Source organism: Streptomyces echinatus (assembly GCF_014203595.1).
Lineage (GTDB): Bacteria > Actinomycetota > Actinomycetes > Streptomycetales > Streptomycetaceae > Streptomyces > Streptomyces echinatus.
Window position 1 is genome coordinate 1 of the sequence record NZ_JACHJK010000003.1, and the last position, 57,671, is coordinate 57,671.

At 70.1% G+C, this 57,671-nt stretch carries 44 protein-coding genes and 10 pseudogenes (1 of these 54 running past the window's edge); 25 read left to right on the forward strand and 29 right to left on the reverse strand.

Features of this window, described 5'->3' with window-relative positions; translation table 11 throughout:
• On the reverse strand, window positions 1-432 hold a 432-nt coding region (locus FHS34_RS08610; protein WP_184962975.1), incomplete at its 3' end, for an IS5 family transposase.
• A gap of 113 nt (window positions 433-545) precedes the next feature.
• Here FHS34_RS08610 and FHS34_RS08615 point away from each other — a divergent pair.
• Window positions 546-932: a transposase gene (locus FHS34_RS08615; protein ID WP_308288267.1), complete on the forward strand. Its 387-nt coding sequence runs from the start codon at window positions 546-548 to the stop codon at window positions 930-932.
• Here FHS34_RS08615 and FHS34_RS08620 read toward each other — a convergent pair.
• Window positions 871-1,374, reverse strand: coding sequence for a hypothetical protein (locus FHS34_RS08620; RefSeq protein ID WP_184964187.1), 504 nt, complete (start codon window positions 1,372-1,374; stop codon window positions 871-873). The genes FHS34_RS08615 and FHS34_RS08620 overlap by 62 nt on opposite strands.
• 1,077 nt (window positions 1,375-2,451) lie before the next feature.
• Here FHS34_RS08620 and FHS34_RS08625 point away from each other — a divergent pair.
• From FHS34_RS08625 to FHS34_RS08635, 3 genes are all read left to right on the forward strand, one after another.
• A complete protein-coding gene (locus FHS34_RS08625) occupies window positions 2,452-3,573 on the forward strand; it encodes a catalase family protein (RefSeq protein ID WP_184962977.1) in 1,122 nt (373 codons plus the stop codon).
• 164 nt (window positions 3,574-3,737) lie between these two features.
• Entirely contained in the window at window positions 3,738-4,322 is a 585-nt protein-coding gene (locus tag FHS34_RS08630; RefSeq protein ID WP_221508748.1) for a hypothetical protein, read from the forward strand.
• Window positions 4,323-4,378: 56 nt separating this feature from the next.
• Complete coding sequence (locus FHS34_RS08635; RefSeq protein WP_225817290.1) at window positions 4,379-5,824, forward strand: Dyp-type peroxidase; 1,446 nt, start codon at window positions 4,379-4,381, stop codon at window positions 5,822-5,824.
• Window positions 5,825-6,072: 248 nt separating this feature from the next.
• On the opposite strand, the pseudogene FHS34_RS42340 reads toward FHS34_RS08635, so the two are convergent.
• Together FHS34_RS42340 and FHS34_RS08645 are read right to left on the reverse strand one after the other, a co-directional pair.
• A pseudogene (locus tag FHS34_RS42340) lies at window positions 6,073-6,309 on the reverse strand (DNA mismatch repair protein MutT); the annotation flags it as partial.
• A 506-nt stretch (window positions 6,310-6,815) separates the two neighbouring features.
• On the reverse strand, window positions 6,816-8,180 hold the full coding sequence (locus FHS34_RS08645) for an amidohydrolase (RefSeq protein WP_225817291.1): 1,365 nt from the start codon (window positions 8,178-8,180) through the stop codon (window positions 6,816-6,818).
• 233 nt (window positions 8,181-8,413) lie between these two features.
• On the opposite strand from FHS34_RS08645, the gene FHS34_RS08650 reads away from it, so the two are divergent.
• The 3 genes and pseudogenes from FHS34_RS08650 to FHS34_RS08660 form a co-directional block, all read left to right on the forward strand.
• Complete coding sequence (locus FHS34_RS08650; RefSeq protein ID WP_184962982.1) at window positions 8,414-8,935, forward strand: hypothetical protein; 522 nt, start codon at window positions 8,414-8,416, stop codon at window positions 8,933-8,935.
• A gap of 468 nt (window positions 8,936-9,403) precedes the next feature.
• A complete protein-coding gene (locus tag FHS34_RS08655; RefSeq protein ID WP_184962984.1) occupies window positions 9,404-9,847 on the forward strand; it encodes a DUF3995 domain-containing protein in 444 nt (147 codons plus the stop codon).
• A gap of 505 nt (window positions 9,848-10,352) precedes the next feature.
• A pseudogene (locus FHS34_RS08660) lies at window positions 10,353-10,905 on the forward strand (ADP-ribosylglycohydrolase family protein); the annotation flags it as partial.
• A gap of 48 nt (window positions 10,906-10,953) precedes the next feature.
• Here FHS34_RS08660 and FHS34_RS42345 read toward each other — a convergent pair.
• Together FHS34_RS42345 and FHS34_RS08665 are read right to left on the reverse strand one after the other, a co-directional pair.
• Window positions 10,954-11,139 (reverse strand): annotated as a pseudogene (locus tag FHS34_RS42345) (hypothetical protein); the annotation flags it as partial.
• Window positions 11,140-11,258: 119 nt separating this feature from the next.
• A complete protein-coding gene (locus FHS34_RS08665; RefSeq protein ID WP_184964349.1) occupies window positions 11,259-11,432 on the reverse strand; it encodes a hypothetical protein in 174 nt (57 codons plus the stop codon).
• Here FHS34_RS08665 and FHS34_RS08670 point away from each other — a divergent pair.
• Window positions 11,431-11,712: an NADPH-dependent FMN reductase family protein gene (locus FHS34_RS08670; RefSeq protein ID WP_245002174.1), complete on the forward strand. Its 282-nt coding sequence runs from the start codon at window positions 11,431-11,433 to the stop codon at window positions 11,710-11,712. The genes FHS34_RS08665 and FHS34_RS08670 overlap by 2 nt on opposite strands.
• Window positions 11,713-11,867: 155 nt before the next feature.
• Here FHS34_RS08670 and FHS34_RS08675 read toward each other — a convergent pair whose 3' ends face one another.
• Window positions 11,868-13,028 carry an FUSC family protein gene (locus FHS34_RS08675; protein WP_184962988.1) on the reverse strand — a complete coding sequence of 387 codons (1,161 nt, stop codon included), beginning with the start codon at window positions 13,026-13,028 and terminating at the stop codon, window positions 11,868-11,870.
• Between the two features lie 349 nt (window positions 13,029-13,377).
• Here FHS34_RS08675 and FHS34_RS08680 point away from each other — a divergent pair, with 349 nt between their 5' ends.
• Complete coding sequence (locus tag FHS34_RS08680) at window positions 13,378-13,689, forward strand: hypothetical protein (RefSeq protein WP_184962990.1); 312 nt, start codon at window positions 13,378-13,380, stop codon at window positions 13,687-13,689.
• A gap of 1,108 nt (window positions 13,690-14,797) precedes the next feature.
• On the opposite strand, the gene FHS34_RS08685 is transcribed toward FHS34_RS08680, so the two are convergent.
• The 3 genes from FHS34_RS08685 to FHS34_RS44100 form a co-directional block, all read right to left on the reverse strand.
• A complete protein-coding gene (locus tag FHS34_RS08685; RefSeq protein WP_184962992.1) occupies window positions 14,798-15,214 on the reverse strand; it encodes an SsgA family sporulation/cell division regulator in 417 nt (138 codons plus the stop codon).
• A gap of 84 nt (window positions 15,215-15,298) precedes the next feature.
• Window positions 15,299-15,538 (reverse strand): hypothetical protein, encoded by a 240-nt coding sequence (locus FHS34_RS08690; protein WP_184962994.1) that lies wholly within the window; start codon window positions 15,536-15,538, stop codon window positions 15,299-15,301.
• Between the two features lie 496 nt (window positions 15,539-16,034).
• Window positions 16,035-16,796: a HEAT repeat domain-containing protein gene (locus FHS34_RS44100; protein ID WP_376773079.1), complete on the reverse strand. Its 762-nt coding sequence runs from the start codon at window positions 16,794-16,796 to the stop codon at window positions 16,035-16,037.
• Window positions 16,797-16,936: 140 nt separating this feature from the next.
• Between FHS34_RS44100 and FHS34_RS08700 the strand changes: the two are divergent.
• Window positions 16,937-17,179: pseudogene (locus FHS34_RS08700) on the forward strand (IS701 family transposase); the annotation flags it as partial.
• An 81-nt stretch (window positions 17,180-17,260) separates the two neighbouring features.
• On the opposite strand, the gene FHS34_RS08705 reads toward FHS34_RS08700, so the two are convergent.
• Complete coding sequence (locus tag FHS34_RS08705) at window positions 17,261-17,989, reverse strand: SDR family oxidoreductase (protein WP_184962998.1); 729 nt, start codon at window positions 17,987-17,989, stop codon at window positions 17,261-17,263.
• 75 nt (window positions 17,990-18,064) lie between these two features.
• On the opposite strand from FHS34_RS08705, the gene FHS34_RS08710 reads away from it, so the two are divergent.
• Together FHS34_RS08710 and FHS34_RS44400 are read left to right on the forward strand one after the other, a co-directional pair.
• Complete coding sequence (locus tag FHS34_RS08710) at window positions 18,065-18,442, forward strand: MerR family transcriptional regulator (RefSeq protein WP_184963000.1); 378 nt, start codon at window positions 18,065-18,067, stop codon at window positions 18,440-18,442.
• Between the two features lie 640 nt (window positions 18,443-19,082).
• A pseudogene (locus tag FHS34_RS44400) lies at window positions 19,083-19,515 on the forward strand (DUF2637 domain-containing protein); the annotation flags it as partial.
• Window positions 19,516-19,680: 165 nt separating this feature from the next.
• On the opposite strand, the pseudogene FHS34_RS44405 reads toward FHS34_RS44400, so the two are convergent.
• Window positions 19,681-20,216: pseudogene (locus FHS34_RS44405) on the reverse strand (flavoprotein).
• Between the two features lie 209 nt (window positions 20,217-20,425).
• On the opposite strand from FHS34_RS44405, the gene FHS34_RS08730 reads away from it, so the two are divergent.
• Together FHS34_RS08730 and FHS34_RS08735 are read left to right on the forward strand one after the other, a co-directional pair.
• Window positions 20,426-21,472 (forward strand): phosphotransferase, encoded by a 1,047-nt coding sequence (locus tag FHS34_RS08730; protein WP_184963002.1) that lies wholly within the window; start codon window positions 20,426-20,428, stop codon window positions 21,470-21,472.
• 44 nt (window positions 21,473-21,516) lie between these two features.
• Window positions 21,517-22,375: pseudogene (locus FHS34_RS08735) on the forward strand (IS5 family transposase).
• A 91-nt stretch (window positions 22,376-22,466) separates the two neighbouring features.
• On the opposite strand, the gene FHS34_RS08740 reads toward FHS34_RS08735, so the two are convergent.
• Window positions 22,467-23,513, reverse strand: coding sequence for a calcium-binding protein (locus tag FHS34_RS08740; protein WP_184963004.1), 1,047 nt, complete (start codon window positions 23,511-23,513; stop codon window positions 22,467-22,469).
• 305 nt (window positions 23,514-23,818) lie between these two features.
• Between FHS34_RS08740 and FHS34_RS08745 the strand changes: the two are divergent.
• From FHS34_RS08745 to FHS34_RS08760, 4 genes and pseudogenes are all read left to right on the forward strand, one after another.
• Window positions 23,819-24,074, forward strand: a pseudogene (locus tag FHS34_RS08745) (IS110 family transposase); the annotation flags it as partial.
• A gap of 632 nt (window positions 24,075-24,706) precedes the next feature.
• Window positions 24,707-24,859, forward strand: coding sequence for a response regulator transcription factor (locus tag FHS34_RS44120; RefSeq protein WP_184964193.1), 153 nt, complete (start codon window positions 24,707-24,709; stop codon window positions 24,857-24,859).
• Window positions 24,860-25,563: 704 nt separating this feature from the next.
• Window positions 25,564-26,544, forward strand: a complete 981-nt coding sequence (locus FHS34_RS08755; protein WP_184963006.1) for a helix-turn-helix domain-containing protein — start codon at window positions 25,564-25,566, stop codon at window positions 26,542-26,544.
• 9 nt (window positions 26,545-26,553) lie between these two features.
• Window positions 26,554-27,576: an SMP-30/gluconolactonase/LRE family protein gene (locus FHS34_RS08760; RefSeq protein WP_184963008.1), complete on the forward strand. Its 1,023-nt coding sequence runs from the start codon at window positions 26,554-26,556 to the stop codon at window positions 27,574-27,576.
• 290 nt (window positions 27,577-27,866) lie between these two features.
• Here the strand turns inward: FHS34_RS08760 and FHS34_RS08765 are convergent, their stop codons facing one another.
• The 4 genes and pseudogenes from FHS34_RS08765 to FHS34_RS42350 all read right to left on the reverse strand — a co-directional run.
• The gene (locus tag FHS34_RS08765) at window positions 27,867-31,385 is read right to left on the reverse strand and encodes a CHAT domain-containing protein (RefSeq protein ID WP_184963010.1); all 3,519 of its coding nucleotides are present in this window, start codon (window positions 31,383-31,385) and stop codon (window positions 27,867-27,869) included.
• A gap of 3 nt (window positions 31,386-31,388) precedes the next feature.
• Window positions 31,389-31,535, reverse strand: coding sequence for a hypothetical protein (locus FHS34_RS08770; RefSeq protein WP_184963012.1), 147 nt, complete (start codon window positions 31,533-31,535; stop codon window positions 31,389-31,391).
• Window positions 31,536-31,537: 2 nt separating this feature from the next.
• Window positions 31,538-32,185 (reverse strand): DUF6338 family protein, encoded by a 648-nt coding sequence (locus tag FHS34_RS08775; RefSeq protein WP_184963014.1) that lies wholly within the window; start codon window positions 32,183-32,185, stop codon window positions 31,538-31,540.
• 939 nt (window positions 32,186-33,124) lie between these two features.
• Window positions 33,125-33,549, reverse strand: a pseudogene (locus FHS34_RS42350) (transposase); the annotation flags it as partial.
• Between the two features lie 21 nt (window positions 33,550-33,570).
• Between FHS34_RS42350 and FHS34_RS42355 the strand changes: the two are divergent.
• Window positions 33,571-33,825 (forward strand): hypothetical protein, encoded by a 255-nt coding sequence (locus tag FHS34_RS42355; RefSeq protein WP_372478555.1) that lies wholly within the window; start codon window positions 33,571-33,573, stop codon window positions 33,823-33,825.
• Between the two features lie 811 nt (window positions 33,826-34,636).
• On the opposite strand, the gene FHS34_RS08790 is transcribed toward FHS34_RS42355, so the two are convergent.
• Window positions 34,637-35,599, reverse strand: a complete 963-nt coding sequence (locus tag FHS34_RS08790) for an RNA-guided endonuclease InsQ/TnpB family protein (protein WP_184963018.1) — start codon at window positions 35,597-35,599, stop codon at window positions 34,637-34,639.
• Window positions 35,600-35,688: 89 nt separating this feature from the next.
• Between FHS34_RS08790 and tnpA the strand changes: the two are divergent.
• Window positions 35,689-36,063: pseudogene (tnpA, locus tag FHS34_RS08795) on the forward strand (IS200/IS605 family transposase).
• Window positions 36,064-36,716: 653 nt separating this feature from the next.
• On the opposite strand, the gene FHS34_RS08800 reads toward tnpA, so the two are convergent.
• The 6 genes from FHS34_RS08800 to FHS34_RS08825 all read right to left on the reverse strand — a co-directional run bounded on the left by FHS34_RS08800 (window position 36,717) and on the right by FHS34_RS08825 (window position 42,222).
• Window positions 36,717-36,950 carry a DUF5132 domain-containing protein gene (locus FHS34_RS08800; RefSeq protein ID WP_184963020.1) on the reverse strand — a complete coding sequence of 78 codons (234 nt, stop codon included), beginning with the start codon at window positions 36,948-36,950 and terminating at the stop codon, window positions 36,717-36,719.
• Window positions 36,951-37,163: 213 nt separating this feature from the next.
• Complete coding sequence (locus FHS34_RS08805) at window positions 37,164-38,303, reverse strand: alpha/beta fold hydrolase (protein WP_184963022.1); 1,140 nt, start codon at window positions 38,301-38,303, stop codon at window positions 37,164-37,166.
• A 278-nt stretch (window positions 38,304-38,581) separates the two neighbouring features.
• A complete protein-coding gene (locus tag FHS34_RS08810; RefSeq protein ID WP_308288268.1) occupies window positions 38,582-39,262 on the reverse strand; it encodes a thioesterase II family protein in 681 nt (226 codons plus the stop codon).
• A gap of 65 nt (window positions 39,263-39,327) precedes the next feature.
• A complete protein-coding gene (locus FHS34_RS08815; protein WP_184963027.1) occupies window positions 39,328-39,519 on the reverse strand; it encodes a hypothetical protein in 192 nt (63 codons plus the stop codon).
• 367 nt (window positions 39,520-39,886) lie between these two features.
• Entirely contained in the window at window positions 39,887-40,264 is a 378-nt protein-coding gene (locus FHS34_RS08820) for a DUF5132 domain-containing protein (protein WP_184963029.1), read from the reverse strand.
• 197 nt (window positions 40,265-40,461) lie between these two features.
• Window positions 40,462-42,222: a DUF885 domain-containing protein gene (locus FHS34_RS08825; RefSeq protein WP_184963031.1), complete on the reverse strand. Its 1,761-nt coding sequence runs from the start codon at window positions 42,220-42,222 to the stop codon at window positions 40,462-40,464.
• 160 nt (window positions 42,223-42,382) lie between these two features.
• Between FHS34_RS08825 and FHS34_RS08830 the strand changes: the two genes are divergently transcribed.
• From FHS34_RS08830 to FHS34_RS08850, 5 genes are all read left to right on the forward strand, one after another.
• Entirely contained in the window at window positions 42,383-43,978 is a 1,596-nt protein-coding gene (locus FHS34_RS08830) for an ABC transporter substrate-binding protein (protein ID WP_184963033.1), read from the forward strand.
• 48 nt (window positions 43,979-44,026) lie between these two features.
• A complete protein-coding gene (locus tag FHS34_RS08835; RefSeq protein WP_184963035.1) occupies window positions 44,027-45,013 on the forward strand; it encodes an ABC transporter permease in 987 nt (328 codons plus the stop codon).
• A gap of 88 nt (window positions 45,014-45,101) precedes the next feature.
• Window positions 45,102-46,961 carry a dipeptide/oligopeptide/nickel ABC transporter permease/ATP-binding protein gene (locus FHS34_RS08840; protein ID WP_184963038.1) on the forward strand — a complete coding sequence of 620 codons (1,860 nt, stop codon included), beginning with the start codon at window positions 45,102-45,104 and terminating at the stop codon, window positions 46,959-46,961.
• Window positions 46,958-48,019, forward strand: a complete 1,062-nt coding sequence (locus FHS34_RS08845) for an oligopeptide/dipeptide ABC transporter ATP-binding protein (protein WP_225817292.1) — start codon at window positions 46,958-46,960, stop codon at window positions 48,017-48,019. Before FHS34_RS08840 ends, FHS34_RS08845 begins: the two co-directional genes overlap by 4 nt.
• Window positions 48,016-49,365, forward strand: coding sequence for an NAD(P)/FAD-dependent oxidoreductase (locus FHS34_RS08850; RefSeq protein WP_184963040.1), 1,350 nt, complete (start codon window positions 48,016-48,018; stop codon window positions 49,363-49,365). The genes FHS34_RS08845 and FHS34_RS08850 overlap by 4 nt, the downstream gene beginning before the upstream one ends.
• Window positions 49,366-49,462: 97 nt before the next feature.
• On the opposite strand, the gene FHS34_RS08855 is transcribed toward FHS34_RS08850, so the two are convergent.
• The 5 genes in view from FHS34_RS08855 to FHS34_RS08875 are tightly spaced (at most 31 nt apart) and all read right to left on the reverse strand, a layout consistent with a single transcriptional unit that may run on beyond the window.
• Entirely contained in the window at window positions 49,463-49,651 is a 189-nt protein-coding gene (locus FHS34_RS08855) for a hypothetical protein (protein ID WP_225817293.1), read from the reverse strand.
• Window positions 49,652-49,682: 31 nt separating this feature from the next.
• Complete coding sequence (locus FHS34_RS08860) at window positions 49,683-50,423, reverse strand: SRPBCC family protein (protein WP_184963042.1); 741 nt, start codon at window positions 50,421-50,423, stop codon at window positions 49,683-49,685.
• Between the two features lie 30 nt (window positions 50,424-50,453).
• Window positions 50,454-51,701 carry a cytochrome P450 gene (locus FHS34_RS08865; RefSeq protein WP_184963044.1) on the reverse strand — a complete coding sequence of 416 codons (1,248 nt, stop codon included), beginning with the start codon at window positions 51,699-51,701 and terminating at the stop codon, window positions 50,454-50,456.
• An 11-nt stretch (window positions 51,702-51,712) separates the two neighbouring features.
• The gene (locus FHS34_RS08870) at window positions 51,713-51,928 is read right to left on the reverse strand and encodes an MbtH family protein (protein ID WP_184963046.1); all 216 of its coding nucleotides are present in this window, start codon (window positions 51,926-51,928) and stop codon (window positions 51,713-51,715) included.
• Window positions 51,929-51,931: 3 nt separating this feature from the next.
• Window positions 51,932-57,671: the 3' end of a non-ribosomal peptide synthase/polyketide synthase gene (locus FHS34_RS08875; RefSeq protein ID WP_184963048.1), read on the reverse strand. Its footprint extends 18,314 nt past the window's final position; 5,740 of the gene's 24,054 nt are visible here — the last part of the coding sequence; its start codon lies beyond the right edge, outside the window; its stop codon occupies window positions 51,932-51,934.

The window sequence follows — 57,671 nt, forward strand, 5'->3', positions numbered from 1 at the left end:
CTCCTCCAGCCGGCCGGCCAGTTTCCGAAGCACCGGATCGACCTGGTTCGTCCGCCGACGGACCCCCTTTTGAGGAACGGCGGCGGGCGGCGTCTCCCTTGCTCCGGCGGCGTGCTGGTGGGCACGCACCGCCGTGGAGTCCACCGACACGTCCCAGTCAATCCGGCCGACGGCGTCCTGGGCAGCCTGCACCTTCGACAGCAGCATCTGCCAGGTCCCGTCCGCCGACCAGCGGCGATGACGCTTATAGACCGTCTCCCACGGCCCGAACCGCTCCGGCAGATCCCGCCACTGCACCCCAGTACGAACCCGGTAGAGCACTCCGTTGATCACCCGGCGGTGATCGCTCCACCGGCCCCCACGCGCACCACCACGAGGTAAGAACGACTCCAGCCGATCCCACTCCGCATTCGTCAGGTCACCACGTCCCATGCAGCCAGCCTGCCCCCAACGCCCCACTCACGCAGGGAGATCCGAGAAACAGCGCCTAGATCAACGGGCGCAAGCGGCACCTGCTCACCGACACGCTCGGACTCCTGCTGGCCGTGCTGGTCACGCCGGCCTCCACGACCGACCGGGACGCCGCCCGCGTTCTGCTGCCCGCGGCGAAGGAGCACTTTCGGAGGCTGGCGCACCTCTGGGCCGACGACGGCTACACCGGCCACCTCATTGACTGGACCACCCAGAACCTCGGACTCGTTCTCGACATCGTCCGCCGCAGCGACGACGTCCAAGGTTTTCAGGTTCTGCCCCGCCGCTGGATCGTCGAGAGATCCTTCGCCTGGCTCCTGCGCAGCCGGCGCCTGGTCCGTGACTTCGAACGGCGCACCGACACCAGCGAGGCCGTCATCCTGTGGTCGATGACCATGCTCATGAGCCGCCGCCTGGCCGCCCAGCGCCGGCAGCGTCCTGCTCCGGCGCGGGCAGCGTGAACCTGCCCGGTCTCTCCTCGACCAGCCAGCCCCGTTCCACGAGCCGTTTCAGCCGGGCCCTCGCGCCCTCGACCCGGGAGGCGGAAGCACTGTCCCAGCCCAGCACCACCGCTGCCCGCCGGGCACCGAGCCCGTCGGCTGCCGCCTGCGCAGCGGCGGCCATCAACGCCTGGTAGTCCACCGACAGCACCTCGGTTCCGGCCGCGGCCTGGCGGTGAGGCACCGCCCGGCGCGGACCCACCGGCTTCCTCTGCGACACGACGGCCTCGGCGGACGCCTCCTCCTCGGCCAGCGCTTCCAGATATTGCTCCAGGCCGATCACCCGGCGCCTGAGCACCTCTTCCGCCTCCACCAGAGCCGCCCGCACTTGCTCCAGCTCGGCTTCGAGATCCTCCACCCGCACCGCCGCGGCCTTCCGCCGCGCTTCCAACACCGCCCGCATCGACGGCATCCGCCACCCCCACGACACCTCGGTCAGCAACGGACCGAGACTTCCGTGCCAGCCGCCATCTCATGCCGGACCAGCGGAAACCGCACGTGAGGTTCGGAAAGAGAACGACCTCTTAGGCAGCCAATTTGGCGCGAGCCTCGAAGATCATGGCCCAAGATCGTGGCACTAACGGGCAGGCTCACAAACCTGCCCGATCCGCTGGCTAGCGGAATGGGCCATGATCACTCGCGCCAAATCAGCTCCAGCCCAAAGCAGCTCCACCGACCTACTCGCCTTCAGCGGGCGGCTTATCCAGCCACGGATAGTCGATATCTCACCGCTAGATTTATCTACCGAGATGGCCAAAGAATTGGGACAATCGGCCGATGTGCATCGTGCATAGTTGAGTTAGGTACGAGTGATTGGGCTCTAGCGGCCGCAAATTTTGGTGACCTACAGAAAAGTCCGAGTACCCAACACCTGCCGCGATCTCTACCGAGTGTTCATCGAGCCTCTCCGTCGCCTTTCGAGCGTCGCGAGCCAGCACCTCAAGATAGCGAGGCAGGAACGAATCGTGTATTACGTCGAAGTAGTGCACAGATCACCGCCGCCCTCGAACGGCGCGCACTCCTGCCCAACGCATGCGATGATTACACCGTAATGATGCAGCTCAGGTCGGGTGATGCGCCTTCGGCGACTGCCCCAGTCTGTAGTTGACCCGTTTCAAGACCGGGCCCCAGCGTGCTCGGACATTGGGGCCTCCTGGCAGGTACCAGGGTACCCGGACCGGACTCACACCGGCAAGCGACGACGGGCTTACGACGAAAGATCACCTGCACGAGGTCACCTCCCATCTGCTGGGCGCATGAATGATCAGAGTTAGTGCCGAGGCGATGGATAGTTCTCGGACAAGAGTGGATCAACAGCGGCAACCTCCGCCAGTCGCCGACAGTGCCGGGCACACTCGGGACCATCGAGTCCAGAAGTACTCAAAGGCTGTACTTGGCCGCCAAATATTGCTCGGGAGTTCAGCAGAGCCACAAGCATTGAACGAACGGGACAAGCGAGACCGACTTGGAGGAGCGACAGATGTCATCCGAGTTCGTTCGTTATACCCCTGAGATCGAGACCATCGATCCCCATCTCGACGAGCTGCTGGCACAGATCATCGATTTCTGGGAGAAAAAGGGCCGTGCATCGCCGAGTACCGAGGGCACCGGGCGGGCCGTCCGCGGCGCGCACGCGAAGTCATTCGGCCTGGTCAAGGCAGAAGTCGAGATCTTGGCTGATGTGCCGGCGGCGTATGCGCAGGGCATCTATGCCAAGCCGGGCCGCCACGGCGCACTGATTCGCTTCTCCAGCACGTCCACCCACCTGGGCACGGACGCACAACTCGGACCCGGCCTTGGCTTCGCGATCAAAATATTCGATATCGACGGACCAAAACTCGTCGAAGACGAGCCGGACTCGACCACCTTCGATCTCGTGCTCAAAAATAATCCCATCTTCATCAGCAATACGGCGAAACACTACCTGTTCATCGAGGACATCGCGAACAACGCGCAGGACTACCTGACGCGCGGCAAGGCGGGTCTCCACGAGCTGCTGGCGGAAGTGCTCACGGGCAAGGGCCAGCTGGAGCAGCAAGAGTGGGCATGGGACGAGCTATTCGCGATCGTGAGACTGGTAACGCAGACGCATGTGCGCAATCCGCTGCTCACCACGTTCTGGAGCATGGGCGCGGTACGTCATGGGGACTACATCGCCAAGATACGTGTCGCGCCGGCCGCGGAGAGCGCCACGCACGTGATCCATCGTGATCTTGACCTCACGATTGGCCCGGACGTGTTTTATCCGACGCTGGCGGACGAGCTACAGGCGAGACCATTCGATTTCGATCTTCAGGTCCAGCTGTGCACGGACCTCACGGCGATGCCAGTGAACGTCCTGACCGTGGAATGGCCCGAAAAGTTGTCTCCCTTTGTCACCGTGGGACGCGTGCATCTACCGCGCCAGGACATCTCGGGACCTGAGAACTTCGAGAAGGGTGACGCGCTCGCGTTCAATCAGTGGCGTGTCACGTCCGCTCACCGCCCGCTGGGCGAAATCATGAACGTGCGACGGATCTACACGGCGTCGGCCAAGGTCCGCCGGACGCTCAACCACCAGCCGCAAGCCGAGCCGACCAGTGCCGATTCGGTGTTGCCGTGATCAGAGGCCCACGGGCCCGGCTCGGGCGGTAACCACCCGGTCCGCGGCGCATCCGTGGGTCGTGTGGCCATTATCCGGGCGCAGGAATCGAACCGGATCGAAAGGACAGGACGGCTATGACAATGCAAGAAGGGACAGCGACCGCACCGGAACCCGATCAGGCCGTGGAGCAGAAGATCCAGAAGCTGCGAGAGCTCTACGCCGACGCGCCGGAGGTGGGAAAGCAGGCGTTGGAGAACGTACTCCGAAAAGACGCGACGTCGTTTGTGGGGAAGCCGCGAACGCGGATGGAATCCGCTGGCCGGGTCGGCAGCCGTCAGGGCAGGGTCTCGGAGCTCACCCTGATCGCTCCGTTCGTGGAAGGTGGAGCGGAGCGACTGCGCGCCTTCCTGCAGCTGCGGGACGGAAACTTCGATGACACAGACAGGGTTGGCACCGTCCACGATATGCGCTTCGTATTCCTTGACAGCGACACGAAGCTGCTCTTCTGCACCGCCTACGACGATGAGTGGGACCCCTACATCGACGACTTCGCAACGAAGATCCCGGACGAACTGGATCTGTTTATGTGCAATTGCGTGGGATGGCCGGGAACGCGCAGCCCGTCGGTGAAGGACTGGATCGCGAAGTACCAGATCCCGGCCGATGGCTGGTACGTCGCGAATCCAGATCTGACGGTGGCGGAGACCAAGCGGCTGAACCGCGTCGGCCACGCGCTGGAAGAATTCCTGGACAAGATCAGCGACTAGTCCAGCCACCCGGTCAGTCTGCGGGGTGCGGCCGCGCCACCCCGCAGACTGTCCCCGTGAGCCGGCTCGCCTCGGTTTCTTGTGGGGAGAACGCCATGCCGCTCGTCGATCGCCTCGGAGGCGACCTTCCGCGCACCCCCGTCACCGTAGAGCTCGACGACATCCAGGCGACGGTGCTGCGCTATCGGCCCGAGCCCTACTACGGCACGCACGTCATGCTCCACGTGGAGGATGCCCAGGCCGGCCGCGAATTCGTGCAGCGACTGACACCCTATGTCGACTCTGCCGCCGACTGGTGGGAGGCCGGCGACGCCTGGACCTCAATCGCCATCAGCTCCACCGGGCTGGTGGCTCTAGGCCTGCCAGAGGATTCGCTCCGGTCCTTCCCCGAAGCATTCCGCGTGGGGATGGCCGCACGCGCCGACAAGCTCCGGGACTACGGACCAAACGACCCGACGAACTGGGAAAGGCCCTTCGGCACCGGGGAGATCCACATCGCGGTCAGCATCTTCAGCGACACGGAAGACAAGTGGCGCCGCGCGATGGAGACCGCGGGCCAGCAGTATCAGGGGTTCTCCGGCGTCACCGTAATGCTGATGCAGGACTTCGGCGCCCAGCCAGGCGACCTCAATCCGCTGGGCTACAAAGATTCGATCGGCCAGCCGGCCATCGAGGGCTGCGGCGTCGACTCGTTGCCCGGCCAGGGACCACCGATCAAGGCCGGCGAATTCATCCTCGGCTACCCCGGCGAGGCCGGCGTGCCGCTGCCGATGCCCCGCCCGGACGTGCTGGGCCGCAACGGCACCTTCGTCGGGCTGCGCAACTACCAGGCCCGCGTCGGGACGTTCAACCGGTTCCTGCGCGAGCATGCGCCGACCGAGCAGGAGCGGGAACTGCTCGCCGCGAAGCTGGTGGGCCGCTGGCGCAGCGGTGCGCCCTTGACGCTCGCCCCGACGCAGGACGACCCAGCGCTCGGCGCGGACGCGCGCCGGAACAACGACTTCACCTACGCCGCGGATCCGCACGGCCGGCAGGTGCCGCTCGGCTCACACATGCGGCGCATGAACCCGCGCGACACCAAGATGGCCCTACTCGCCGACGTGAACGTTCACCGGATCATCCGGCGCAGCACGACCTACGGGGCACCCTACGACCCTGACGCGACCTCGGAGCAGGACGACGAGGTAGCACGCGGCACCTACTTCATCTTCCTCAGCGCCAAGGCAATGGCCACGATGGAGTTCCTGCAGCAAGAGTGGATCAACAACGGCAACTTCATGGACCTGGGCGACGAACGCGATCCGAACGTCGGGCTGCAGGAGGACGGGGCGACGTTCACCATCCCGCAACATCCGGTCCGGCGCCGCATCCACGGCATCCAGACATTCAACGTGCTGCGCGGCGGCGAATACTTCTTCATGCCCTCCCTGTCCGCCTTGAGATGGATCGGGGAGCTCCGCCAATCCAGCGGCCAGGCTGATGAACGGGCCGAACCATCCTGAAAGCCGTCGCGACCCCCTGACGACTGCAAGCTTCACGAACCCCGAGTTGCACCGATCTGGCTCAGGACGCGGGGACCTGGCCCGCTGAGGACGGGAGGTGCCCGCGGTGGGCGAGGGTACGGCCGGCCCCGATGCCGGGAGCGGCGCTTCTGCTCGTGGCCTGACCATCAACAAGTTCGAGACCGATCCCACACACGCCTCTTGCCGTCCACGGCTCGTCCACCAGAAGCGACCGTGCTGATGTTGACTCAGGCGGATTCGAGCAGGTGCCGGCCGTCATGTGAGCGGACGTGCGGAGCGGTTGCGGTGTCCAGGGCATCGAGCACACGGACCGCGTAGGCCTCCCCCATCGCCCCCTCGACTTCCTCCGGGGTCAGCCATCTCACGGCGGTCGACTCGCTTGACGTGCGTTCTGCACCGGCGACCGGTCGACACAGGAAGACGAGAGCAACAACGCCACGGCTCATGTTCTTGTAGACCGCCGTGTGAGCGCCCTCCCTGGCCGTCCTCGGGCCGTCGAAGGACGCTCAGTCGCCGCACGTCACAGCGGATCGATGGCGACAGAGCAGAGAAGCAGCGTGGCTGAGGCCGGTGGGGGACCGGCGAGGCATACGCGCGCCTGAACGGTCAGCGCACCCGTCGTCGTGGCTGGCTGTCGTCGGCTGAGGCTCATTAGGGTGCTCCGCATGTCCGAAGAAGCCCCGGCCTGTCCTGAGTGCAGCCAGCCCATGCGGTTCGGCGGCTTCGTGCTCTGCAAGCGGGAGGACGATGGCCGGCGCGCCTGCCGGTCGCTCTCGGGGTGTGCCAGTCGGCATGTCTGGTGGCGCTGAGCCGACCCGCCGGACGAGGCTTTGGAGGCCTGCGCGGTGCCGGAGCTTTTCCGCTGACATCAACGAGCGTGGACGGCAGCGACACGCGGCAACCACGTCCGGCACCGTTGCCGGAGGCGAGTCCGGACCAAGGCGAGGAGATCGAACTCCTAAAGCGGTGTTCACTCTCCACATCGCCCAGTACAAGGGCGTGAAGCCGGCGGACTGGTCGAGGTGGAAGGCGGAGCCCGGAGTCGTCGGAGTCCAGCCCTCCCACAGGGCAAGCCGAACAGCCGCAGCCACATCAGACGGCAGTACAGGCTCAGCCTCGCGACCGATCCAGCTGCTCGGATGCGGCTGGTCGGTGGTGACCACAAAGGTCGTACCCGGAGTGTCCGCATGCTCGACCGCGAGAGTAGTTCGGCGACCACGCGGGCCAGACCGGTCGCCGCGATCTCGGTGCGGTCGTGGGCGAGCGAGGTCGCCGCCGCCTCGCGCATCGCCTCGGAGTGGGCGGGCGTACCCGGCTCGGCGATCTGGATGTACGGGTGGATCACCGGCAGAAGCTGCGAGAGGTTGCCGATGTCGGAGGAACCGGCGGGGCGTTCCGGACCGGCGGGCGCTATCTCCAGGCCCAGTGCGCGCACGGCCTGCCCGAACCGTTCGGCGAGCACGGTGCTGTCGCGACGCTCCGCGTAGAGCGGTCCGGTCTCTGACACCTCGGCCGCGGTTCCGGTGGCCAGCGCCGCTCCCTCGGCGGCCGCGTGGACCCGCTCGACCAGGGCCCCGGCCGATACGGCCGTACGGTCCCGTACGTACAACTCCACGGCGGCGTGGGCGGGAACGACGTTCGGGGCTTGCCCGCCGTCCGTGACGACGCCGTGCAGGCGTGCTGTCGGCGGGACGAACTGCCGCAGGGCGTCGAGGGCGGTGAGGAACAACTGGGCGGCGGCCAGTGCGCTGCGGCCCTCCCACGGTGATTTCGCGGCGTGCGCACTCACGCCGGTGAAGGCGACGCGCAGGTGCGCCGCGGCCAGCGAGTGCTGGGTGGTGACGGAGCGGTCGGCCGGGTGGAACATCATCGCCGCGTCCACGCCCTCGAACACCCCGGCCTCGGCCAGCCGGACCTTGCCGGCGCCGCCCATCTCCTCGCCGGGCGTGCCGATGACGGCGACCGTTCCCGGGTGCGACGGCAAGGCCCGTACGACGGCGATCGCGGCCGCGGCGCACCCGGCTGCGATGAGGTTGTGCCCGCAGCCGTGCCCGACGCCGGGCAGCGCGTCGTACTCCGCCAGGACGGTGACGTACGGGCCGGGCCGGCTGCCCTCGTGCACGGCCACGAACGCGGTGTCCATCCCGCCCACCGCCTCCGTCACGGCGAAGCCGGCTTCCGTGAGCCAGCGGGTCAGCGACTCCTGAGCGTGGAACTCGGAGAACTTCAGCTCCGGCCGCGCGTGGATCGCCAGGCTCACCGCCTCCATGCGGGGACGCAGCGCGGCGAGTTCAGCGGCCAGGGCCCCCAGCGGGGGCGGCGCGGTGGTGGGCATGTGGGCCTCCGTCGTACGGGTCGAGCACCGGAACGCACGGAATGAGCTGTCACGGTGTGCGTCGAGACTGCGGCAGCCGTCGCATCGTCGGCCCGCGATTACCGCGCCCCAGGTAACCCAGGCGGACTGCGCTCTCCGGACGAACAGGATGCCTCCGTAACGAAGTGAATCCAGGGGTGCCGGCCCGGGTCCTGCCGTTTGACTCGGGACGCCGAACGTTGTGGAGGGGGAGCATGGGCTCGGAACAGGGTCGACAGGCCTCCGTGCGGGATCGCGCGGAGGCACTCGGTCTCGGCGAGGAGCGAGGAAGTTATGCCGTCGCAGGGCTGTGGGGCGCCCTCGCACAGCTCGCACGGCGGTTCCTCGCAGGGGTGTTCGTCGCCTTGCTGGTCTGTCTGGTCGTCCTCTCGTCGGGATTCCAAAAGGGCGTCATCACGATGGGAGCCGTGATGCTCTCACTGTTCGGTCTCACGCTGGCCTGGCGCGGTCTCAGCGCCAGGTTCGGGCTCCGCAGGTGCTACCTCTACACGCGCGGTCTGGTGGTCACCAGCACCTTTGGCCGAGTGCGCCATGTGGTGGCATGGACAGAGGTGACCGAGCTGAAGTGGATGTCCAACCTGACGCTCCTCCTGGCTTTCCACCGATTCGAGATCGAACGGCGCGGTGCCGGGCGCGTGGCGTTCCTGGCCCTCGGCATCAAGCCTCAACTGGTGGATGCCCTGCAGACGCAGGCGGGAGCGAATGGTGTCCGCTGAGAGCGGACGGCGAAGCCGACGGCCCTTCCTCAAGTGACTGTCTTCGAAGCTCGGCCGTAGAGGAGCGGCTCGGTGACCACGCTGGGTGACGCTCGTTCGGCTGATGGTGTCGCCACCACCTTTGAAGGCCGTTGCGTGTGCAGGATTGAGGGCATGGCAGCCCACCTTCGGTGCGACGACGCCTGGCTCCTTGTTGGTGATCAGCAGATCGCCGTGAAGGTCGACCTGGGCCTGTTCCTCCCGGACACGGGGTTGTGGGGCGGCGTTCTGCACCATGTTCCGGAGCGGCTGGCGGGCGCGAGGAGAGACGCTGAGGCGCAGTTGCGTTTGCGGAACTGTCTCAGAAGGGGTGGCGGGATGAACCTGGTGGCATGGGTGCTCGGACCGGCGGAGTGTGAGGAGGGGCCACGACGGCCGGGCGCTGTATCAACGGCAGGTGCCGGCCTTGGAGTTCGGGCCGCGGCTGCCGTGGCGAGTGCGGGTCTGCTGGCGGCTGGGGCCCTGCACGCGGTGTGGGTGTTCTCCCCCTGGCCGCTGGACTCGCGGGCCGAGTACGCGGCCGCCGTGGTGGGGGTGGAGGAGTCGCAGCTGCCGTCCCGCCCGCTGACGCTGGCCGTCGCGGGTCTGCTGGGCGTGGCCTCCTGGCTCGTCGTCACCGGCGCCAGGCCGGCGAACCGTCTGGCTGCCTCGCGCCTGGTCCGGGGCGGGCTGTGGACGATCTGCGGTGTGCTGTCGATGCGCGGGCTGGGTGACCTGGTCGTCTCGGGCTTCGCCCTGGGCGAGGCGCCGGCCGAGTTCCGGCACTGGGACCTGCTGCTGTACTCCCCGCTGTGCATCGTCCTCGGCGGCTTGACCGGCTACGTGACAGCCCGGACCTGGAGCCGCCGCATCAGCCCTCGGAGCCAAGCCTGACCCACCCTGCCCGCCCTGAAGGGCCCGACAGGTCGAGGCGGATCAACAGGACACGCCCCAAGGCAGGAGGGCACAGTGAACCCGGAGAGGGAGAGCCGATCAGCGTTCACGTAACTGCGGACAGAGCCTTGAAAATCCTCACCCGTGCTTCTGTCTTTCCCCAGACATGCTCTTGTTCCCCACCTCGTGACGCCTGCGCGCAAAGACCATGCGTATCGGGCGGGGGCTGGTGAACGCGGCCGAGGCCCATGATCGAATCGTTTGCCAGGCCCAATCCCGAGCAGCATCAACGCCGAAGGAGGCCACAGCGTGTCCGCTCCCTGGGACGCCATAATGACCACTGGCATCGGCGCCGCCGCAACGTCACCGGCACCTGGTCGGCGCGGTCGTCGATCGCCGCAACCAGAATCAGCAGTGGCTGCGAGACACCCAGGCAGCGGCCTACGCGGCCTACCTCCGTGACTTCACCGCGATCGAGATCGAACTGCGGGAGGCATACCTCGACGGCCGTGGCTCCTTGATGCGGGCATCGACCTCCGCAGTCCACTTCGCGGCCGCCGGCCAAGAAGCCACCATGGACGCCGCGCGCCGCATCGCTGCTCTCACCCATGGTGACCGCGCGGCCTGGGAAGGAACCGCGATCTTCCACGAACTCATCCGCGTCACGTTCGAGGACACCGACCCCCTCACCGCGCTCCCGGACATCCTGGCTCATTCCACCCGACCACCGCAGCCGCTACGCCACCGTCCTCTTGCCCGACTGGCACCCCGATCAGGCAACCGAGTCCAGCGGTGCCGACTGGCCCTGTCTGGGCTCCGCCGTCTGGGCCCTGCGCACCACCACCAGCTTCGAAGACGCGATACGCGCGGCGATCGACCTCGGTGGCGACACGGACACCGTCGCCGCGGTGACCGGAGGCCTCGCGGGGGCGTATTACGGGCTGGACGCAATCCGCGCCCGCTGGACCCAGCCACTCCATGTCCCCCTCCCAGGCTTCGACGGACGGGTGGGGCGCCTGGTAGATCTGCTCCATCTTGCACGCCGCCTCGGAGGCTGAACCGGGTGCTGCTCCGCCCTCTCCACGAACTCTGGCCCTCAGCCCCAGTCACTTGACCCGTGGCTCCGCAAGGAGGACGACTCGATCGGCTTCGACATCGAATCCGAGCACCGGATCACCATAGGCACCCTCCGGATGCATCAACACCGGCTTACCCAACCGCCGCCCGATCTCCCGCAAGAAGCCGCAGAACACATCAAGTCGCTCCTGCCCCTGCAACTCGCGCAGATCAACGGCGCAGCGAGGCTTTCAGCGTCGCCTCCCCGTCGGCCTCCGGATCGGCGGGGTTGCCCGGGAAGACGTGGCGCTTGAGAACCCATCTCTGTACTCCCCCTGATCGGTTCCATCAGGGGTCATCTGGCGGGGGATGTCGTGATCAGGTCCATGCCTGGGTAGCGGCCGATGACGAAGCCCGCAGCTTCGTAGACCGGCTTTCCGGCCTCGCTGGCGTGCAGTTGGATGTAGTGGATGCCGGCTTCGTGGAGCCAGTCGGCCGACGTGATGCCGCAACAGGCCCTGGCGGACATGCCCGTCCTCATCGGTTCGACCGGCGGCACCGAGCGGCACTCTCTGGTACTCGAACATGCCCTGCGGCCAATGTTCTCGTACCTGCACGCGATCGTCTCGCCCCGGCCCGCCTACGCCGCGACCAGCGACTTCGTCACCCGGACAGGCGCCCTGGGAGAACGCATCACCGCTGCCGCCGCCGACTTCAGCCGCCTGCTGCGCGCGTGCGGACCTCGTGCACATCGCGAGATCGTCGACGAGGACCTCGCCTCCATGCAACGGCTGCTGGGAGAGACGTGACCGACGCGTCTGCGCTGCGACCTCCGGCTTGCGCTTCGCGCGGGTTGCCGGCTGTTGTCGTGCCACCGATGCCCACCGCGCCGCGCCCGTCCTCTGCATTGACGTCTGGGTGGGGGGAGCACGTGGCCCGGGGCTGTCATCCGGGGCGGGCTGGGTCAGTGCTTGTGTGCGTGGTCCAGGTCGCTGAGCAGCCTTTCCAGGTCTGTCATGAGTGAGCCGTAGACGTGCCATGCGCCTGGTTTGGTGAGTCGTCCCAGGCCGATCATGTCGGTGATGGCATGGTGCCAGGTGAGGGTCTCCTCGATCGCTGTCCGCAGCCGTTCGCGCGGGGAGGCGTCGGAGGTGTCTGCGATCAGGTGGGTTTCGACGGACCCCTGGACGGCCGCGGCGGCCAGGTGCAGGGCCTGGGAGTACCGGTCGAGGAACTGTTGCCCCAGATGGTGATCGGTGTGCCCGTCGTGGGCGCTGTCGGCCAGGGTGCGGGCGATTCCGCGGACCTGGATCGCTATGCCGCGCAGCACCTTGAACGCATCGCTCTTCGTGTGCGCCGTGTTCCTGCGGCGCGTGTGCGCGACGCAGCGCGTGTTCCAGCGCAGGCTCTCGTCGGCCTGCTGTATCTGCTGCTCCGCGTGCGTGAGCCGCTTGTCCAGGGCGCGGGCCTGGTGCAGCCAGCCGTAGCCCTTCGAGGAGAGCTGTCGCCGGGCGAGGCCGGATCCCATGTCGTGCAGCAGTGAACCCAGGGCATCGGCGAGGTCGCGCAGAGCGGAGTCGGACTCGTTCAGATACAGCGGAGGCAGCACCAGGGCGTTCACCGCGATGCCCGCGACCGCGCCGGTGAGCGTCTGCAGTACGGGGTAGAAGAGGTGGCCCATGGGATCGGTGGCGGTGGCGGTCAATGCGATCACCGCCGTGGAAGCGATCTGGAGACGGTCGTCGGCGGTGCGGCGGGGACCGGCCAGGACCGCGATGAGAGCGATGACCGTGACGGCGCCCGCGGTCGGTCCGAGAAGCCGCGCGGCCGCGAGGGCGATGATCAGACCGGCGATCCTCGCCCCTACGCTCTGCGCCGCTTTCCTCACCGACTCGTACACCGTGGAGGCATTGACCATGAGCACGGCTGTGGCGACGGCGAGGTAAGGCTGGTTCTGAGGTACCCACGGGGCGACGACTGCCCAGGTCAGCAGGGCCGCGATGACCGTCTTGACCCCGTGCACCACATGATCGGCGCGCTTGCCTTGGAACCGGCGGGCGAGGGCGCGTACCGGTGCGCTGACCGTCAGCGCCGTACGCTCCACAACGATGGTTGAATCTTGCACGATATCGATAGTGGCATCGTTTGCCCTTTTTGGCCGTGACGTCGACCACGGTCCAAAACCGGGGGTGGTAACCGCCGGGATTACGCCCGCGGCGGGCGGCGCGCCGGAGTGCCAGGCTGCGTGGCGGGCGGCCCGGCATGAGCGACCGCGGGCCGGACCAGGCTGGACCGGCCCGCGAGATGCCACGCCTGGCGGTCTGTCCATTCCTCCCCACGCGCGTGTTTTGTCTCACGGAGATAGTTTATTGTTCAACCATATGGGGGGTGCGTATGTTCTCTAGCGCAGTGGCACCGGCGGGTTCCACCGTTCGCAGTGACCAGGCCGCCGGGCTGCCCAAGGAGGAAAGATCATGAAGAAGATCATGTCGCGTGTTGCGCGTGCGGGCGTCTCCGCGGCGCTCATCGGGGGTGCCCTGTGGGCGGCCGGTGGTTCCGCGACTGCCGCCCCGTTCCAGGCGGACGGGCACATCAAGGCGGCCGCCGACGACAGCCGAAACCTCCCCGGTCACCAAGACCGAAATAACGGCTCCGGGTACGCCGGTCAGCCGCGGGGAGCGCACGACCGCCCTGACTCCTGGGTCGCCGACCAGCTGGCCATGTTCGACCCCTGGATCAGCGACCAGTTGGCCATGTTCGTGGCCGCCGGCGGCCACGGTCGGTGAGCTGTCACGGACGGGCGGGCTACGGCGTTGGTGCGCCCCCACGCCTTCCGGCCAAGATTTCCTGCCGCTGACCGCGTGCGGCCCCCGCGCCGGCCTGACGCACACGCCGCCACCGGCGACTGAGCGTGGAACGCCCCGGCGTAGGGGCCCGGCACTGGCGTCGGTCACCGTCGCGAGCCCCTTCGGCGTCGGCGGGGTCGACCGTCCCTGACAGCACCATCCGGCTGCGTGGAACACCGGCGCCCGATCCGCTGGCACAGGATGCGCTGCGCTGCACGATCGTCGCGCCTGTCCATGCCCAGGCGCAGCATCCGGCCCTGAAAGCCATGGGCGGACTTTTCACGCCCGGGGAATGCCTTGGCCTGGACCCGTGCGGGTTAGGCATCCCGGCGATGCGCCCTTCGGAGGCGCCGCGGCCCTTCGCTCCGGCGCCGCCTGCATGGGCCTACCTCCCTCTGCTTCCGCCTGGCGTGCATGGTCGCGCCACCAACGGGGTGGCCCAGTCGGCGTGCCCGGCGACGCATACGCCGGTAGATGGGGGGGTAGATCCGTTTTCCTGTCACCGAGTTGGCGTGGCCGTCGGGATGTGGCCGCCGTGGCGTCGGGAGGGGCGGCCATTGCCTGTGCGTGCCCCCTTTTCAGGGCACGCCGGGGCCTCCTGCCGGGGCCTGAGACGTCGCGCCGAGGGGGGACGGGGGCGGTTCGGCACCGGAGGTGAGCGCCTGTCAGGTGCGCCGCAGGCCCGCGGAGTCGGTGCGGTCCGCCGCGGATCTGCTGGACGCAAGTGCATTTGCTCGGGCTTGAAGGGCCTGGCGGTCCGATCGTCAGAGGGATGATGAGGAGCTGTGCCGGCAGGTGTGGGCTGCAGGCACAGCTCTGTACGAAATGCGGGGTGCTTGTGTACGGGCTGGCGTCGCCGCCTTTTCGGTCGGGCGGTCCCGTTCGGAGGGACTCGCAGCCCGACAAGTGCTGGATGAAGACGGATTGGAGTGAGCGCACTTGGCGCCGGATGCACGCTCGTCACGAACGAACAATCACAGGTGCTGCCAAAGCCGGCCCGTCCGGCGGGCCCAGAACCTGACGCGGGCTTCACGACTGCCCGAGGGGCTCACGGTGTCCCGTTGAGGAATCGAGCGAGGTGGGTGTCGAGATCGAGGGCCTGGGTCTCTTCGGTAGTCGGCACGAGCCGGTATGTCGAGCGCACCCACTGCTCGACCTCCGGGAGCGAGGCCATGAGGTGGGCGGACCCGTGCGGGGACGACAGCAGGAGGTGTACGAGCGCCTCGGCGCCGGTTCCTGTGGGCCAGATGCGCACGTCGCCGGTTCCGGTCGGAGCCCGGGTCCCTTCGGCGAGAAGGTCGCGCGCGAACACCCACGGGATCAGGCCCTGGACGCTGTCGTGGAAGAGGAGTTGAACCGCGAGCGGGTCCTGCGATCTGTAGAGCAGATGGGTGGGCACGACGATCCGCACGCCCGGAAAGGTCTCGAGTTCCATGTCGAGCATGTGGTCAATGCAAGTGGTCATGGTTTCGACGCGTTTCGGGATCGGGGCGCGCCGGACCGGGCGATTGTGACGCGTGCCCGGACCCGGCGCTCGCCATTTGTGGGGTCAGCGGAAGACGCTGCCGTCGAAGCCGTGGCTGTCGCTGATCACGACGATCCACATGCCGTGGTCCCACCGGTAGAGGCGGTGACCGTCATAGTGGTAGTGGTGACCGTGCTTGCTGCTGTACCAGTACCGGACTTCCCGCTCCCGGTGGCGGGGCCCCTCGAAGCGCCGATCGCCGCGGTGGTCCCCGCAGTACTCGTTTCCGTCGTGGCGGCGGTCGTACCTGCTCCGCTCGCTCAAGTCCGCTACGCCGCCGTGGTCATTCCGCTCTGTACGGCGGTCTGCGTGCGGTGCGGCGTCTGCGGTGCGAGAGACAACGGCATGGCCGGCGGGAGGATTCGCAGCGGCCGAGGCGGTGGTGCCCGCGGCCAGCAACGTGCCGGCTGCTGCGGCGAGAGTGACGGCCGTGGTGACGGCGCGGCGTCCGAATGTGTGATTCATGGACTTTCTCCTTGATGTGCACCGTGGCCCTGTAGGGCCCGGGCGATGCCCCGGGGTTGTGGGGCGGGAGCGACATTACTCCCGTTCAGTTGAACGTTGAACCAATATTCATGTGACATGGTTCATCCCTTTCAGGCCCTCTTCCCGGTTTGCCGGGTATCGGTCGGCACCCTCTCCGGTCACGGTGTTGCCAGTGGCAGCAGGCAGAAGCCGGTGCAGCAGACCGCGGCGACCACCGACGGCCTCATGATCGATATCCACGCCCGCTTCGGCCACACAGCTGCTCGCCGCAGCCTCAGGCTGTTCGGGCAGCGGGTGCTCCCGGCGGTGGAGGGTCGAGCCGGGCGATGAGGGTGCGGCATGCCCCCTGGAGTTCTTCGTCGTGGTCGATGCTTGCGAGCCTGCCGCCGCGCCGGGGCAGGGCCAGTTGCTCGCGGAGGAGGGGCAGGGCGGGTGCCGCGAGGGGGCCCATACGGTTCAGGCAGGCCACGACCTGGTTGGCCGTCGCGGGGTTCTGGGCCATGGCCTGCAGCAGTGTTTCCAGGACGGCCGGTACCTCGGCCTCGCCGCCGATCTCCCAGAGCGCGGCCGCGCAATGCACGCGCACCCATTCGTAGTCGTGCGTCAGGAGGTCTCGCAGGCGTGGCAGGGAGACGGAGGCGGGCGGGCCTATCTCGGCGAGCAGATCGGCCGCGTCGCTGATCGCGAAGGTGATGTCGTCGTCGAGGAGGCCGAGCAGGTGCGGCATGGCCTCGGTAAGGTCACCGCCGACGGTCCACAGCGCGGCGACGGCGGCAGGCCGTATGTGCGCGTCGGTGGCGGTGGTCAGCGACCGGATCAGTTCCTGTGCGCCGGCCGCCGCCGGGCCGAACGCTCTGAGCGCGAGCTGGGCGTGAGCGAGGCGAGTCGTGGTGATCACTCGGGAGCGGACCATATGGGGGCGCAGGGCGGCGAGGCAGCGGTGTGCGTGGAACTCGGCCGTCGAGTAGTCGCCGAGCGACAGGCACGCCGACAGAGCCAAGGAGTGCAGCTCGGCTTCGTCGTAGAACGCTCGCATCCACCCGGGCCGGTGTGCGCCGAGGCCGGCGCAGCTCATGGCGTCCTGGGCCTGGTCGAACGCGCGGCGAATGCCCGTGCGATCTTGCGAGGCGCCGTGGACGGCGACCTGGCGGGCCAGGCCGAAGGACGCTGCGCTAGGTGACCCTCGCGATGCTCACCCACGCCTTCCTGGCCGTCATCCGTGCCGACGAGCACCGCGAACACCCCGCCCCCGCCGGACTCATCCCCCTCACCTGCAACGAAATGCAGCGACTATTCGCCCTGCCCGCCGCATACCCGAACGACCAACGCGACCATCGCCTGCGCTGGTCCCTATGGCGTCGCCGACGCCAGGCCCGCGCCCGCGACTGCCACTACCGCCGACGCGAGGCCACAACATGACGATCCACAATTACGGAGGGAGTGTTAATTGACCGACCGTAAGACGCAACACACCGATGTCAGCGCCAACCCGAGGGCCCCTCAGGCCGCCATCAGCGCAGCCAGGGCGCGGTCCATCGCGGCGTTGAACTCTTCCGGCGTCAGCGGCAGCCGGGACTTGACGTCCCGACTCCATTGGTCGGCAAGGACCTCGGCGGAGCCCGCCTCGACACCGTCGAGCGCCGCGTCGGCCAGGTCCGACGGAGCGATTTTGTCCACGGGCCAGCCCGCCGCCATGTCGGTGTCGGCCAAACCGAGGTGTACCGCTGTGACGAGTGTGCCCTGCTCAGCGAGCTCCAGGCGGACGCCGTTGGTCATGGCCCAGGCGGCGGCCTTGGTCAGGTGGTAGGCATTGGCGCCCTTGCCCCCGAACCACGACATGGCGGAGAGGACGTTGACGATCGCGCCCCCGCCGTTCCCGGCGAGCGCCGGCGCGAACTCCCGGATCATGCTCAGGTGGCCGAACATGTTGGTCTCCAGCTCGTGCCGCACCGCGTCCAGCGAACCGGTCACCAGGTCGGTCCCCGTACTGATTCCCGCGTTGTTGACGAGTAGTGAGACGTCCGGGGCGGCCACAGCGGCGGCCCTCACGGACGTGGGATCGGCGATGTCGAGGGGCAGCACCTCGACCCCGGGCAGGTCCACGGTCTCCGGTCGGCGGGCCGTCGCGTAGACCTTGTGGGCGCCCCGTTCGAGCAGGCGCTGGGCGAAGGCGCGGCCCAGGCCGCGGTTGGCTCCTGTGACAAGGGCGACGGAGTTGTTGATATCCATGCCCGGTACGCTAAAACCTGACGCCAGCGTCAGAGGCAAGTGCTGGCCGTCAGGACCGGGGCGAGAGGAATCACCATGACCGTCACGGAGGCTGCGGCCGAGCGGCTGGTCCGCATCGGCGAGGTGGCACGGGACGCCGGCGTCTCGGTACGCGCCGTGCGCTACTACGAGCAGCAGGGGCTGCTCATCGCGGAGCGCAGCCCGTCCGGCCAGCGCCTCTACCGGCAGGACACCGTCACCCTAGTGCGCTTCTTCCAGCAGATGTTCGCCGCCGGTCTGACCAGCCGAAGGATCGCCGAACTCCTCCCATGCTGGGACACCGGGCACACCGACGCCGAGCAACGAGCCATGCTGCGCGCCGAGCGCGACCGCATCCAGGCCAAGGTCGACGACCTGCAGGCCGCCCTGGACCGCCTCGACGAGGTCATCGCGATCACGGACACGCACCCGTAGGCGCGGTCGGTCGGACGTCGCACCAGCGATCTACAGCTGGTGTATCAGGCTCACCGGGGACCGTCGGCTGTATTTCGCCCGCCCCGAACGCCCCTGGAGCCGGGCGCGGGCTGGCGAGCAGCTCGCAGAGGGCCCCTCGCTGCGGATCGTCGGCCCGACCGGCACCGGCAAGACGCACCAGGCGTACGGGGCGATCCGCAGCCTGCTGACCGTCGGGGTCCGCCTGCGCCGGGAAGCCATCGCCACCGCCGACCTGTAGGCCCGCCTGCGCCCGCGCCGGGACTTCGACAACGAGCGTGACCTGCAAAGCCTGACGCGCTGCCCGCCGCTGCTCCAGGACGACCTCGGCGCGGCGAAGACCAGCGAGTGGACCGAGGAGCTCACCTACCGGCTGATCAACCACCGGTACGAGCACCTGCGCCCCACCCTGATCACCAGCAACCTCACCACCGACGCCCTGCGCGCGGCCCTCGGCGACCGCGTCTCCTCCCGCCTGGCCCAGATGACCGAACGCGTCACCCTCGACGGCGGCGACCGCCGCCGCACCAGACCCGTCGTCTGACGGCCGCCGCTACGTCGCGGCCCCTCTCCCGGCCGTCCGGTCCCATCGCCACAACGCCCTGCCCTGGAGCATCCCCTCTTGACCTCACCTTCACCTGCCCCGCACCCCGCCGACCGATACACCCTCCTCGCCGCGGGGGCCGTGATCCTCGCCCTCACCGCCGCCGGTTTCTGGCTCTCCTACGCCCACCTCGCCGATGTCGCCGGAGAACACGGCCTCGGCGACTCCCCCGCCCGCAAGTGGGCCTGGCCCGCCACCCTTGACGCCTTCATCGTCGCCGGCGAACTCCTCATGCTCCGAGCCGGCCTGCGCCGCAAGCCCGACGGGTGGGCCATCGCCCTCACCGCCACCGGCTCACTCGGATCCATCGCCCTCAACGTCGCCGGCGTCACCGGCACCCGCGCCCCCACCGACGTCCCCCGCCTCGACTGCGTCGTCGCCGCCGTACCTCCGACCGCTGCCCTCCTCGCCTTCGGCGTCCTCATGCGCCAGATCCACCAGCACCTCGCACCCCCGACCCACGAGGCCGACCATGGCGACCTCCGGGCAGCCGGACCTGCGGCGACCGAGCACCCGCGAGAAGGGGACCGTCTCCGCCCGCATCCCGTCCCCGCCCCGTCCGCCGCCGAAACGGAACATGCTCGCCACGATAGTGAGAGGGTAGGCCGGATCGTGTTCAGCGGAGCTTGCCCTCCACCATCTCCAGTGCCTCCTCCCACCGGAAGCGGTCCGCTCCCCCGCTTGCCTTGGGCCGGTGCGGCTCGTACGACCCGACCAGCACGCCCATCTCCCGCAGCTGGTCCAGGCTCCGGCCGTACGCCGGGTGTGCGGCCATGGCCGCGTTCACGTACGACAGGACGACCGCCGGGATCCCCATCCCGTACGCCTCGCACAGGATGCCCAGCGCGAGGGTGTCTGCGATGCCGGAGGCCCACTTGTTGACCGTGTTGAACGTGGCGGGCGCGACGGCGATGGCGTCGGCGGGCGGGAGGGGGCGCGGGTCGCCGGGGCTGCGCCAGACCGAGCGGATCGGGTAGCCGGTCTGGGCCTCGATCGCCTCGGTGTCGAGGAAGCCGAGGCCCTGTGGTGTGGCTATGACGCCGACGTCCCAGCCCTGCTCCTGGCGGCGGTGATCAGTTTGTGGGCGTCGCCCGCGATACCAGCGGCGCAGACGACCACGTACAGGAACGGCTTCTTCGGCCGGTCGTTCATGGCTTTGCCCCCTCGTCGACGCGCTCCCCCGCGGTCACGATCCAGACCCTAGCTGTCAGCATCCACGGACGAGCCAGGCCAGAGAAGCCGCCTACCACCTGCACGAAGGGCACGGTGTCTGAGTACAAGTGTCGATCAGACCACGGATGCCCAGTGCCGCGTGGTGATCCTTGTGCGCCCGAGCGCCCAGCTCACGTATCGTCGCCAAGGTGACCAACGCGCATGTGGCGAGCAGGCACCGCATTCCCTCCAATGATCTTGCGGAACTGATCAAGGAGTTCGACCTCGGGGACGTCGTCGACTGGCGTCATCTAGCTGACGGCCTCATGAACGTGAACTGGCAACTGGACACGCCGAGAGGGACCTTCGCTCTCAAGCGGGTCACGGACGTGCCGCTCGACAGGTTGTGCCGCAATCTTGCCGTGTTGCCAGCCCTGGCCGAGGCCGGCATTCCCGTGATCGTCCCTGTGGTGGCCTCGTCGGGTGGGGTCGTGGTCGAGGTAAGTGGGAGCGGGTACTGCTTGTTCCCCTGGGGACAGGGAGCGCACATTCGTGGCGTGGACCTCCCCCGCGCTCAGGTGAGGCGGCTCGGCACAGTCCTCGCCAAGCTCCACCTGGCGCTCAGGCACGCCGCCGAAACCGGGGTCCTCTCCGCTGTTCCCGTCAGCCTCACCACGGACGTCGTCACGCCGGAACGGGCGGCGGAGAAGGCCGATCGGCTCGCTGCTGCTGCGCGGGCCCGCGGTTCGGGCGACTCCTTCGACGCGGCAGCGCTCGACGCCCTCGCCAAGCGCCGGGTGTTGCTCGCCGAATACGCAGCCCTGCGCCCTGAGGGAGACGTCCCCGCAGGTCCGTACGGCTGGACGCACGGCGACTTCCAATACCGCAACCTCCTCTGGGCCGATGGCGAGCTCACAGCCGTACTGGACTGGGACCGGCTGGGCGTCCGCCCGTACGCGGAGGAGGTCGTCCGCACGGCACAGGTGCAGTTCGGGGTGGAAGGCGTCTTCGACCTGGAGCGGATGTCGGCCTTCGTGAGCGGCTACCGGTCGGTGGTCCCGCTGGAGTCGGCCGCGCTGCTCCACGCCGCACGCCGTCTGTGGTGGAAGCGGATGACGGACTTCTGGCAGCTCGAATTCCACTACGACCGGGGCGACTACTCCTGCGACGGCCTGTTCATCGCCGACCAGGCGCTCCTCCACTGGTGGACGGAGCGGCTCGACGAGGTGGAGCGGGCGTTCGGCGGCGCTCTCTAGGGTCCGTCTTCAAAGATCATCAGGTCGGGGATCATGGTGGGGTGATACGCCGCCATGAACTCACCGATCGTGAGTGGGAGTTGCTCGCTCCGCTGATACCGCGGGCCGCGACGGGCCGGCCCCGGGTGGCAGACCGGCAGGTCATCAACGGAATGGTCTACAAGACCCGCACCGGGATCTCCTGGCGTGACCTGCCGGAACGCTACGGACCGTGGCAGACGGTCTACACCCGCTTCCGTCGCTACGCCCTGGACGGCGTGTTCACCCGGGCCCCGCAGCAGATCCAGGCCCGGGCCGACGCCACCGGTGACATCGACTGGCTGGTCCAGATCGACTCCACCATCGTCCGCGCTCACCAGCACGCCGCCGCCACCGGCCGAAAAGGGGGAGGCGCCGGCCGGACGAACCGGACGATCACGCCCTCGGCCGATCCCGAGGCGGACTGACAACCAAGGTCCACCTCGCTTGCGACGGCAAGGGGCGCCCTCTCGCCCTCCTGATCACACCAGGCCAGCGTCACGACAGCATCTGCACACAAGCCCTGCTGGACAGAATCCGTGTTCCTCGCACCGGCCCGGGCCGACCACTCCGCCGTCCTGACCATGTGATCGCGGACAAGGCATACAGTTCTCGCGGCTTCCGCAGCTACCTGCGGCAACGCGGCATCGCGCACACGATCCCCGAAAGGTCGACCAGCAGCGGCACCGGCACCATCGCGGGAGCCGCGGTGGCCGGCCACCAGGCTTCAACCGGGAGATCTACCGCCGACGCAACCTCGTCGAACGCTGCTTCAACCAGCTCAAGTGCTTCCGCGGCATCGCCACCCGGTACGACAAGACCGCCACTTCCTACGAAGCAGCGGTCACACTCGCGTCACTCCTGCTCTGGGCAAGATCCGTTTGAAAACGGACCCTAGTATCGCATCAGGAAACGTTCGCCCTGGTCCGGCTCGTAGTTGCTCGTTCGCGTGGCGGTTTCGCCAGCCGACCAGTGGTCACTCCGTCTCGCAGCTGACCCGTGTGTCACCGGAGTCGGTTTGACAGCGGTCGGTATCACCCTGGCCGTCTGCGGTGTCATTGCCAGGGGTCTCGTCCACGGTGTTCAGATGGTCGCGGCCCGCGCCGCCGTACACGGTGTCGTTCCCGGCATCGCCGGTCAGGTACGTATCGTTGCCCGGACCGGCGTCGATGGTGTCGTCTCCCGCTCCTGCCTGGATGTGGTCCGCGCCGTCCAGTCCGACGAGGAGGTCGGGGCCTCCCGCGCTGACTATGACGTCGAGGCTCTGGCCGCCGTACAGATGGTTGGCTTCATTGTTGCCAACCAGGGTGTTGGTGGAGGAAAGGCTGCCGAAGACCCTCTCCACGTCGCTTCGAACGTTGTCGCCCGGTCCATCCACACTGAACCCGGAGCCGTCGTTGCGCCGGTCGTCGAGCGAGACGTTCACGTTCCTGGTGCGCTCGCTGTACACCGCGGAGTCGAACCCGGCGCCACCGAAGAGGGAGTCGGCGTCTTCGTCCGCGCGGAGTACATCGTTGCCGGCCTCGCCGTTCAACAGGTCGTCACCCGTACCGCCGGACAGATCATCGCTGTCGTCCCCGCCGAACAACCGGTCGCTGCCGGTCCCGGAGTCCAAGCTGTCGTTGCCGCGGCCACCGTACAGCGTGTCCGCCTGGCTGCCGCCGCGCAGTTCATCCTTGCCCGGACCGCCGTAAAGGACATCGGAGCCTGAGAAGCCGTCGAGCCGGGTGGGCCCGCTACCGGCGTACATCAGGTCGTTGCCAACGCCCCCGCGCAGAATGGCGGGCACCAAGATGAGCGGGCTGATCCGCACATAGTCGACCAGGTCTCCCGCATTGACCACGATGCCCCGGACCCCGGCTGCCGGGCAGCGGACGCCCGAGTCGAAGGGCGTGCAGCCCGTGCCGGCAACGACGGAGTCCAACATGTCGCGGACGAGGTAGTAGCCACTCGACAGCGGAGTGACCTCGATGTAGTTGGCCTCGCCTGACGCGGCTGTCACTGTCAGCCGCCCGTCGCTCACGCCGACGGCTGTGGCCGCGTGTGCGGGACTGGCCGTGAACACTTGGGCGGCGATTACGGCGCTAAGGACTCCCAATGGGATCCATGGACGCCTCATCGAGCACCTCCGCTGTGACCTTCTCAGGGCAGCACCGGCCGATACCGCCATCCTGGGCTCAGGCATACGATTCGGCAACTGGGGAGGATGAACCGGCCGGACATCTGGGGCCACGTCCCCCGCAGCCACCGGCCCTCGTCATCGTCGGTCTCGCGAACGCGTACTTGCTCTGCCACCCTCATACCTTGGCGTCCTGAGGCCGCCCATCGTCAGGGACCTCGATCCACGGCGAACACGCACCACGAGGCGGAAACCGCCAGCTCAAGCGGGCCATGTTCCTCTCCGCGTTCGCCGCGCTGCACGACCCCGCCTCCCGCACCTACTACGACAAATGCCGGGCTCGGGGGAAAGACTCACACCCAAGCCCTCCTCCGCCTCGCCCGCCACCGCATCAGCGTGCTCTTCGCCATGCTCCGCGACGGCACCTTCTACGAACCACGAGTCCCCGAACCGGCCGTCGCATGAGCCGCTCAGGCTTGACGAAGCCTCGCCCGAAGACGTCGCGTGGTGCACCCAGCACCTGGTCTGGGCGCTGCTCCAGGCAGGCGGGCAGCGGGAAGCCGACGAGCTGATGGCGGATTGCCTGCCGATGCTCAGGGAGCAGGCGCCCTGGCCCCGGGCCGCGGCAGCGCTGCACACCGCGGGCGCCGTACGGCTGGCTCTGGGGCAGCTGGAGAGCGCCGAGGCCCTCTTCGCCGAAGTGCTGCACATCGCCCCCTTAGGGAGCTTCCACGCACTGTATCCCGTCGAAGGCCTGGCGCTGGTGGCCGCGGAGAGCGGTGACATGCAGCGCGCCCTGCGGTTGTGCGAGGCGAGCGCGCAGGCGCGACGCCGGCTGGACACCGAGCCCGAGGCACCCTGGCGGCGCAGGATCGAGCAGGCGGCGGCCCGTGCCCGGACCCCGCTGCCAACGGCAGCACGGGAGGCCGCGGTCGTCGGCGCTCGCAAGCTGCGCGGGGACCGGCTCGTCGCCTACGCCCTGCGGACAGGGAGCGGTGAACAGGTGCGGCGGGGGCCGGACACCCTGGGGGCCGGCGACGAGCGGTGGCGGCTGACCGCCAGGGAGTTGATGGTGGTCGAACTCGTCGCGAAGGGGGCTGACCAACCCGCAGATCGCGGGCATACTCGGGCTTTCGGCGCATACGGTCGCCACACACCTGGACAGGGTGCGCGACAAGCTGGGTCTTCGCTCACGCACACAGATCGCCCTGTGGTTCGGTCGAAGAGATTCGGAGGCTTCGGTTCCCTGACATCGTGCAGCAGACCAGCAGGAACTCACCGAACTCCGTGCCGACCGCGAAGCCCTCGTCCGCGTCGTCCCCCAGCTGACCCTGGAATAAGCGGCAGCTCGGCCAGCAGCTCACGGCCCCCGCCCCAGTCGTCCGTATCCTACCCACCCAGACCCAACCACCCGTCGCCTGAGGGCCGGGCAGCACACACCACCGCCACCAACCTATGGCTTGTCAATCGGTGAGGGCGTGCAGAGCCCCCCTGTCTAGCAACATACGGCTGCGCTGTACCGCGCGGACGGATCCGACGGGCGCGGAACGATCGGTTCGACCGCGAGTTGCAGAATGGGGCCGCCCGCTTGGCCCGCCTCATAGCCCGTACCGGTGAGTCCGTACCGGTTGTCTCGCCGGGGCGGGCGTCAGACGGATTCCGGAACCGGCCCCGCACCCTCCCCTCTCGAACCTCCGGTTCATAGTGCGCGCGGAACGCTGCGTCCGCTGAGCGCGATGAGTGGGCCCCCGCGCGCGATGCGTCCGACAGGGGCCTTGGCCCCGTTTCAACTGCGGTCGTTTTCGCGGGTCGTGCTGCTCAAGGCGTTCCTCCTGTACGAGTGCGGGATGCGGTGGGACTCAGCTCATCGCCGCGGGCCGGGGAGCCAGTCCCGGCGGTGCCTATCCCCGGCGGGGAGAGGCTGTGCGTCGCGGGTCGGCACATACTCGGTGCCATGAACAGGACATCACAGCTCGGGGACTTCCTGCGGGCGCGGCGCTCCCAGCTGCGACCCGAAGAAGCCGGCGTGCCTACCTACGGCGAGCGCCGACGGGTGCCGGGTCTTCGCCGTGAGGAGCTGGCGCTGCTGGCGGGGGTGAGCGCCTCCTACTACGCCCGTCTGGAGCAGGGGCACTCGCTGGGCGCCTCGCCCGAGGTGCTGGACGCGCTCGCCCGGGCTCTGCGCCTGGACGAGTCCGAACACCGTCACCTGCACGACCTGGCCCGACCGCCCAAGCCCCGCAGTGGGCGGCGCCCCGCGCTCGAGCGCGTGACGGTGGCGACCGCCCAACTGCTGGACGCGCTCGGGGACGTTCCCGCGATCGTGATCGGCCGGCGCAGTGACGTCCTGGCGTGGAACCGGCTGGGCCACGCGCTGTTCGCCGGACACCTCGACCCCGGTGCCCCGGACGTACCGGCGCAGCGCCCCAACATGGCCAGGCTGGTATTCCTCGACACCCATACCCGAGACCTGTACGCGAACTGGCCGGGCAAGGCCAGGGCGGTGGTGGGGAATCTGCGCCTGGTGGCGGGCCAGTACCCGCAGGACGCCGCACTCCACATGCTGCTGGGTGAGCTGAGCACGAAGAGCGAGGACTTCGCCTCGATGTGGGCCGACCACCGGGTCAAGGCCTGCGCGGTGGCCGAGTACGAGATGCGGCACCCGCTGGTCGGCTCACTGACCGTGATTCAGCAGACCCTGAGCACGGGACCGGGCCCCAGCGTCGTCGTCGCCACCACCGCTGCGGGCTCGCCCTCGCGAGCCGCCCTGGAACTCCTCGCCCAGGCCACCACCCGGGCCGCCCCTGCCCGTTCGGACAGCCGGCTGACCCCGCCCCCCTCCCTCCGGTCGGCACCCGCGCATGCTGGTCCCGGCCGGGCATCCCTTTCACCCTCATGCGTCGGCGTGCCGCTGCCGCATGCCCGAAAGCAGTGAAGGAGCCCCGTGTTCACCAAGCTCTCGAAGGCCGCCGTGTCGGCCGCCGTCCTGGCTGCCGCGGTCGCGATGGCCACTCCGGCCCCGGCGTCGGCCGTCTCCGACCCGCTCAGGTGCGCGCGTACCACCGTGCACTTCGACCTGGCCAAGGGCCAGACACCGGAGAACATCGCCCTGGGCCCGGACGGCACCGCGTACGTCACCCTCGCCAAGGCCCGCCAGGTCGCCGCGGTCTCCCGGCACGGTGGCGTACGGATCCTGGCCACCCTGCCCGAACCCGCCGACGGCGGCATCCACACCCCGGCGCTGGGCTTCCCGCTGACCACCGGCGTCGTCCGGGCCCAGGACGGCACCTTGTACTTCCTGTACGCCACCGGCACCGCGGACCTGACCGGCGTATGGCGCCTGCGCCCGGGCGGCCGGCCGCAGCGCATCGCCGCACTGGCCGCCACCGGCCTGCCCAACGGCCTGGCCCTGGACGCCCGTACCCGCACCCTGTACATCACCGACTCCACCCTGGGCACCGTCTGGCGTGTACCCGCCTCCGGCGGCACTGCCAGCGCCTGGTCCACCGATCCGGCGCTGGCCCCCGCCGGGTTCCTCGGCGCCAACGGCCTGAAGATTCACAACGGGGCGCTCTGGGCCACCAACCTCGACAAGGGCACCATCGTCCGCATCCCGCTCCTGGCCGACGGGCGCGCCGGCACCGCCCGGGTCACCGCCACCGGCCTGACCGGGATCGACGACTTCGCCTTCACCGGCGACGGCGACGGCGACGGCGACGGCGACGGCGACGGCGACGGCGACGGCGACGGCGACGGCGACGGCGACCAGATCATCGCCGCCCTCAACACCGTCAACCAGGTCGCCCTGATCCGGCCCGACGGCACCCGCACCACCGTCCTGACCGCCGCCGACGGCCTCCAGGGCCCGACCTCCATCGCGCTGCGCGGCAACACGGTCCACGTCATGAGCGCCGCCTACCTCACCGCGAAGGACCCCAACCTCATCCTCGCCCACCTGGGCAGCTGAGCCCCGCTCGGCAGCGCCCGTCAGCGCTCCCCGGCCGGGGAGCACACCGGTTCCCCGGCCGGCACCGGCGACGGTCCACGGCGTCCGGCTCCACCTGCACCGGGTACGGCCGGCCCTTCTCGTCCGCCCCGAAGCCGTGTCGGGCGTGGCTCTCCGGATGGGTTCCAGCAGCTGGTCATCTCGACGAAGGAGCGGCTGATGTCCATGCCGCTCGCGTCGAAGTCGCCCGACAGCACCGGCACTGCCGGGCGACCCTCCGCCTTGCCCCTCGCCTTCGCCTTTGCGCGTCATCAGGCGCCCGCGTGGACGTGTGCGGCCCACACCGACGGCAGGTTCGGATACTTCGCCCTGAGCTGCCTGACCGTGCGATGGACCGCCGCCGACGCGCACAACGCACCGGATCGGTCCGCGATCAACTCGCCGTAGAGCTGCTGGCTGAAGGCCGGCGCCACCGCGTCGTCGACGCGCCAGAGCGTGCCGACCACCTGGGAGAAACCGGCTATCTGGAAAGCCGCCAACAGGTGGATCGCCTCGTCGGACAGGCGCGCAGTGGTGCGGGCCGTGTCGCAGGCCGACAGGAACGCGAACTCCGCGTTCCGCAGACGCAGCCGGGAAAGGTCCAGCACCCGAAGCGGCGCACGGTCGTGGTCGTGCAGCGCGAGGTGGCTGTCCGAAGGGTTGTCCGGGTCGCTGTGCCCGTGGCAGGCGAAGTGCGCCCAGCCACTGGCCGGCAAGGCGTCGAGAACGGCGTCACGAGTCGCGTCCGCGCCGACCAGGACCGTGGCGCCGGGTATGAGAGCGGCCAGGTGGTCGGCTTCGGCCTGTGCGCCGGGCAGGTCCGGGGCATCCGGAGTGTGCGGCATCGCGACCACCAGCAGCCGCGGCTCGTTCCGGTCGTCGCGGCGGCCCGCGCGGGCGTGACCCAGGGCGCGGATCGTCGGCGTCGTCGAGGAGACGACGCGGTCAAGGAGCACAGGTCCGCCGTCGCGGTGGTGGCCCGCCGCGTGCAGGGGGAGCAGGCTGAGCGGCCCGACCGGTGCCCACCAGATCCTTGGCCACGGACTATCCGCCGCGGGTTCCGCCGTCAGCCCGAGTTCGCCGAGCACAGGGTCCACGATGGTGTCCCACAGCCACTCGAGCGTGTCATGGATCGCCTGCTCGGCGGCCAGTCGCCCCTCCGTGAACGCGGTGTGCAGAGCGCGTACGCGGTGGCTCACGGTCTCTTCGCTCAGCCGGTCCAGCGCGCGTGACCGGACCCCGTCCGGAGTGATGATCAGCGCGTCACACCGGTGCCGGCTGACGTTGACGTACACGATCGGGCCCTCGTGTGCCTGCGCGGTGAGGTCGGTGAGCAGCGGGGGCCGTAGGAACCGCTCCATCCCGGGCAGCGCGCGGATCCGGTCGGTCACCGCGTCGAGCTCGTCGGCGAGGGCCACGCGGTCGCTCGTGGTGTCGGTTTCGAACTCCGCGGTGAGCGTCCGGAAGCGTTCGGCCAGCTCGGGTGCCCGCTCGCGCAGGTCGGAAAGATCGTCGCGGCTGTCGAGTGCCTGGGCGGCGAGCACGCAGCGCCCGGATTCGAGCAGGGTCACCGCGCTCACCTCGTCGCCGACGGCCAGCGCGCACGCGGCCGCATCGGCGGCGACCCCGGCGAACCGGCCGAGCCAGTAGTGGGCGTCCTCGCGGCCCAGGCGGCGCCCGGCAAGCCGGGGCAGCAGCCGGACCGCAGCGGCGTACCCCTCGGCGGCCACGTCGAACTGCCCCGCCTCGGCGGCCAGATCGCCCCACCGGTCCGCCGCTTCCGCCCGCCTCTCCGCCGGCGATCCGGCAGACGCCGCGGCCTCCCGGTAGCAGCCGAGTGCCTCGGTCAGCGCGTCGCCGTCGCCGAGGTGCCGGAAGCCGAGCGCCAGGACGTTGGCGACGCGGGTCAGTAGACCCGCGCGGGAAAAGGCGTCCTGCTCGGGCCTTTGCGCTGCACTCCGGGCCAGGGCGACCGCCTCGGCGAGGACCTGCGGATCCGGCGGCTCCCGTCGCGCGGCGGCGGGTGCGACGGGGTTCGTGCACCAGTCGCTGAGCGCGGCGGCCAGACTCGCGGTGTACCCGGGCCAGTGCGGGCTGTCCTGCGGAGTCGCGGCCACGGACGCGCGACGCGCGGCGATCGCGTCCCGCAACGCGTTCCGGTCGCCGAAATTCTCGTACGCCATCCCCAGCACACCGCCGAGATTGGCCAGCCGCACTGCCCGGTCCGGGTCGTCGTCCGCCGTCACATCCGCGGCCGCGCGGTGCGCGTCGATCGCCTCGTCGAGCACGCTTCCCTCGCCCGTCCTGGTGAACAAGTCGGACAGCATGGCGCCAAGGTTGGAGAGCCTCTGGGCCTGCCCGGCGACCAGGCTCGCGCCGAGGCGGACGGACTGCCTCGCGTGGTCGACCGCCTCCGCCAGCACCTGTAATTCGCCGGTCACCCGGAACCGTTTGTGCAGCACGGCGGCGAGGATCCCGAGCGAACGCGGGTGGTCACCCTGCCCGGCGGTGGCCTCGGCGGCACGGCGAGCGACGTCGATCGCGTCCATGACGTGGGCCAGGTCTCCGGTCGCGTGGAACAACGCGTTGAGGTTGACGGCGAGGTTGCCCATGAACTGGGCGCGCAGCGGATGGCCCGCCGACGTGCAGGCGACCGCCTCCCGCTCGATGATGACGGCCTCCGCGAGCGCGGCGCGGTCCCCGAACGCTTCGCCCCGGGTGGCCAGGGCCCTGGCGAAGTGGTCCAGCCGCATGCCGCGGTGGGGGTGCCCGGCGGGGGTGGCCTCCGCCGCCGAACGTCCGAGCTCGATCGCCTGCTCGAGCAGGGCCGAGTCCCGGGTCTGCTCGAACTGGGCGGCGTACCGGCCGCACATTTCGGCTTCGGTGTCGGCGCGTTCCCAGCCACGGTCCGATTTGGGGTCCTCGCCGGTGAGCGCGGTCCAGTCTCGTTCCGTGGTCGTCAGTTCGACGAGGTTCTGCGAGTGCCGCGGATCGGTGACCGGGGTGTGGGCCACCAACGTCTGCCGGACCTGGAGCAGTTCGGCCAGATCATCCCGTGCTCCGCGAGCCCGGTAGCGGTCGTCGAGAAGGTACGCGAGGATCTTCAACCGGTCGAGCACGTCGGACGACCCGGCCGGTGTGAGCTCCACCGCTCGCCGCGCGGCGTCGACGGCTTCCTCCACGACACCGGTCTCCCCGGTCTCGTGGGACCAGTCGCGCAGGACGACGGCGAGGAAGTGCAGACTCCTGGCGGTGGACACGTCATCGGGGGAGCACTCGGCGGCGGCCCGCGCGTGCTCGGCGGCCTCCGCCAGGGGGGCGAGGTCCTTCGTCACGGTGAACGCCGTCCGCAGCGCGACAACGAGGTTGGCCAGGTAGAACGCCTTCTTCGTGGACGGTTCCTCGTCGACGGCCGTCCGGCTCCAGTACAGCGCGTCGGCCAGGGTGCCACGGTCCTGGTTCTGCTGGAATGCGGTGTGCAGCAGCATGCCGATGTTGTTGGCGTAGCTGGCAGAGTCCTCCGGGCTTTCGTACGCCAGGACGTAAGCCTCCATGACTTTGCGGACGGCTTCCCGCAGGAACTCGAAGTCTCCGGTCTGGTGGTAGCGGGTCTGCAGCAGGCCTCCGAGATTGGACAGGACCAAGCAGCGCTCGGCCACGTCCTCGGCGGCCAGCACGGCTTGGCCGAGGTCGATCGCCTTCTCGACCGACGCGGGGTCCGCGCTGTGCCGGGCCACCCGGAACGCCTCCCAGAACCGCTCGGCCAGACCGTTCACGGGCCCGCCGCCCACGCGTCAGTCCTCGTTGCCGTTCGAGGTGCCGGCCGGTCCGCCGGGCGCCTCGTCCGGCTCGGCGACCGTGCGTTTCGGGGTGTAGCCGCGTTCCGTGGCCTCCTGCAGCAGCGCCGCCTCTTCGGGCGTGAGCTCGGGTTCGTGCGCCATTATCACTCCTCCCCCGGCACGGCCGCCGGTTCTCCGGCTTCGACGAACTCCAGCACGTCGAAGTCTTCCGCCCGCAGCTGCAGGCCCGCCGTCCCGTGCACGCGCGCGCCGAACGCCCCGTCGGCACCCATCACGCGCGCCGATTCGAGGTACAGCTCGGCCGGGTGGGGGTACGAGGAGGCGTACGACCGGTTGCCGTACCAGCCGCCCGCCCAGTTGCCGTCCTTGAGCCGCACGCGCACGAAGCACGGTTCGCGGTCGCGGAACGCGTGGTCCCAGGCGCTGGGCGTGCGCAGGAACCGAGCCTTGCGCCGCTGCCGATCCACCAGGGAAACGGTGACCGCCGCCACGGCCGGCACGACGAGGAACAGCACCACGGCGACGAAGCCGACCACTCGCGGCCGCTCCACGAAGCCGTCCCAGCCGCCGCCGGCGCCTCGAGCCAGGCGAACCAGCGCCGGCCCCGCCACCACTGCGTACAGGGCGTCCAGCGCGATCGACGCGACGATCGCCCGCAGCACCCGCTCACCCAGATCACGCTCACCGGGCACCGGCCCACGGCGGCGCTCCCGGACGAACTGATAGGTGACCCCGGGCAGCACCAGAAGGACGAGCAGAGCGAGCTGCACGACGGTCGCAGGCGCCTGCACTCGCCACCCCCATGTCTCACGGACTCCGCTCGATTCAGGCTACCGGCATGCCACGGATGATCGCAGGTGTCCATGGCTTCCTACCCGCAGATACCGGGAGCAGTTGCGTCAGTCGGTCCGGTACCCCGGTCTGCTGCCGTTGGCTGTGATCCGCTGCGCCGATTGGGTCGGACCGGTGCGCGAGAACGCGCGGCGGCTGCTGGGCGAGGCCCTGAACGTGGACTCTGCCCTCGACCTCGCGCCGCTCATCCTCCGCGTCGGCCGCCGCGACAGAGGTGCCTTCGGGGTCGATGTGCTCGGCCACCTCCTGCGTCAGGCATCCCACGGGCAGCTCGCTGTTCTCCCATCTGACCCCGACCGCACCGTCCGTCGGTTCGCCTACCGGCTGGCCATCGATGGCCGACTGCTCCGTCCCGCTGAGCTGGCCCGCGCGGCCGCCCGGGACCAGGACAGCGTCGTCCAGGACCTGTGTGCCACAGCGGCGCTCACCGCTCCGAAGGAGGGGGATGCCTACGAAGGGGTGCTCCCTCCACTGCTGTCCGCCCGCAACCCTCGTGTCCGTTCGGCCGGCGTCACCGCGCTGAGACGGGCGGGGCGATCCCAGCAGGCAGAGCCGTTCCTCAGCGACCGTTCCGCGCTCGTGTGTGCCTGCGCCCGGTATGTCGTACGACAGCAGGGTGGCGACCCGGCAGCCTGGTACCGGCAGCGGTGCACGGCACCGGACGACCCCGAGTTGCCGCCCGGTGCGGTCATCGGGGCTGGCCGAGTGCGGCAACCGCGCAACGCCGGGCTGCTGCGGCCGCTGCTCGTGCACCCGGCCGCCGGGTTGCGGGCGCGAGCGGTGGCAGGGTTGCGGGCGCTGGACTGCGCGGATGCGAAGCAGTTGCGGCCATCCGGAGCGCCGGTCTTGGCGGTGGCCGCCGGGGCGATCCCCCCGGCGATGAACTCCCGCAAACGGCGGTCTCTGTGGACGTTGAGGTTGTCCCACACCAGTACGATCGGTGCGCCGAGTTTGCGGCGATGAGCAGGTTGCGGTAGTCGGTCCAGGTGAAACTGCGTCTGCCGCCGCGCTTGTGATCGAGATGCCGCTGGGGCCGGTAGATCAGCCGTGAGCGTTCGCCGTGCTTGTAGCAGGCCGGAGCGGCGATGGAGAAGCGGCGCTGGGAGCGTCCCCTCACCCGGATGACGTGTGTGTCCGCGTCGGGCCCAGGTCCGTGTGGTGGGCGGCATCATCGAGAACCCGGCCTCGTCTTCGAAGCACAGCCAGGCGTCGAGCGCCGCCACGGACCTTCCACCTGCGGCCAGGCCTTCACCCAGCCGGTGACGGCCTCCTCGTCGCGCTCGACCGCTCGGCGGGCCGGGACAGGGAACGCCTCGACATCAAGATCAAGACCGTCCGGCGCCCGCCAAAAGCCAAGGGCTTCGTCGTCCTACCGCGCCGCTGGGTGGTCGAGAGGTCACTATCGTGGATCATGCGGGCCCGTCGGCACTGCCGGGACCACGAAAGGCTCCCGCAGGTCAGCGAGTCGCTCATCACCGGGGCAGCCATCACGCTGATGACCCGACGGCTCACCCGCAAACCGGCACGACGGTCCACTCGGGCACCGATGGCCCCGGCCGCGATGCCAGCCGCCGCCTGAGCGCGATAAACAGCAATCTCATCGCCATAACGACGAGGGCCGGTCACTCGTTCGAGTCGTCGCCGAACCACTGCTGCCATCGCAGGGCCGCCAGATTCTGCCACGGAACCCCGAGCTCGATGGTCAAGGACATGTTCTGCACCCACCATCCACGGTCGGCGCCTTCGGGTTGTTGAGGCCGGCCGGGACAACTCCTCTCGTCGACCGGATCGCGGGCACTGCTCGCGGAGTGCCCCCGTCGTCCTCGGCCAGTGAGGCTTTTCCATCATCGGCCTGAGATAGTGAGGGCAAGGAACAATCCGAGCGGGGTACTCAGGGCCTGTCCGACCGGGGAAGTGGTACCCAGGTGAGCGGTCACGGCATCCCACCGGCGAGCAGCTTAGGTGTGCGAGCCACCGGCATCCCGGCGCAGGTAGGCGGCTGCCGCATCAGGGGTGAGCGGGCGGAGCTGAATGGCGGCGGCACCGTTGAGGCGGACCGTGGTCTCCGGATGGGTCAGTACGGCTCGGTACGGAGCGGCGCGGCTGGCCAGAACCAGGGGCTGTTTGGCGGGCAGGGCGCGGTTGAGAGCGTCCAGTGCCGTCGCGTGCAGGGCGAGAGGCAGCTCGTCAAATCCGTCGAGCAGAGGCAGGATGCGGCCGGAGTCCAGCAGCGCCTAGGCCAGAGCGCAGTCCAGGGTGAGTGCGGCGTAGTTGTTCGGCCATCCATGACTTTATCGGTTGGCGGGGGTTCCAAGAGGCCAGAGAAAACAGCACGGGTACGGGGTCGTGGTCCGTGCGCTGCGATGAGATCTTTTGACGTGCTCCCTGGCCTAAGGTCCAGGGATTCCGGCCTGGGTCGGCTGACCCTTCCGGGGGCTTCCTGCTTCACCGCGCTGTGCCGGGACTTTCGTCCTGGTCTTACCGGCGCTCCACGAGGCGTTTGGTGTCTCCACCCGTCCGGCGGCGACTTTTCGGCGTCCTTCGAAGAGGACGTTACGTGCTGCGTTGTGGTCGCGGTCGTGCACAGTGCCGCATTCGCCGCACGCCCACTCGCGGACGTGCAGGGGCTTGGGGCCGTTGCGGAATCCGCAGGCCGAGCAGACCTGCGAGGACGGAAAAGCGCGGTCCACCTTGGCGAAGGTGCGGCCGTGCAGAGCCGCCTTGTACTCCAGCATGCCGACGAACGCGGACCATCCTGCGTCGTGCACGGACTTGGCGAGCCGGGTACGCCCGAGACCGGACACCGCGAGGTCTTCCACGTACACCGCTTGGCTGTCGCGAATGATCTGTGTGGAAGCCTTGTGGTGCCAGACCCGGCGCCGGTTGGCCACCTTGGCGTGCTGGCGTGCGACCTTGATGCGGGCCTTGGCCCGGTTCTTCGATCCCTTGGCCTTGGCCGTCGCCTGGAGGCAGAAGGCGTTGGTGTTGAGGCGGATCGACTGCCGGGTGTCCTTCTTCGACTTGCAGCGGGGAGGGCCGACCCTGCGGCCCTGCCGCTTGCCCTTGATCGAGTCGAAAAAGTTCTTGTAGGCGGTGTCGAGGTCCCGAAGAGACTGTTGCAGGACGACCGCTGACACGTCGGCGAGCCAGGCGCGTTCCTCGGTGCGCTTGGCCTGGGTGATGCGAAGCCGGGACAGGGCTGCCGACTTCACGTACGGCAGCCCTGCAGCGTGTGCTTCTTTGCGGTCGCGCAGGCAGTCGTTCCACACCACGCGGGCACAGCCGAACGCACTGGACAGCGCGCGGCGCTGGCAGGCGTCCGGGTAGGCCCGGTAGTTGTAGCGGAGCTGCACACCCAAAATCCTACTATCGAGGCAATTGGTCTCATGGATGGACAGGACGATAGGACGATTACGGGCGTGGAAGACATGTTGTTTCGGCGATGCATGTCCACTTGGTATTCGTGACGAGTGCTGGCGCGGGGTGTTCAACGACGAGATGCTGACGCGCTGCGAAGAGATCATGCGCAAGGTCTGCGAGGACTTCGAAGCGGAACTGAAGGAGTTCAACGGCGAACGCGATCACGTCCACCTCCTGGTGCACTACCCGCCCAAGGTCGCCGTGTCGAAGCTGGTCAACAGCCTCAAGAATGTATCCGCCCGCCCGATACGGCAGGAGTTCACCGGCCGGATCACCCGTGCCATCAGGCACGGGGCACCTGTGGTCACCATCGTATTTCTCCGCATCGTGCAGCGGAGCACCCTTGGCAATCGTCGTCGTCCGCCAGTACATCGAGCAGCAAAAATGTCCGCTCTAACGTGCACGTTAGAGCGGCCTTGAGATGCATTCATCCCCGGCGTGAACGCCGGGGCTTTCTGCAAGAGTCCCGGTAACAGTGACCGTCCACCGGGTCCGTGATGATGTGCCTCTTGGCGGTCAGCAGAGGCTCGCCCAGCGAGACGGAGACCTTGCCGCCGGCGGCCGAAGCGGGGACCGCCATGGCGGCCACGAGTGCGCTTCCGGCAGTGACGGGCGAGAGACCGGCCCGGCGGCCGATGGGCAGACGGGGCATGGAAACCTCCAAGGCGCGGCCGAAGCATGATGCGCCATACCCGCACCAGTATCCCCCGGCCCACCCGACGTCGCACGGCATCGCCCACGGCCCCCGCCGGGGACTACCGCCCGTGGACGCCTGACGGGAAGCCAGCCGGCCAGCAGAAGCCTCACCGTCGGTGACGGTAGCTGAGGCGTGGGCGAGGGCCCTGATGTCGCCGACGGCGCGGGCCTTGCGGAAGCGCCGGTGGATGAACGGCAGCTCAGCCTGCCGGGTCCCCGACGGGCTGAGCAGGCAGGTAAGGAGCGTGCGGACGGTGTCGACGCGCCCTTCGTGTGCCTCGGTCACCGCAGCGTCGCAGTTACTCGGCGAGGGCGAGATCGGCGGGCTTCAGACGAGGGCGGTCCCGTGCGCCGTCAGCTCCCCGTCGGTTCCGCGCCACGTGTGCGAGGCGAACTCGCCAGCTTTGCGGCCGCCGCTTCGGCGGTGAGGCCCTGGATCTCCTCCCCGGCCTCGATGACCGCACGCCTGACTTCGAGGGTCAGGGCGACCGACGACTTGATGACGCCTCGCGCCAGCGGTTTCGCCACTCTTTTGACCAGAGGGGCCGTCACCACGCCGACGAGGAAGGGAGAAACCGCAGGGAGCATGTGTGGACCCTCTCCTTGTGTACACAAGACGACTGCCGACGCCGCACGCAATGCCGATTGGCCGACAAGGCGATTGGCCGACAATGCCGGACAGGAGCAGCGCCCCCGCCAAAACACGATAGTCGGACCTCGGCCGCCGCGCCCCTGGACGCCGACGCCGTTCATTCGGCCGGGCGGAAGCTCGCCGGAGCGGATCGTGGCCGGGCAGCAGAATCAGAACGGCTTCGGCTCCCCCGGCCCGCACTGGTCCAGCAGCGAACCCACCACCTGCACAACGAAACCGGGTACGCGATCCGGGAAATCGTGGCCGGTTCCCTCTGGGGTGTAAACCCTTCGCCCCCTGCTGGAGGCCGCGAGGAACCGTTCTCTCACGGTGAGGAAGAAGTGTCGTACCCGGGCGCGTTCCTCCGGGTCGTCGACCCCGTCGAAGATCTCGCCACCGCCCGCCAGATCGCGTGGCGCCACGAGGAGGAGGGGCAGCGAGTCGAGGTCACCGTCGTGTACGGCCGTCTGCCAGCCGTCTCTGGTGATGCCGTCCGGTGACAGCTCTCGCAGGATCGATGCCGCGGCGCAGTTGGCCTTGGTCCTGAGCTCGACCATGGCGAGAACCTGCGCCGGGTCGTCGGAGGGTGTCTCCTTCTTGCTCACGAGGGGGTGGAGGCCGAAGAGGTGACGCAACGCGAGGGCGGTCTGGTTCCTCGGGGCACGTCGCAGGGCCGGAAGCGCCGGGCCGAAGGCGACGGCATCGGGCGGGGTGGGGTCGAGCAACACCAGACCGGCCACCAGGTCGGGGCGGCGTCTGGCGGCGTTGGCCATGAGCAGCCCCCCGAACGAGTGCCCCACGAAGACATAGGGCCCCTTCTCACCGGCCCGCTCCAGCGCCGTGAGCAGTTCTTCGGCTTCTACCGCCGTCGTGCGCGGGAACGGGCCTGGGTCGCTCCAGCCGGACCCCGGACGGTCCACCAGGACCGAACGCATCTGTTCCCTCGCCAGCGCGTGCAGCCGGTGCATGGCGTACCCACCGGCATGACCACCCGGCATCCAGACCACCGTGGGCCTCGGTCCGGCGTCTCCCTCGGCCAGGACGTGCATGCGGTAGCCACCCACGTCGACCATTCGTCCGGGGGGCGGATACCTCACCCGTGTCCGGCCCACGTGCACCAGGTGGCGGAACGACCCGAGACCGAGTGCGAGGGCCACGGCCCACAGCACACCGCCGAGAATCCTCCGGCCCCTCCCCCGGGTGACGCACCACGCACCCGCGGCCGCCGGCAGCAGGGCGACGGCCAGCCCGGCCCTGTCCCGGCTGAGGAGCCGGAGTATGGCGTCGGCGGCACGTGTTCCCGGTCGCATGGTTCCCTTTCTGTCCCGGCCTTCGCGGCCGCTGCCGGGGACACCGCGCGTCTCAGCGACCGGTACGACCATCGTCCCCTGCGATCCCCGCGTGCGCCATGCGCGGTGCCGGGCCTCGCCTTCCGGCACCGCCGGGCAATGCAGCCGCCGACGCCGTCCGGACCTGTCAGCAGCCGATCGCGGTACGGTCCTTGTCGGTGTACGCCGTGGACTTCCGGATTCTCGATGGACTTCCAGGTTCTCGATAACGGCATCCGCGACCAGGCCCGGCCGGCGCCTCACGCGCGCGCAAGACGTGCTGCCACGTCCACGACCACTTCGGCCTCCCGGGCCACGAGGTAGAAGTGATCCCCGGGGAACGGGCGCAGCTCGAAGGCGCCCGGGGCGGCGAGGCCGGACCAGGCGAGGATACCGTCGAGCGCGCAACTCGTATCGTCCTGGCCGACGTACGCGGTGATCGGTGCCTTGACCGGCGCCGGATTCGGGGGATGGTAGCCCTCGATGAGCCGGTAGTCCGCCCGGAGGGCGGGTAGCAGCAGTTCCCGCAGCTCCGGGATGTCGTAGGCCTCCGAGTGCAGGTCGCCGAGGTGCCGAAGGTGGGTGATCAGGGTCTCGTCGTCGGCGTCGTGCAGCGCATCGTGTTCGGCCCGCTGAGGGGCTTCGTGTGCGGAGACCAGGAGGTGCTCGGGGACGAACCCGTGGGCCTCCAGCCGTAGAGCCACCTCGTAGGCGACGCAGGCGCCCATGCTGTGCCCGAAGAGCGCCAGCGGCCGGTCGAGCCAGGGCCGCAGTGCGTTCTCGATCGCGTCGGCCAGGGTGGCCATGTCCTCGATGCAGGCCTCCGCGAGCCGGTCCTGGCGGCCTGGGTACCGCACGGCGAGCACCTCGACGTCCGCCGGCAGGAGCGCGGGCCAGCCGTGGAACAGCTGTGCCGTGCCGCCGGCGTGCGGGAAACACACCAGTCGGAGCCTGGGATCCGCCACACGCCGGTGGACACGGAACCACTTCTTCGCGTCGGTCGCCGTCATCGCCGGCGGAGCCCGTGCGAGTGCAGGGAGTCGAGCTTGGAGAGAAGGGCGGGAAGCTGCTCCACCGCCCTCGTGGACACGTATGCGGTCCGCACCGTGTGGCGCAGGCGATCGGTCACGACGAGTTTGTAGGCACCGCCTTCCTCGATGAGTTCCGCGTAGTACAAGGGGGTTCCGGTCGGGGACATGTGACCTGTCTCCATCAGGGTGTCGTCTTGGTGTCGCCTTCTTCGGCCGTGTCTTCCACGCCTCAGTCTGCTTCTTGTCGACGGTGTCGGTGCACAGGTCGTGGCCGATGCGACGAAGCGCACCATGCCGGCGGCGGCATGGTGCGATGATGCCCGCTTGCCTGAGCGAGACGGTGCGTGCGTCGGCAGGCACCGGGGTACGAACCTGGCGGCCGCATTCGAGGGGCTGGGCCGACGAGCCGCCGCTGTGCCCCGCCGAGGACGTCATGCGGCACAGTCATGTGTTTCGCGGAGGGAGAGGCGCGGAGACGGACAGGCTTGCTTTGAGCGGGACTTGGAAGGTCACACGGAGGGTCGGCCGACAGGCTCAGCGCGACTTGGCGGCGATCGAACCGGCGCTACGGGCCTTGCCCACGGGCTTGTCCTGACCGCCGGTCTGTCCTCCGTGGGCCTCTTGGGCCGGGGGCGCCGATCCGGCTCCCGCTCCGTCCCGGCCTGCGGTGCCGTCCTTCGGGGCGCCGACGCCGTGCCCGGCTCCTTGTGCCGTCCGGGCTGTGAGCACTTCGGCGGTCGCCTCGGCAGCGAGATCCTGGATTCCCTCGCCGGCTTCTTGGACGGCCCGCTTGACTTCGACTCCCAGGCTCACCGACGTCTTGACGAGCCCTCGCACCAATGGCTTACCCACCCTCTTCACCAGGGACGCGGCGATGAGACCGATCAGGAAGGGAGGTACTACAGGCGGCATGGCACAACATCCTTCTCTTCTGTCGAGGAGATGATGGTTGAAAACGCGACGGTGACCGGATCGGGGACCCGCGTCCTCCATTACAGAGCGTATCCGAGGGTGAGCAAGCGGCTACCGATTCCCCATGGCCTTCACTCATTCGGGTAAAGCGGCCTTCCAGGGAGCCTGTTCAACCGTTCAACGGCCGGAACCCCACGTCAGCCGTCTCCTTCGGGTGGCCCCTGCGGCCGCTGCCGACGGCCGGACTCCCCGTGCAGTTCTCTCTCCATCCGCCGGCGCAGGGCGGGAAACGGCAGCGTGCCGCCGGCCAGCACGGTTTCGTGAAAGGCACGTACGTCGAACGCGGCGCCGGCATCGCGTTCGCATGCTGCGCGCAAGGCCGTGAACTCCGCATGACCCGCCCGGTACGTCAGCGCCTGCCCCGGCAGATCGGTCGCGTAGCGCAACAACTCGGTCGTGATCTGTCCTTCGGACTCGGCCGCCGCATGGGCGCGCATGAAGGTGCGCGCCTCCTCCAGTGTCATCGTCCCGAGGTTGAGGCCGGTGTCGACGACGAGGCGCTGCGCGGTGAACCGTTCATGGGCCAGTCGTCCGTACGCGTCCCACGGGTCGTCGTACAGCCCCATCTCCCAGGCGAGCCCCGCCGCGTACTCCGCCCAGCCCTCCTCGAACCCGCTGAAGGCCACCAGCTCGCGTCGCAGGTCGGGCAGCGCGGTGTTCTCGGCCTGGCGGGCCAGGTGGAAGTGATGTCCGGGCGACAACTCGTGGTAGATGAGCGCGGCGGCGCCGAGCAGTGACCGGTGTGCCAGGTCCGAGGCGTTGTAGCGGTAGCGTCCCACCGGTTGCGTGGCGGTCGGCGGCTCGTAGTAACCGAACGTCATCGACCCCTCCAGCGCCGGGTCGAGACGGGCCACAGCGTAGGGGGCGCGTGGCAGGACCGCGAACCAGCGTGGCAGCAGCGGCGTGAGGCGGTCGAGGTGTCCGCGGTAGCGGGCTTCGACCTCCTCCGGCGTGGCGGCGTACAGGCGCGGCTCGGTCGCGAGCCGTTGGTGGAACTCCGCCTCCGTCCCCGCGAAACCGAGCCTGTGGCGCACCTGCCGCATCCGCTCGCCGAGTTCGCGGCAGTGCTCCCGGCCGAGTTCGTGGAGGCGTTCGGGTGGTGTGTCGCCGGACGTATACGTCCTGACGAAGGCCCGGTATGCAGCCTCGCCTTCCGGGTAGCGAGCCCAGCCGACGGCCCGCGGCGCCCGCCGGAGGTAGAACGGGTCGCAGACGAGGGCGACGAGGCGGTCGAACGCCGGCTCCAGTTCGGTGGCCACGAGCCGCTCCACCGTGTCGCGCAGGTGGCCCCGGCTCGCCACGCCGAGCCGGGTGAGCCGCCCGGCGTCCGCCCGGACGTACCGTGCCGCCGACTCCCGCAGACGGGTGAGTGTGGTGTGGACGCCGGTCAGGGCCGGAGCATGGATGCGAAAGCCCCGCGCCGCCTGCCCGGCGACCTTGTCGCCGATCGTCGCGACACAGCGGGCCAGGTCCCGTACGAGGGTGACGTAGCGGTCCGCGTCGGCTCGGTGTTCGAAGCGGAACGGGCGGAAGACGGTGTCACCGTACTGCTGGATGCGGAAGAGCTGGTACGGGGTGGCGGTGGGAGTGAGCCAGTGGTAGCGCCCGGCCTCCACTTCCTGTTCGGCAAGCGCCCGAAGGAAGCCCGCCGTGTCGGCGGCGGGACCGGACGGTTCCGCCGGTCGTAGCGCACCCAGCCCGCTCAGCACTCCTGCCGCGAACCGGGCGCGCTCGTCGGTCTCCGCGGCGGACACCCCGGGCAGCGACTCGACCGGCAGCCCGCGACGCGTGCGCAGCGACGGCTCGCGTGCGAGCAGGAAGTCCCAGTACGAAGCCGCGAGCCGGTCGATCTCTCGCGTCGTCGAGTCGTCCGGGGAGCCCCCTGGATTGATGACCATGCCGTCAGTGTGCGCCCTGAGGTGACGCAGCGTCAGCTTCGGGGCGGTGCACCGCGCGTCGGGCGGGCTTCACTCGGACGGGGGAAATCGTCCGGCGTGTTCGCGTCCGGCCCGGGAGAGCCCGGCCGACGCCGTCGATCGCGGTGGCACGATGAGCGCCATGCACCGCCGAACCGTGTCGCCTCCCAGGGCTCGGTCGGTCGTGGCGGCGGCCGCCGCCCTCGTGTCAGCCGTGCCGGCCGGTTGCGGCGGCGACGTGTCGTCGACGCGCACTCCTGTGGTCGTGGGCGGCACGGTGACGATCGCCTCCGCCTCGGAGACCCCGAGCTTCAATCCGTACTCGCAGTTCGGCCTTTCACTGGCTCCTTATGCCTACGACTCATTGGTCGATGTGGCACGGGACGGGCGTGTGGTGTCCGGTCTGGCCGAGAGGTGGCAGGCCGGGGCCACTTCGGCCCGTTTCACCCTGCGCAAGGGGGTGACATGCTCCGACGGCACGGCCCTGACGGCGTCCGGGGTGGCCCGGTCGCTGCGGTATGCCGGTGATCCCCGCAACCGGCTCGTCGGTGCCCGGGCCACCCTGCCCGGTGTGCCGTTCACGGTGTCGGCCGACGACGCGGCGCGGACGGTGTCGGTGCGGACGGCATCGCCGTACAGCTTCATCGTGCGGACGATCGGTCTGCTGCCCGTCGTCTGCCCCGCCGGACTGGCGGATCCCGGCGTGCTGGACAGGAGTTCGGAGGGCACCGGCCCGTATGTGCTGAGCGGCTACGCCTCCGGGGGCCCGTACCTCTTCACACGGCGCAGAGGGTACGCGTGGGGGCCGGCCGGAGCGGGCAACACAGCTCCGGGGCAGCCGGAGCGTATCGTGGTGACGGTGGTTCAGCAGGAGTCCACCGTGGCGAATCTGCTGCTCACCGGCGGAGTGAACATCGCCATGGTGACCGGCCCCGACCGCGCGCGGCTGACCGATCACGGTCTGGCGACCGCCCAGGTGCCGACCGTGGTGGGGCTGACCTTCTTCAACGAGCGCTCGGGCCGGCCCTTGAGCGATCCTGCGCTGCGCCGGGCGTTGGTGGGGGCCCTGGACCGCAAGGGCCTCGCCAATGTGGCGATCGGTGGAGACGGTACGCCCGCACGCGATCTCACCGCCCCGGGCTCCCTGTGCCACTCCGACGTGGCCGCGAGGAACCTGCCCTCGCGCGACGCCGTGCGCGCGCTGCGCGCCGCGGGCTGGACGAAGAACGCACGGGGCGAGCTGGTAAAGCGGGGTCGGCCGTTGCGTCTGCGGGTGCTCAGCAGCGCCGACTTCGGCTCCACCCTTCCGTCGGTCGCCGAGCTGATGGCCGTGACGTGGCAGGCGCTGGGCGTGGACGTCGACCTCGTCGGCGAGAGCCGTAACGCGGTGGTCCAGGCCATGTACGGAAGCGGCGACTTCGACGTCGTGGTCGGCAGCTCGCCGGGGCCGCCCCTGCCGGCGCAGCTCGTCCCGTACTTCTCCGGCCCGCCGTCGTCGGGGGAACTGAACTTCGCGCACATCTCCAACCCGGACTACGACCGCTTCGTCGCCCGAGCCCTGCGCTCGCCCGGCTCGGCCAGCTGCGCGGACTGGAACAGGGCCGCCGCGGCGCTTCTTCGCTCGGCCGACGCGCTGCCCGTCGCCGACGGCACGAGCACGGTGTACGGCTACCGGACGACCTTCGCTGTCGCGCCCGGCGGCCGGATCGTTCCGACCAGCATCCGCCTGCACAGATAGCCGTGGCGGACGCGCCACGCGGCCGCCCGCCAGTCGAGGAGGTTTCTCATGACGACCGTGTCCGCGCGGCTCGGTGCCCCGGTCCGGCACCGCCCGTGGGTGGTGTTCTGCTGCCGGCGCGCGGCACGGCTGGTCGTCGCGCTCTTCGTGGTCGTCACCGCTTCCTTCGCGATGATCCGGCTGATCCCCGGGGACCCCGTCCGGGCCGCTCTGGGCGTGGACGCCCCGCCGGACCTGGTGGCGGCGAAGCGGCGCGAACTCGGTCTGGACCGTGGCCTGCCGGAACAGTACTGGCAGCATCTCCGGCGGCTGGCCCGCGGCGACCTCGGGGTCTCGCTGGTGACCGGCGAGCCGGTGGCCGATCTGGTCAGGGCACGCCTGCCGGCCACCCTGCTGCTCGCCGTCCTGGCCTTCGCCTGCGTACTCGTCGTCGCCCTCCCAGGGGGGCTGCTCGCCGCGGTGTGGACACGCGGAAGGCGACGTCCACGGGCGGAACTGGCGTTCACCGCCACCACCTCGGTCCTGGCGGGCGTGCCGGACTTCGTCCTCGCGGCGGGTCTCACCGCGGGACTGGCGGTCGCCCTACCCGTCCTTCCCGTCGCCGGCGACCTCGGTCCTCGGTCCTATGTGCTGCCCGTACTGGCGCTGGCGCTCGCTCCGACCGCGGTCCTGCTGCGGATCGTGCGGGTGGAGACGCTCAAGGTCCTCGCCGCGGACTATGTGCGTGCCGCCCGCGCGAAACGACTGCCCGCCCTCCGGCTCCATCTGCGCCATGTGGCACCGAACGCGCTGACCGCGTCGCTCACGTTCGCCGGGAATCTGTTGCCGGCTCTGATCGCGGGGACCGTACTGGTCGAGAAGGTGTTCGCCTGGCCGGGCATCGGGTCGGCGATGGCGCAGTCGGTGGCCGCGCAGGACTACGCGGTCGTCGAGGCGTCGGTTCTGGTGCTCGGCTCGTCGGTCCTCGTGGTCAACTTCCTGGTCGATCTGGCCCTCGCGCTGCTCGACCCCCGATCGGTCATCCGGAAGACGTGATCCGATGGCGATGCCCTCCTCTCCCCCGTCCTCGCCGTCTGCCGCCCACGGCCGGTCTCGCGCGTCCCGTTCGGGCTGGGTCACCCCCATGGGCGTGATCACCCTGGCGATGCTCGGCTCGCTCGCCGTACTGGCCGTAGCCGGGGCTGTGGTGTGGGGGCAGCAGGCCGACCGGCCGGACCCGTCGGCCGTGCTGCGCGGGCCCACCGCAGGTCATCCGCTCGGCACGGACCGTCTCGGGCGCGACCTGCTCGCCCGGCTGCTCGCGGCGACCTGGCCCTCCCTGCTGCCGGCCGTCGCGGCCACGCTCCTCGGGGCGGCTGCCGGTATCACGCTCGGCGCACTCACCGCCGTCGTGGGCGGGCGCGCCGCCCGCCTGCTGGGGGCCCTGATCAACCTTCTGCTGGCCTTTCCCGCGCTCCTCGTCGCGATGTTCTTCGCGGCCCTCTTCGGGGCGGGCGCGGGCGGTGCCGTGTTCGCACTCGCCGTCGCCTGCGCGCCGGGCTTCGCGCGGATCACGCAGACCCTCGCCGCCCAGGTGGCCGGGACCGACTTCATGGCGGCGGCGCGGGTGCTGGGCCTGCGCCGCCATCGGCTCCTGCTGCGTCATGTCCTGCCCCACATCGCCGAACCGCTGATGCTCAACACCGCTGTCGCCGCGGGCTCGGCGCTCGTGGCGCTGTCGGGACTGAGCTTCCTCGGACTGGGGGTGCAGCCCCCGTCGTACGACTGGGGGCTCATGCTGAGCCAGGGGCTGGACCGCATCTATACCGAACCGCTGCCCGCCGTGGCGCCCGGCATCGCCATCGTCTACGCCACCGTCGCGTTCCAGCTGCTCGGCGAGATGCTGGCCGGAGCCGCCGTACGGCAGGCCCGCCCGCGTCCGGAGGAAGAGCCGGTGGCTCACGCGGCGCGCGCCGACCGCCCGGCGTCTACGGATCACGTGCTGGAGGTGGAGGATCTGCGGGTCGTCCTTCCCACTGCGGACGGGGTGGTCCGGCCCGTCCGCGGTGTCACCCTCACCCTGCGGCGTGGTGAGTTGGTCGGCCTGGTCGGCGAGTCCGGCTCCGGCAAGTCGCTGGCGGCGCTCGCCGTCGCCGACCTCCTGCCGGACGACGCCCGCGTGACGTGGACCACCCACCGGTTCCTCGGCGCGGACGCCGAGTCGTTGACCCGCGAGCAGCGACGCAGGCAGCTGGCGACGGGAATGGCGTTGATCTTCCAGAATCCGGCCTCGGCCTTCAACCCGTCGCTGCGCCTCGGCAGGCAGATGACGGAGGCCGTGCGCGCACACCGTGGCACCCCTCGTGCCGAGGCCGTCGAGCAGGCGCTGGCCCAGCTTCAGCGGGTCGGGCTGCCCGCCGGACGCCGGTTGCTCCGGTCCCGTCCCTTCCAGCTCTCCGGCGGTCAGCGCCAGCGGGTGGCGATCGCCGCGGCTTCGATGATGCGACCCGACCTCATCATCGCGGACGAACCGACGACGGCACTGGACGTCACCGTGCAGCGGCAGATCATGGATCTGCTCCGCCGGGTCCGACGCGAGGACGCCACGGCGATCCTGTTCATCAGCCACGACATCGCCCTGGTGGCCGACGCCTGTGACCGGGTTCTGGTCATGTACGGGGGAACGATCGTGGAGAACCTTCCCGCCCGTGAACTGGCGGCCGGGGCACGGCATCCGTACACGCGGATGCTCGTCGCGTCGGTCCCGGACCTGGCCGCGGACCGTGACCCTCCCCCGCTCACCATCGAGGGAGGACCGCCCGATCCGTGCGGAACGGCCCCGGGCTGCCCGTTCCATGACCGCTGTCCGCATCGGCTGGACCGGTGCGCGGTGGACAGCCCGGTGTTGTCACCGCTTCGCCCGGAGCACGAGGTCGCCTGCTGGCGGCCGCTGCCCGCGGCACCGTTGGGCGGAGCGCGCGAGACCGAAGAGGTGGAGAAGTGAGCGGAGGGGGAGGGCTGACGCTCTACGAGGTCACGGTCCGCCACCAGGGGCCGTTCGGGCCGATCACGGCGGTGGACGGAGTGTCACTGGAGGTTCCCCGGGGCACGACGGTCGGCCTGGTCGGCGAGTCCGGGTCGGGAAAGTCCACTCTGGCACGCGCGATCGTCGGGCTGGATCCCCCGTGTTCAGGGCGGATCGCCGTCGGAGGGCGGGAGTACGGTGGGCGCCGCGAGGCCGACCGGCGCCGACTGGGGCAACAGGTGCAACTGGTGTTCCAGGACCCGGACACGGCATTGGACCCGCGTATGACGGTCCGGCAGTCGATCGCCGAAGCGGCCGGGGCCTTCGTCCGGCTGGACCGCCGCGGCCGCGAACAGCGCGTCGGCGAGCTGCTGGAACTGGTCGGTCTCGACGCCGGCTGCGCCGGCCGGCTGCCCCGGCAGCTGTCGGGCGGCCAGCGCCAACGCGTCGCGGTCGCCCGCGCGGTCGCCGTCGGTCCGGCGGTGCTCATCGCCGACGAGGTCACCTCGGCTCTCGACGTGTCGGTCAGGGCGGCGTTGCTCGCCATGCTCCGGGACCTGCAGCGGCGCATGGGCTTCGCCATGCTCTTCATCAGCCATGACCTCGCCGCCGTCCGTCAGGTGGCGGACGCCGTCGCCGTGATGTACCTCGGTCGGATCGTCGAGGCGGCCTCCACCGAGAGCCTGCTGCGCGGCCCACGGCATCCCTACACCCGAACGCTGCTGTCCGCCGTGCCGAGTCTGCACGCCGGGAGACGCCCGGCCGAAGAACCCCTTCTCGCCGGTGAGGTGCCCGACCCCGCGTCGCCGCCGACCGGATGCCGCTTCCATCCGCGCTGCCCCGTCGGACCGGCCCGACATGCCGGACGGGACGTCTGCGCCGTACGGGATCCGCAGCGGGACGCGGCCGGCAAGCCGCATCGCGCCGCCTGCCACTTCCCGTACCGTGCCGACGACCGCCCACCCCAGGCCCGTCGCGTTCCCCCGGACGACGACGGTGACCGCACCCCGCGAACGCCCGGGGACCTGCCGTCATGACGGCCGGGCAAGCGGACACGCCTCCGTCCGGCGCCGACGCGGTCGTTGTGGGGGCCGGTGTGATCGGTGCCGCGGTGGCACTGGAACTGGCGCGCACCGGCCGGCGCGTCGTGGTCGTCGACAAGTCCTCCGGCGTCGGCCACGGCTCCACCAGCGCATCGAGCGCGATCATCCGTTTCAACTACTCGACCTGGGACGGTGTCGCCACCGCGTGGGAATCCGGGCACTGCTGGGCACGGTGGGCGGAGCACCTGGGCACCGTGCGCGGCCCTGGTCTGGCGGCCTTCCGGCGGACCGGTGCGGTACTCCTCGACGCACCGGGCTCCGGGACGGCGGAGGCCGTCGCGCTGTTCGAACGTGCCGGTGTGCCGTACGAGCGCTGGGACGCCGCGACGCTGCGCCGCCGGATCCCGGGTATCGACACGGGACGCTACGGGCCTCCCAGGTCCCTGCTCGACGACGCCTTCTTCTCCGGCCCGGAAGGAGAGCTCGGCGCGCTGTTCACCCCCGACGCGGGGTTCGTCGACGACCCCCGGCTCGCGGCACAGAATCTCGCGGACGCGGCGGCCCGCATCGGGGTGCGCTTCCTCTTCCGGCGCGCCGTCGTCGGTGTGCTGCGCGGCGGGGACCGTGTGGCGGGCGTCCGGCTCGCCGACGGCACCACGATCACGGCGCCGGTGGTGGTCAACGCCGCCGGCCCCTGGTCGGGCGGGTTCAACCGGACGGCCGGGGTCGGGGCCGAGTTCACCGTCGGAGTGCGCCCGCTGCGCCAGGAGGTCCATCAGGTGGCCGCGCCGGACCACCGGGCCGATGCGGCGGCGCCGGAGGTGTACGCCGCCGGTATTCCGGTCGTGGCCGATGTCGACCTCGGGACCTACCTGCGCCCCGGCGGCGGACATCTCCTGGTCGGCAGCACGGAGCCCGCCTGTGATCCCAAGGAGTGGCTCGACGATCCCGACCTGTGCAACCCGCACCCGACGCCCTCCCGCTTCGACACCCAGGTGACCAGAGCCGCACGCCGGTTCCCGCTCCTGCGCGTCCCGAACCGGCCGACCGGCATCGCCGGGGTCTACGACGCCGCCGACGACTGGTCCCCAATCTACGACCGCACCGATCTGGCCGGCTTCTACGTAGCCATGGGAACGAGCGGCAACCAGTTCAAGAACGCTCCGCTGGCAGGTCGGTTCCTGGCAGCCCTGGTCGACCACGTCGAGGCCGGCCACGACCACGACCGTGATCCGCTGCGGTACACGGGCGCACACACCGGCGTGGTCATCGACGTAGGTGCGTTCTCCCGTAAACGGCCCATGGCCGAGGGCGCCGCCTCCCGGACCGTCATGGGCTGACGGCCGGGGCCCAGGCCGGCGGTCGGTGCTCGCGCCCCTGCCGCGGCCCGGGCCGGTGCCGTGCCGACGGCACCGGCCCCAGGCGACCGGCGGAAGGCTAACGTCGGCCGCGTGCCGGTGCCGGACCGAGCTTGGAACTCAGCACCGACAGGAAGGTCGGGAGCCTGTCCACCATGGCTGCGGGGACCGGGGTGATCTGGACGGTGTCCCGTACCAGGTCCTGCACGACGAGCTTGTAGGTGCCGTCCTCCTGGACGAGTTCGGCGGCGTAGAGCAGTGTTTCCACCAGAGGTCCTTCGGTTGTGTCGTACGACGGCTCAGGCGCCGTTGAGCCAGGCGTTCCACGCCTTGGTCGCCTGCTGTTCGTCGGTGTCCTCGGCGAACAGGTGGTGGCCCAGCCAGATCGGCCAGTTCCAGGAGCTGCCGTTGAAGAACCGGTACAGCGCGTCCGGGCCACGCAGGCCGACGAAGTCGGGGCTCAGCCAGTCCACGACCACCTCCGTGCCGCCGTCCGTACCCGGGAGGTCGAGCGACAGCCGGTCGCCGACGGCCGCGTCGTCGGCGAGGCCGAGGCGCCGGCGCAGCGCGGCGAAGTCGGCCGGGTCGTCGGTGCACTCGGCGCGCGCGGCCTTGACGTAGACGGCGGGGCGGCCGGCGAAGTGCCTCAGGTACTCGGGGAGCGAGTGCTGGTAGAAGTCGACGTGCTTCTCGGCCGCGTCCGCCTTGGTGTCCCAGTTCCAGGTGTCGTCGACGACGCCCGTGTGCACCCAGTGGATTCCCATCCGCAGGTGGCTCGTGCCGTCGGCGGCCGGCTCGATGTGGTAGGTGAGCGTGTTGGAGAACCCGCCGTCCTGGGTCGCCCGGACCGCGAAGCGGTGCGGAGGCTCCCACGCCACGACGGTGCTGTCGCCGCGCGTGGCCTTTCCGCCGACGCGCGGCTCGACCTCCATCGGGTACAGCCAGCCGAGGTTGCCGGCGCCGGTGGCGACCGCGTCCCAGACCTGTTCGGGTGTGGCGGGCAGGTCCTGTTCCCGGCGGACCTCGAGCTCTCGGGCCATGGTCACTTCTCCTTCGTCGTCGTTCGTGGGTCAGTAGGTGAGCGGAAGCGCGGTGAGCCGCCGTTGCAGCGGGTTGGGCCGCCAGTCCAGGACCGCCCCGTCGGCCAGTCGCAGGTGTGGGAGCCTGCGGACCAGCGTGCCGACGGCCACCTCGGCCTGGAGCTTGGCCAGCGGGCCGCCGAGGCAGAAGTGCGGGCCGTTGCCGAAACTGAGGTGCCGGTTGCCGGGGCGGCCCAGGTCGAGCCGGTCGGGGTCCTCGAAGCGCTCGGGGTCACGGTTGGTCGCCGCGAGGAACAGATACACCAGCTCGCCCTCGCGCAGCGTCCGCCCGTCGATCTCTACGTCCTCGGCCACGACCCGGACGATCGCCTGCGTCGGCGTGTCGTAGCGGGCGAGTTCCTCGACGGCGGGTCGGATCAGCGCCGGGTCGGCGCGCAGCCGGGCCAGTTGGCCGGGGTGGCGCAGCAGGGCGAGCATGCCGTTGCCGACCAGCTGGGTGGTGGTCTCGTCGCCCGCTGTGATCAGGACGAAGCAGGTGGACAGCAGCTCGGAGTCGGTGAGGCGGTCGTCCTGAGCCTGGGTGGCGACCAGGGCGCTGATGAGGTCGTCGCCGGGGTCGGCCCGGCGGCGGCGGACGAGCCGGGCGAGGTACTCCTCGTACTGCTCGATCGCCGCCTCGGACTTGTCGATGTCCTCGCTCAGCCGGCCGAAGCGGTGGAACCAGGTCTTGACCTGCGGAAGGTCCTCGGGCGGGATGCCGAAGAGCTCGCAGACGACGGACAGCGGCAGCGGGGAGGCGACCGCCTCGATGAGGTCCATGGCCGGTCCGGCGGCGACCGCTTCGTCGATGAGCCGGTCGACGATCCGCTGGATGCCCTGGCGCAGGGCTTCGACGCGTCGGGCGGTGAAAGCCCGGTTGGCCAGCTTGCGCAGCCGGGCGTGGTCCGGCGGGTCGGTGTTGCTCATCACCCGGCCGAGCCGGTCGGTGAGCCGGCTGAAGGCCTTGAGGTCGCCGCCGAGCGCACTGTAGGCGCGGGTCATCCGGTCCCGGTCGCTGGAGAGCCGCAGGTCGCTCAGGGCCGCCTCGACGTCGGCGTACCGGGTGAGGTACCAGATGCCCTGGGCGCTGCGGTGGACCGGGTCCTCGCGGCGCATGCGGGCGTAGAACGGGTACGGGTCGCGGCGGGCCTCGGGCGTGAGCAGGGCCGCGGCGAGGTCGTCGGACCGGGCGAGGCCCGCGCTGCCGCGGGCCTCGTCGGTGGTGTCGGTCAGGTTCACTGCGAGCCGCGCTACTGCTGGGCGTTCATGGCGTCGGCGAGGCTCTTGGGCCGCATGTCGGTCCAGGACCGCTCGATGTACTCCAGGCAGGCGGCGTGGGTGTCGGGTCCGTGGGCGACGCTCCAGCCGTCGGGGACGTCCGCGAACTGCGGCCACAGCGAGTGCTGGTTCTCGTCGTTGACGAGCACCAGGAAGGTGCCGTCCTGGTCCTCGAACGGGTTGGTCATGGGTCAGTCCTCCTGGTGGGAAAGGGTGGTGTCACCGGTGACCTCGGCGAGGCGGGCGGCCAGGATCGGTCCGATCTGGGCCAGCGAGCCGGCTTCGGTCATCCGGTTGTGCCGGGTGGTGATCTCGTGTGATTCGATCCGTCCCGCGATGTACGGGCGCCAGGTCGCGGGCCCGGCGTCGTCCTCGCCGCGGTCGATCGTCGAGTTGAACAGCAGCAGGTCGCCGTCGAACCCGGCCGGGACGAAGTCGACCGCCAGCTTCGCGTTGTTGATCATGATGTGGACGATGACCTCGATCTGCTGCTCCGTGAGGCCCTGGAGCGCGCTGCCCCGCCGGTTCAGGACCTCGGCGACCTCGCCGTAGGTCAGCTCCCGGTCGCCCAGCTCGTCCGGGTCGACGTCGAGCACACCGACGAGCACGTCCCGCTCGGTGGGCACGGGCATCTCGTCGAACTGCACGTCCTTCACCGGGTAGGCGTCGAGGATCGCCAGCAGCGCGGTCCGCTCGCCGCGCGCCTGAAGCTCGCAGGCGAGCGCGTGGGCGATCAGCCCGCCGGCGGACCAGCCGAGCAGGAGGTACGGGCCCTCGGGCTGGATCTTGCGGATCTGGTCGGCGTAGTCGGCCGCCATCTCCTCGAAGGACGTGGCCAGGGGTTCGGGGCGGCCGAGGCCGCGCGCCTGGATGGCGTAGACCGGGTGCTGGGGCCCGATGTGGTTCAGGAGCCCGCTGTACGACCAGCTGATGCCGCCGCCGGGGTGGATGCAGAACAGCGGCGTGCCGGTCCCGCTCGAACGCAGCGGCAGCACCACGTCCAACGCGTCGTCGGGGTCGTCCATGACCAGACGCTCGGTGAGACCGGCCACGGTCGGTGCCTCGAACAGCATGCGCAGGCCCAGCTCCAGGCCGAGGGTCTCGCGGACGCGGGAGGCCAGGCGGGCGGCGAGCAGCGAGTGGCCGCCCAGGTCGAAGAAGTTGTCGTCGATGTGCACCTCTTCCCGGCCGAGGACCTCGGCGAAGAGGCCGCACAGCAGCTGCTCCCGCGGCGTCCGGGGGCCTCGTCCGGTGCCCGGCGCACCGTAGTCGGGGGCGGGCAGGCCGGCCCGGTCCAGCTTGCCGTTGGCGGTCAACGGCAGCGTGTCCAGCGTGACGAACGCCGACGGCACCATGTAGTCGGGCAGTTCACGGCGCAGTCGCGCGGAGAGCTCGCCCGCCTCGGGTTCGCCGTCGGGAGCGGCCACCAGGTAGGCGACGAGCCGCTTGTCGCCGGGCCGGTCCTCGCGGGCGACGACGGCCGCCTGGGCGACGCCCGGGCAGCTCGCGAGGATCGCCTCGATCTCGCCGGGCTCGATCCGCAGGCCGCGGAGCTTGACCTGGTGGTCGGTCCGTCCGGCGAACTCCAGCGTACCGTCGGTCGGCCACCACGCCAGGTCGCCGGTGCGGTACATCCGGCTCCCGGGCGGCCCGTACGGGTCGGCCGTGAAGCGCTCTGCCGTCAGGCCGGGTCGGCCGAGGTAGCCGCGGGCCACGCCGGTCCCCGCGAGGTACAGCTCGCCGACCAGGCCCGTGGGCACCGGCCGCAGGCGGTCGTCGAGGACGTAGGCGCGCATGTTCGCCATCGGCCCGCCGATCGGCACGGTGGCGGCGTTCTCGGGGAGGGTTCGGACCGCGTGGCAGGTGGCCAGGGTGGTGGCCTCGGTGGGCCCGTAGCCGTTGACCACCTCGATGCCGGGGCAGACGTCCAGCACCCGGGCGACGGCGGCCGGGGAGACCACGTCACCGCCGGTCCACACCTCGCGCACCCCCGCGAGCAGGCCCGGCCGCTCCTCGGCGACCAGGCGGAACAGGCCGGCCGTCAGCCACAGTCCGGTCACCCCGTGCGTGCTGATCGTGTGCTGCAGCAGGTCGAGGTCCAGCCGCTCGGGCGGTGCGACCACGACCCGGCCACCGCTCAGCAGCGGCACCCACAGCTCGTAGGTCGAGAGGTCGAAGGCGGTCGGGGAGTGCATCAGCACCCGCTCGTGTCCGCCGCCGTGGTATTCGGGGGTGAGCGCGAGGCCGACCACGTCGCGGTGGGTGACGGCCACGCCCTTCGGCCGCCCGGTCGAGCCGGAGGTGTACATCACGTACGCCAACTGCCGCTGGTCGCAGCGTGCTTCGATGTCGGAGGGGTCGGGCTCACCCTCGATCAACGCGGTCAGCACGTCCTCGGTGAGCACCAGCGCGGCCCCGGCCTCCTGGAGGATCAGGTCGATCCGGGACTGCGGGAAACGCGAGTCGAGGGGCACATAGGCGCCGCCCGCCTTGATGATCGCCAGGAGCGCCACGACCAGCTCCGCCGAGCGGTCCAGCAGCACCGCGACCGGTGTCTCCGGTCGTACGCCCTGGCGGATCAGCGCCCGCGCGAGGCGGTTGGAGCGGTGGTCGAGTTCCCGGTAGGTCAGCTCGGTGGCGCCCGCCACGACGGCCACCGCGTCCGGGGTGGCGTGCACCTGGCGGGCGAACAGCTCCGGCAGCGCGGCCTCGGGCAGCTCGACCGCGGCGCCGGTGGACTCGGACAGCAGCCGGCGGCGTTCCTCGCCCGACATGATGTCGATCCGGCTGATCGGCCGGCCGGGGTCGGCGACCGCCGTGCGCAGCAGCCGTGCCCAGCGCTCGAACAGCAGCTCCACGGTGGCCGGTTCGAACAGGTCGGTGGCGTACTCCACCGCGCCGACCAGCCCGTCGGGGCCGCCGTCCGGGCGGAACTGCTCGGCCAGGCTGAACGTCAGGTCGACCCGCGAGGTGCCGGTCGACGCCTCCAGGTGGCCGGTCTCCAGCCCCGGCAGCGCGAACTCGCCCACCGGCGCGTTCTGCAAGGCCAGCATGATCTGGAACAGCGGGTGGTGCGACAGCGACCGGGCCGGGTTGACCACCTCGACGAGGTACTCGAACGGTACGTCCTGGTGGTCGTAGGCGGCGAGCGCCTTCTGCCGCACCCGGTCGAGCAGTTCGGCGAAACCGGGATCGCCGCTCGTGTCGGTGCGCAGCACCAGAGTGTTGACGAAGAAACCGACGAGCTCGTCCAGCGCCTGGTCGGTACGGCCCGCGATCGGGCTGCCGATCGGGATGTCGGTGCCGGCACCGAGCCGGGTGAGCAGCGCGGCAAGGCCGGCCTGGAGCACCATGAACATACTGGCGCCGCGCGCGGCCGCCAGATCCCGCAGTGCCTGGTGCAGTTCGGGGTCCAGCCGGACCACGACCCGGCTGCCCAGCTGGGAGGCCACCGGCGGCCGGGGCCGGTCGGCGGGCAGCTGCACCTGCTGCGGAATGCCCGCCAGCTCGTCCTTCCAGTAGGCCAGTTGCCGGGCGAACAGGCTGTCCGGGTCGGCGGTGTCGCCGAGCAGGTCACGTTGCCAGCAGGTGTAGTCGGCGTACTGCACCGGCAGCGGGGACCACTGCGGCTCCTCGCCTCGGCAGCGCGCCGTGTAGGCGGCCGCGAGGTCGCCGGAGAGCGGCCCCATCGACCAGCCGTCGGCGGCGATGTGGTGCACCACGACCAGCAGCACGTGCCGGTCGGGCGCGAGCGCGTACAGCTCCGCCCGGAGCGGCGGCTCCGCCGCCAGGTCGAAGCCTCGCCGGGCCGTCTGCACCAGCCGCTCGGCCAGCCGGCTCTCGTCGAGCTCGACCACCGGCAGCTCCGGGTGCGCCTCCGGAGCGCTCAGCACGACCTGGTACGGCACGCCGTCCGTCTCGCGGAACACCGTGCGCAGGCTCTCGTGCCGGGCGATCACGTCCGCGAGCGCGGCGTGCAGGGCCGGGCGGTCGAGTTCGCCGGTCAGGCTCAGCGCGAGCGGCATGTTGTAGGTGGCGCTCGGCCCGTCCATCCGGTGCAGGAACCACAGGCGGCGCTGGGCGAAGGACAGCTCCACGCGATCGGGTCGCGGCTGGGCGGTCAGCGTGGGCCGCGCCGTGCCGGAGCCGTCGAGGCGGGCGGCCAGTCCGGCCACGGTCGGCGTCTCGAACAGCGTCCGGACTTCGAGTTCCGCGCCGAGGGTCGCCCGGACGCGGGAGGCCAGGCGGGTCGCCAGCAGTGAGTGTCCGCCCAGGTCGAAGAAGCCGTCCTCGACGCCGACCTGGGCCAGGCCGAGCACCTCGGCGAACAGCTCGGCGAGGAGCTGTTCCTGCGGGGTGCGCGGCGCCCGCCCGGCTCCGGCCGGGCCGAGGTCGGGCGCGGGCAGCGCGCGGCGGTCGAGCTTGCCGCTGGCCGTCAGCGGCAGCGTCTCCAGCACCACGAACGCCGACGGGATCAGGTAGTCGGGCAGTCGCCCGCCCAGCCATGCGCGGAGTTCGCCGATGAGGGCCCCGGTGCCGCGGCTGCCGGTCGGGCGGTTGGTCAGCGACGACAGCGGCCTGCTGGTGGTCCGGGCCGACCGGTACGGCTCGACCGGCGAGCCCAGATGCGCCATTGGGTCGGCGAAGACGACGTCCAGGGCGTCGGCCGCGGTGGCCGACCAGGTGACGCCCACCCAGCGGTCGAACTCCGCACCGATGGCCCGGAAGTCCTCCGGATCGGGGAGTTCGCCCTCTTCCGGGCCGTGCAGCCGCTCCAGCAGCTCGGCGAGCGAGCCGTCGCCGTTCTGCAGCGCCCGGGCCAGGTCGGACTCCCGCGCCACGCGACGGTTCGGCACCCCGGTGATCCGCAGCACGTCCGCGTCCGGCCGGGCGAGCAGTTCGCGCAGCTCGTCCTGCCCGGCGACCTGCCGCCCCCACTCCAGCTCGACGGGCCGGCTCGGAACCACCGGGCCGACCGGTGCCTTGTGCAGCGTAACGTCGTAGCGGTAGCGGGTCAGTTCGTTGTGGTGGCGGCCGCTCTTGACCTCCACGGCCACCGCGCCGATGTCCGTGCCGCGCTCTCGCAGGACGGTGAAGAAGTCCGGGTCGACCAGGAGTTCCTTCTCCACCCTGACGGCCTGCTCCACCGCGCGGCGCACCGTTGCGAGATCGCCGTCGGCACCGGTGCGGTGCAGTTGGACCGCGGTGGCCAGCGGGCGCAGCAGCCGCAGGTTGCGGATGTCGCCGACGAAGAGCGTGCCGCCCGGGGCGAGCAGTCGCATCAGCTTCTCGATCACGTCCGCGAGGTAGTCGGCGGACGGGAAGTACTGCACCACCGAGTTGATCACGATGGTGTCGAACCGCCCAGCCGGAAGGCCGTCGGTGTCGTGCGCCGGGCGGGTCTGGAGCACGACACGCTCGGCCAGGTCGTCCTGCCGGGCGACCTGCGCGGTCAGCGCGTCGACCGCCGTGGCGGAGAAGTCCGTCGCCCAGTAGGTCTCGCAGTGCGGTGCGATCCGCGAGAGCAGCAGTCCGGTGCCGACGCCGACCTCCAGCACCCGGCGGGGACGCAGGGCCAGGATGCGGGCCACGGTGGCGTCTCGCCACTCCCGCATCTGCTCGACGGGGATCGGGCTCGCGTCGTAGCTGCTGTTCCAGCCGACGAAGTTCTGGCCGAAGCCGGCTTCCTCAGGGGTGATGGGCAGGGCGTCGTAGATGTCCCGCCACTCGCCCACGTGGTCCGCTTCCAGGCCGCTGTCCCGTGCCTCGTCCTGGTGCGGGACGACGTAGCCGACGAGCCGGTCGTCCTGGGCGAGGACGGCGGCCCGGGCGACGGCGGGGTGCTCGGCGAGGGCCGCCTCGACCTCGCCGGGTTCGACGCGGAAGCCGCGCACCTTCACCTGGTCGTCGGCGCGGCCGACATACTCCAGC

Bases quoted from the DNA above. Each gene is read 5' to 3' on its own strand.
- FHS34_RS08620 (WP_184964187.1), bottom strand. From the start codon at position 1,374: ATGCGGGCGGTGTTGGAAGCGCGGCGGAAGGCCGCGGCGGTGCGGGTG.
- FHS34_RS08625 (WP_184962977.1), top strand. From the start codon at position 2,452: ATGTCATCCGAGTTCGTTCGTTATACCCCTGAGATCGAGACCATCGAT.
- FHS34_RS08645 (WP_225817291.1), bottom strand. From the start codon at position 8,180: ATGCCCACCACCGCGCCGCCCCCGCTGGGGGCCCTGGCCGCTGAACTC.
- FHS34_RS08650 (WP_184962982.1), top strand. From the start codon at position 8,414: ATGGGCTCGGAACAGGGTCGACAGGCCTCCGTGCGGGATCGCGCGGAG.
- FHS34_RS08670 (WP_245002174.1), top strand. From the start codon at position 11,431: ATGCCCGTCCTCATCGGTTCGACCGGCGGCACCGAGCGGCACTCTCTG.
- FHS34_RS08665 (WP_184964349.1), bottom strand. From the start codon at position 11,432: ATGTCCGCCAGGGCCTGTTGCGGCATCACGTCGGCCGACTGGCTCCAC.
- FHS34_RS08680 (WP_184962990.1), top strand. From the start codon at position 13,378: ATGAAGAAGATCATGTCGCGTGTTGCGCGTGCGGGCGTCTCCGCGGCG.
- FHS34_RS08685 (WP_184962992.1), bottom strand. From the start codon at position 15,214: ATGACCACTTGCATTGACCACATGCTCGACATGGAACTCGAGACCTTT.
- FHS34_RS44100 (WP_376773079.1), bottom strand. From the start codon at position 16,796: ATGCGAGCGTTCTACGACGAAGCCGAGCTGCACTCCTTGGCTCTGTCG.
- FHS34_RS08705 (WP_184962998.1), bottom strand. From the start codon at position 17,989: ATGGATATCAACAACTCCGTCGCCCTTGTCACAGGAGCCAACCGCGGC.
- FHS34_RS08710 (WP_184963000.1), top strand. From the start codon at position 18,065: ATGACCGTCACGGAGGCTGCGGCCGAGCGGCTGGTCCGCATCGGCGAG.
- FHS34_RS08755 (WP_184963006.1), top strand. From the start codon at position 25,564: ATGAACAGGACATCACAGCTCGGGGACTTCCTGCGGGCGCGGCGCTCC.
- FHS34_RS08770 (WP_184963012.1), bottom strand. From the start codon at position 31,535: ATGGCGCACGAACCCGAGCTCACGCCCGAAGAGGCGGCGCTGCTGCAG.
- FHS34_RS08800 (WP_184963020.1), bottom strand. From the start codon at position 36,950: ATGCTCCCTGCGGTTTCTCCCTTCCTCGTCGGCGTGGTGACGGCCCCT.
- FHS34_RS08805 (WP_184963022.1), bottom strand. From the start codon at position 38,303: ATGCGACCGGGAACACGTGCCGCCGACGCCATACTCCGGCTCCTCAGC.
- FHS34_RS08815 (WP_184963027.1), bottom strand. From the start codon at position 39,519: ATGTCCCCGACCGGAACCCCCTTGTACTACGCGGAACTCATCGAGGAA.
- FHS34_RS08820 (WP_184963029.1), bottom strand. From the start codon at position 40,264: ATGCCGCCTGTAGTACCTCCCTTCCTGATCGGTCTCATCGCCGCGTCC.
- FHS34_RS08825 (WP_184963031.1), bottom strand. From the start codon at position 42,222: ATGGTCATCAATCCAGGGGGCTCCCCGGACGACTCGACGACGCGAGAG.
- FHS34_RS08830 (WP_184963033.1), top strand. From the start codon at position 42,383: ATGCACCGCCGAACCGTGTCGCCTCCCAGGGCTCGGTCGGTCGTGGCG.
- FHS34_RS08835 (WP_184963035.1), top strand. From the start codon at position 44,027: ATGACGACCGTGTCCGCGCGGCTCGGTGCCCCGGTCCGGCACCGCCCG.
- FHS34_RS08840 (WP_184963038.1), top strand. From the start codon at position 45,102: ATGGGCGTGATCACCCTGGCGATGCTCGGCTCGCTCGCCGTACTGGCC.
- FHS34_RS08850 (WP_184963040.1), top strand. From the start codon at position 48,016: ATGACGGCCGGGCAAGCGGACACGCCTCCGTCCGGCGCCGACGCGGTC.
- FHS34_RS08860 (WP_184963042.1), bottom strand. From the start codon at position 50,423: ATGGCCCGAGAGCTCGAGGTCCGCCGGGAACAGGACCTGCCCGCCACA.
- FHS34_RS08870 (WP_184963046.1), bottom strand. From the start codon at position 51,928: ATGACCAACCCGTTCGAGGACCAGGACGGCACCTTCCTGGTGCTCGTC.